This is a genomic window from Acinetobacter sp. WCHAc060033 (genome assembly GCF_004209125.1).
GTDB classification, from domain to species: Bacteria; Pseudomonadota; Gammaproteobacteria; order Pseudomonadales; family Moraxellaceae; genus Acinetobacter; species Acinetobacter wuhouensis.
Window position 1 is genome coordinate 1 of record NZ_SGSW01000027.1, and the last position, 57181, is coordinate 57181.

Genomic DNA, 57181 nt, shown 5'->3' on the forward strand with positions numbered 1-57181 from the left:
AAGGTTTAAAATTTAACAACTGCCATTTTGAAAATTTTGAGAATTTTTTTGAATGTGATTTTGATGAAGATACATATTTTAGAAATAGTGTTTTCCTACCTAAATTACGTAAAAACTCTCAAATATCATCTAGCCTCATAGTAAGTAATATTGATAATTCAACTTGTAGGTATGATGGTTTGCAGGGATATTTTGATGAAATCAAGGAAAAGGGAGTTAAGGAAAGCGATTCTAATGATAAATTTTTGAGAGATATTATACGCTTCTTCTGGAAAGGGATTGGTTTTAAAGTTATTCCCAAGCAAAGTGTAAATAGCAGGTTTAAAAATAATTATGCGCTATTAGATAGATTAGTATCTATTTCTTTTTTAAAAGAAAAGAAAATTACAACAACGCGAGAAAGAAAAGAACCTCATTATTATATTTCAGATGAATTTGATGGCGTTAGAAAAATTATGGAAGAAAATCAAACTTGTATAGAGTTCGAACGAGTAAAAAAAATGATGAAAGAGTAAATATTTTCCAACAACTATAATAATCTATTATTACAGGCTTATTAATTAATAAGCCTGCTTTAGAATTAACTTATATTTTCATACTACTTAAATAATAAAAATACAAATTAAATCGAATTCCACATATATAATTGAAAATTAAATTTACTCTAATCTTTAAGATTAATAAAATCCCTACAAATTAATATTTAAATAATAGAAAAATAAACATATTGCATTATCAATTTAAACCCTTTAATTCATAAAAAAATACTCATTTTACTAAAATAGTCTTTTTCATATCATACGCCTGCTCTTTAGCTTGGATAAAACCAAAAATATTCAGTGAAAATAAAAACAATATTAAAAACAATACAGCTGTTATATTTTTATTACCAGCTACTTTTAAATCAAAATTAATAATCTTTAAGGAAGAGTAAAAATATCCACTTAACAACACTATTGGGATATTAAACCAAACCAATATACTATTTTTAAAATCCATATCCATAATAGCAATTAAAGTTACTATTTCAAAGGAAGCAAAATAAGTCAAAAACATTAAAACATATATTTCATTTTCAATGTTTTTGGAAACACTTCCTTTTAAAAGTTTCCCTACATACAAAACAAAAAGCACAAATAAAATTAAAATAAATAATGCATATATTGCTGTATAATTCAACCAACATCTTGAGCTAAATAGTAGCATACACTTTTCGGGAAATAACTTTATTATATAAAATATAGAGTAATAGCAAACAACATATAATGATATTAAAGTAGCTTGTTTTAAAATAACATCAGTTACATCAATTTTATTAATCATTTTTAAAACTAAACCTTTTCTACGATTGTAACCGTGGTCTCAATGCTGTTCTAATATCAGAAAGTTGCACACCTTCTGACTGTAACTGGCTTCTAACAGCATTAAATACATCTTCTACTTGATTAGGATCGCTAATCGTTACAATTACACTGAATGGTATAGGTTCTTTAATTACATAATCTGCTCTAGTTAATGGTTCTACTACCAAACGACACTGTGAAGATTGTCCAACACCTTCGATAAAAACATCACTTGATTGTTTAATTGGCCACCATTTAGCCCCTTGTGCAATTCTTTCTTTTTCCAATCCGCTATCTGCTTTTTCATTTCTAATCATTCCACGATAAGAAATATTTCCAGTGTTTTTATCAATTTTAGCCTGTCTTAGCCACGTGTTTATATTAACTAAGACGAATTCAGCCCCATTTTCCCGTTCAATTGGAGGGCGATACACTGTAGTAATTTTCACACTACCTAGACATTTACCTTCTGGAGTAACAAGACAAGATGGCCATGCAAAATCAAAAACCATTTGCTGTCTATGACCTATTTCACCATTAAACACCATGGTAATTTCATGGTTATTTAACAATAGTGATGAATTTGCATTCTGAGGCAATCCTACTCCGACGTAATCTTTTGCAATTCTTTTTAAATTTTTCGTTTGCAATATCTGCGGTACTTCAGAATTATGTAATAACAATCCACTCAAAGCCTCTCTAGGCACTTTTCCTTCAATTGCAAAATCTAGTGCTGCAAGCGTTTTTGCTACTAGAGGTGCAGCATAACTAGTACCGCAACCCTGACATAAATTACCATCAGGACTTATCGAAAAAAGACCATGTGATTTTGCTAATCCTCCACCCACATGTGCAATATCGGGTTTTGCTCCATATGATGGATCAGGCCCTTTTCTAGTATACTGAGCTGGCTTTACATGACCTGTGATTGAGCTTGGATCCAAGGCTCCTACTGTAATTGATCGTAGACTATCTGCAGGCTGGAAAATTCTATCTTTTCCTGAATGTCTATACTCTGCAAGCATTTGTAAAGCATCTTTATCAATTGATGGCCACGGTTTTCTTACAGTATTTTGATCTAAATTGCCTGCTGGCAATACAAAAATAACATCATATTTATCGCATATCTGGTCAATTGTATTTGCAAAGAAACTATAACGGGTATCTTCAACTAAAGTTTCGACAGACAAACTCATATTAAATATACGAACCCCTAGTGAAACTGCTTCTGCTATTTCAATTTCAAGCTGCTCAAGAAAATCAATAAACCCATTTGGGTAATAATAGGAAAATTTCTTTTCATCTGGATATATCCCCAAATCATAAAACTTACACTCACTTTCTTCTAATTCAGGTAAAGAGTTTAACTCTTTCCCCGCACTTACAAGCCCAGCAATGAATGTACCATGATCAGTTTTCTTCATGTTTGGAAATACAAAATCAGAACTCCCAATACTCCATGAATTTAAGGTATCAAGATCAGCAACACCAGAATCAATAATTCCAACTACAGGATAATTTTTACCTGCTTGAGGTAAATTCAAAGCACAAACAGATTCATTAACTATGGATTCATTGGATGCTTGTAAAATTGGTGGAAGATAGATAGATCTGACAATTTGTGAATTATCTAAAAAGGCAAGTAATGACTCATGATCTTCAAGTGTTGCACCATTTGGACGATTCATTTTAATTACAAAGAAAGTGTTAGAAAGCCAATCTTTATTCACTTCTGTTACTGTAATTGGAATATCTAATCCATCTAGACTAGCTTTAAATTTTCTCAATAACTTTAAAGATTGACTCTTCTGCTTGTCATTCATAGTTTGTGAAATAAAATCAGCTGAATAGAACGTCTCTATATAATAAGCTCCGCCTGTTCTAGTATCACTTAACCAATTCCAAGCTTGTTCTATCGTAAAATTTCTTCGCTCATGAGTTGAATAGGCCCTAATTGTACTAATTGCACCAACTTCACTTCTTTGAACACTTGGTTTAGCAACTGGCTTACCATTTTTATCTTGTCCCCAGTTGGTTTCCTCTTCAGCAGACATAACAGCTAGTTCAACTGTATGGAGATCTTCTTCAGACAACTCAACGATTAAGCGACCTAACTCATTACCACCAATAGATCTGACTTTTTTTAAAGGAAAAAGCTTGGTTGTTGGTTTATGGCTTTTAGCCCATGCTGCAGATTGTAATTCAACAGTTGCATATATAACTTCATTATCTTTAAGCATTTTACTACTTCTAAGATATTGAATTTCTTCGATCAAATTTTGCTTATGATCCTTAAAATCTTCATCACGCCCAGCATAAAAATCCTTATTTCCTCCACCTGGTGGCTTATTATTAGCCACCACATAGTTTTGTGTATTTAGGACAATTTGTACTGGGTTATTACTCATATTTTTATCCTTCTAAAGCTACGACTTCTTTGCTTGAATTTAACATTTTGCTAATTTTAGGTTGTGTTACACCAAATAATTGAGCTATTTTCATTTGTGAAAAACTTAACTCCGTATCATGGTTCAACACTTGAGCTAACTCTTCAGGCGAACTTAATACCTTTTGCTTTCGATCATTACTATTTGTATTCGCATTCAAACGTAAATATTCTTTAATTGTTTCTAAAAAATGAAAGTCTTTGTCTAGAATGGCAATTTTTCTTTGAATAAAAAATGCCAATTTTTCAATATCTGAACCACTATAACCCTTTGATAACCAAACCAAAAAATCCAGTTGAACTTCTGTTATTTTAATTAGGTCATTAAAATGGTTCTGCAACATGGTGCGTCGTGCTAGAGCAACAGGTTTTGGAATTTCAATTCTTAAATCAAACCTACGCCAAATAGCCGAATCTAAAAGTAATTCATGATTAGTAATCGCAATTGTAAAACCAATCTTGCTTCTTTCATCAAGACATTGAAGTAATGTATTTACAACTCTCTTTAACTCACCAAGTTCATTTGGATCATCACGCAACTTAGCAATTGCATCAAATTCATCTAACAACAAAATACATTTATATCTATTTGCAAAAGCAAAAAGATTTGCAATATTTCGCGCAGTTGTACCTAAAAAAGATGAAAGTAACCCATCGAGACGAGCAACAATAATTGGTAATCCTAATGTTTCACCAATATGATGTGCTAACAATGTTTTACCAGTACCTGGTGCGCCAAAGAGCATTAAGGATAATGCAGGATCAATTCCCTTACTCTTCAATTTATCGACATGTTTCCATTCATCCAAAATATTATTGATACTTGAAGCTAATCCACTTTCGAAAATTGGCAAAATTATAGGATTAGCATTAGGAAAAATAATTTCGGCTAATGATGCACTTGTTTCTCTATCAACAGGAGCTTTCACTGTTGGAATCAATTGCTCACCTGTTAAGGCATTTGATGAAAGAACAACTCTGCTCGGCAAAATTTCTATATTCTTTTTTTTAGCTTGTAAAAGCTTTTTTAATCCAGCAACTTGATCCACCTCTTCATCTTTCTCCAAAGCTTTTATCAATCTTTCAATATGACCTGATATGGCTGGATTTTCGACTTGTAGTGCTGCTCGACATATAGCGACAACAATTGAGTAATGTTGCATGTTCCACCTAATTGCTTTCTATTCCAAAAAATAAAAAACTATAACCAATTTACATTATTATATAACAAAATATAAGGTAAATATCGTTTTTTACATGTATTTATAAAGAAAATTATATTTTTTATAAATAATTTTATAATTTTCATAACTAAAAGCATATTTTCACTGATATTGTGTTTTGATAACAGAATGTCATTTCCCTTCTTCTCTACTAATCCCTAAACATACTTTCAAACAAGTATGGTCTATATTTCATATCCTGCATTATCAATGAAGGAATAACTTTCCAAGAATCGACATAATACTTAATCCTATACGGCCAATCACAAAGCAACCACAGAGTGATTTGTACTAAGTAGTGTCGCTCAGAATGTATCAAACTTTCAAAAGATCGTTTGGATTTATTTGCGAAATCAGCCAAGTCATTATTGATTTTAAGGTCTTTTTCTAAATCAACTATATTGAATCTTGCCCGAGGATTTGACCTCGCACTAATAAGGAGCATTAAAATTTGTCGAAAAATTTTAAAAAATAATTGTGAATAATGAATTATTGGTAATGGATGAATAGTAAAACCTTTATTTGGTGCATCCAATAAAACACTCATCGCACCATAAACCTCGGTATCTATAGCATTCCAACGCTCATGCTTTTCTTTTGTTAAATCAGTTAGACACTGATGACAAAATCTGACTGAATGCCGTGTCACCTCATTCTTATAACCTATATCGCCACGAAAAATAATTATGGGTGCATCGCAATTTGGACATGAATCTCTTAGTAAGCAATCGTGCACTGGGCAGACTGTATAAAATGCTAATCTCCAAACACTCTGGAAGTATGGTATGTGATTTTCAGCCAAACAACTTGGGCAATATTGCAGACCATGAAGCCTTCTTAAGCGATGATAAATACCTTGCGATAGCAATAAATGAGTATTTGTTTTAACTACAATATTATCATATACATAACCTTCATATTTTTTTAATGTTGTAGCATACACCTCTTGAAAAGTTGCACCTGAAAGCTCCATCAATCCATGTATTAACCATTCTGGTGCGAAAACATCAATATCCCTATTCCATATCTGCTTATCATGACCAAAATATGATGAATATAATGTGTGAGCTTTAATACTATTGGCATGGGCAAGTCTAAGCATCCAAGATGATAAAAGTTCACCACTACAAGGTTTAGGATGAATCGGTAAAAATTTACCAGATTCTCCAAATAAATTTTTCATATCCTTGAAACAGCTGACTTTCTGTCTGCTGGTCGAACATAACCACATTTATCTAAAGCTAGCATATCTATTTTTTCTTTATTATTTCTAATTGCCCAAATTGCGGCTCTATTTAAAAGTTGAGATAATTCACCAATTGTTCCACCTGACATATATAGCAATTTAGTAGCAATTTCTTTTTCTGTAAGCATTGATGGATTCCTTAATGGAATGATTTTTTCAAAACTAGCTAAAAGTCTTGCTAAATCAGTATTTAATTCCCATTTTGGTAATACAGCTGGCATAAATCTATTTTGAACTTGGGGATCAACTTGAAGTGCTCTTATAGCATCTGCTGTACCAACACCAACAATAGGAACATTAAGCTCATTACCCAAATATTTAATAACATTTAAAAAATTTCTTTGTTTTAGTGATGGGCCAGCTAATAAGTGCTGAATTTCATCAATTACAATCACCCCTAAATTTACTTGCTGTAATATAGTTATTACTCGTTGCCTTTTTTGATCTGTAGACTCAGAAGCTTTTAAACTACGAAACAATAAAGCTAAAATATTATTGTACAAACCTCTTTCATCAGGGCTTGGCGGTGATTGAACATAAAGAACGGGGATCCGAACAGCAACTCCATCTAAATTAGGATCAGCAGGGTGTAATTGTCTAAACCTCTCAATAAGTAAGGTTTTACCATTATTTGTCTCACCAGTGATCAATAAATTAGGCATTCGGGATTGCTTAGGATGTAATAACAAATCCTCAAGTTGATCCAAAATCCTTTGTGCAGAAGGGTAACCAATCCACTTGTGCTTCAAAATATGAGCTATTCGCTCTTCATTTGATGTATTTAATATTTGGGATGCTACTTCTGAAAGATGGTTTATTTGTTTCACAAGTTTTCCTCAATTTCATCAAATGGTTTAATTTGATCAACTGGATAACCAACATATTGATCATACTGTTTATCCATTTTCTCAATATTCGTTTTTTCTTTATGGATTGGTTTATTCCAAGCAACCTTTCGTTGTTTGTTCCTCCTTGCAGCTTTAGCATCTTTTGTTTTCTGAATCGCTAAAACTTCAATTTCACGCATTCGTTTTATACCATCAAAAATAAGTTCTTCATTAGGCTATAACCCTTCGTTTTCTTCTAATCTTTTTATGACAGCTTTTAATTCCCATAAACTTATTGGTGGTCTTGAAATATCTCGATAAGGTATAGATACATAATTTTTTGAATGTGGATCCAAAAAATACACCACACTAATATCACGAGGATCTCGTGCAAATATAAATTTTCTTTTTAATTTTGAGTTTTGTTCATCTCTCGCATGAATCCACACTCTAAGTACATCACTATAATAATGAATATTATCTATAAGGACACCATATTCTTGAATCGTTCGTTCTACATAAGGCATGAAGTCTAGTCTAAGCTTTTCTTCATTATTTATCGGGATTGGCAAGCCAATTCCTGGGCTATTTTCAGTACCAAGAATGGCTTGTTCATATAATTTTATAGGTGGTATATCACTAATACCTTTATGTGATTTCTGATGATAAACCTGGACGATAAAAATCGTGAACCAATGTTCAAATTCACTTAATGTCATACTTGCCATTTTTTCTGAATCATAATTGTTCTTATGTTGAACATTAGAAAAGGTTGTGCCCGATACAGAATGGGTTTTTGACATAAAAGTACGAAATGCTCTTTCAACATGTCCTCCATAATTTGGCAATCCTTTAGGTCTATGCTCTAAAATAATGCCATGTTCTTGACACGCACGCTCAAGCATGACTCCTCGAAACTCTTTGGCATTATCCACATAAATTTTTCTCATTTTGCCCCAAATTGGCCACGGAGTTGCAATACCAAATCTAGCCAACCATATATCTTTGGTCATAATTGAGTGCGAAATACATAGGCCCACAGATAATGCTCCTGGTGCTTCTAATGTAATATAGAAGCCAGTTATCATTCTAGAGAAGCAATCAATTGCGATTGTTAAATATGGTCGACCTATTGGTAATCTATCTTTATCATCAACCAAAATAAGATCAACAGGCGTATGATCCATTTGAACAACAGCTAAAGGAAAATCTGCTCCAGGAAAACTCCCTCTAATTGGCTGGAACTTTTCTCTAGCAATTTTGCTACCGAATCTTGCACTAACTACGTCTTTTTCAGAGAGTTCTTGAATGCGATTTCTAATGGTATTTGGATGAGGTGCAACTATCTCATTTTCAAAGCATAATCTCTGTACTTCCAAACAGGTTTCAGCCACGCTTCTTCTTTGACTAGTCAAATAAAACTTTGAAATCACATCATCAACAAACTCTTGTGTTTTACTTTCTAAACGAGACTTTTTAATATCGTTTCTTGGTTTTCTTAGTAATGTACTGACTCGTCCTGTTTCTTCTAATTTGTTAAGCCATCTATAAATGGTTGCCACATTCTTTTTTGCTTTTTTTGCGACACTTTCAACTTGCTCTAATGTTCTTTCAGTTTTTTCTAAATCTAAAAGAGGTTTGATAAGAAGATACTTATCCCATGCTTTTTGCCAATCAGCATCTGAAACTAATGGTAAGTCTTGTCTAATTTGACTTTCACATTCATTTGAAATCTTTAATTCATTTATAGGTGCTATATCTGATTGCTTCGTTATTTTATTTCGTAAAATAGCTTTGTTTAAACCAACAAAGTCTAATAAGTAATAATCTACATGATTCCATGTAACAACTGTCCCAGGTATTAATCGGTTCATGACCTTGACTCCATTGTCCAAATCTTAGAACGCATAGTTAAGACTTCGGTCAAATCACATCCTATCCGCCTTAATGCTATCAGTCTCCATAATACCCTTATTGCATCCGCCCTCACCCAAGGATCCCTAAATAAGCTCACTAATAAAGTTTCAGGATCTGAGATACGTAATTCCTCCAACTTGATCAAAATATTATCTTCAACACTAACTGGGCTTATTTCATTCCTATATTCGATTAAAAATTTTATATTTTTTAAATAATTAGTTCTAATTTCAAATTCTGTGTAAACTTTAAAAACCCATCCCTGCTCTAATGCATAAAGTTTTGCTGCTTTAAAACAGTCAATCAACCTTTTCCAATCCTTTCTAAAATCATCTCTATATTTAATTTCACACAACACTGGCTTAAGTTCACTCGCAGGAAAAAGGTCATGTCTATATTCAATTAGACCATCTGGAACATAAGTTGTTTTCCTACCAGCTCTATCATGAAAGCTTATTTTTACAGGTTGTGGAGTATATAACTCAACATTACTATCAAATCTAACTAGCTCCATAAAGTCTCTTTCTAAAGATGACTCATATTGACCTAGTGTTGGAATAGTTCCCCTTATGGAACTAGTTCCAATCGCAATTTTTCGAACTGGCTTTTTTTGTTGTGAGTTCATTTGCATTTATTCCTGTAAAAACTATATTATATTCGCATTTATTTATGTTTTTTACAGGTGGCTCAAATCCTAAACCTGGTGAAATTACTTTAGCGCATTTAGGCGTTTTATTTTTGGACGAATTGCCTGAATTTGACAAAAAAGTTTTAGAGGTTTTAAGACAACCTTTAGAATCCAAAGAAATTGTGATTTCTAGAGCCTCACGTCAGATTACCTTTCCTGCTAATTTTCAATTGATTGCTGCGATGAACCCCTGCCCTTGTGGTTATGCCTTTAATCAAGACAGCCGTTGCCAATGTTCTGCTGAATCCATTAAGCGTTATCAAGGGCGAATTTCAGGACCGTTACTTGATCGAATTGACTTACACATTGATGTTCCTCCGTTAAAAGCTCAAGAATTACAAGACCATACCCCTGTTGAAGACTCTGCCACCGTTCGAGAACGGGTGATTCAAGCTTTTGACTTTCAAATTCAACGCCAAGGCAGTTTAAATCACAGCTTATCGCCCAAAGATTTAGAAAAATTTGTAGTGCTGGATGAAGCCTCTAGAAAAATGATTGAAATGGCACAACAACGACTTAATCTGTCTGCACGTGCTTATCATCGTGTATTAAGAGTTGCTAGAACCATTGCAGATTTAGCACAAAGTGATGACATACAAAGCGCGCATTTAACAGAAGCCTTGTCCTACAGAAACCCGCTACAGTCTTAACCGAGAAGCTCTATTAAAATGTTGCAAGATTTAATATTACGTAATGAAAAAGTTGAAGATATAGAACCTATTTTCAAACTAACAAAGTCTGCATTTGAACATACAGAACACAGTAGCCACACTGAACAATTTATTGTCAGTGCATTAAGAAATGCACGGAAATTGATGATTTCACTGGTGGCGGAACTCAACCATGAAATCATCGGGCATGTGGCAATTTCCCCTGTTGAAATATCTTCTGGTGCGCAAGGTTGGTATGGGTTAGGTCCAATTTCGGTTGCACCAGAATATCAGCAACGCGGTGTGGGAACAGCATTAATGAAACAAGTAATACAGCAACTTCAACAGCTTGATGCTGCGGGCTGTGTACTATTGGGTGATCCTCATTATTATGCAAAATTCGGTTTTAAACCGCATAAAAACTTAACATTGGCGAATGTTCCTGCTGAATATTTTCAAGTTTTAGCATTTAAGCAACCTGTTCCACAGGGCGAAGTGAAATATCATGCCGCTTTTGAGGCAACCGAATAATTCTTTTCTAAATTTTAAACATAAAAAAGGTGACTATCCGTCACCTTCTTCATTTTATCAGTCTTAGAAAGCTTTGGTTAAGGTAAATACAGCGCCAGTTTCTACAGCACGCTTTTGAGCATGACTTAAACCATCAGTCTCCGTATTTGTTCCTATTGCTGCCAATTCTGCTGTCACAGTTGGAATTGATTTCAGTGTATAAGTCACACCAACTTTCCAATCCACATAATTGTCATCCCCATTGAAGCTATATTTATCTTCATCTACAGTGGTATAACCGACATTGGCAACACCACCAAAACCTGTCGCCCCAAAAGGCACTGAATAACCAACATTTATATTCCAGCTATCTGCCTTAACACCTGCATAATCATTGGTATAGTTAATATTGGTGAGAATACTATCACCCTCAGTAAGCGCATTTTTGAAGGTTAATTTTCCGTATAATTCTGCCCAATTTAGATCGCTTGCACTCGGATAGTTATAATACCAAACACCTACATCTAAGACGGGTTTGCTTGCAAAACCATCTAAAGTGGTTGAATAACCAATGAAAGGATCAATCTCTAAGTGTGGATCTGGAGTCCCAAAATTAACATTTGAACCCCACAAACCACCATATACACCCGAACTATGCGACAACGTAAAACCTGCTTGTACAGCTGGATCATTTTGAGTTTGTGTAATCCCACGGAAACGGTAGTCACTGGTGACGGCTGCACTGCCTGAAAAACTTACACCTAATTTTGAAAGTGCAGTATCTTCCGCCATCGCCATTGTTGCTGTAGACGATAAAACTGCCAATGCCAGTGCTTTAGTTGAGAATTTCATCTTGAGTGCTCCCCCATCATACGATGTTTATTTGTTATGCTAAAAATTGATGAACTCCCTATGCATTTAGCAATTGCCATGCCAAATATGAGAAAACACCTCTTAGTCAACTGATGAATAAGACTTAATTTACTGATATTTAATGTTTTAAATTTTGATTTTCGATTTTCATTGTTTAATTGTTGAATAGCATCAATCTCTTTCAACACGAGGCTAAGTTGATTCATGGTGTCCTACTTTGGGTCTACTTTTCACTCAAAATAGTATGGAAAACCAATGCATAAATTTGCTATCACATAAATACATAACTGCGTAAAAAGATCGTTAACTTTATAAAAGCGTGGTTTGGATAATAATTAGAAACAATATGTACTGTTTTTGCTCATAAAAATAAAGCATCTTAAAAAATGCTTAAAAAAAGTGCATACCGTTTAAATATGCACTTTATAAAAAATTTGGTTAGAAAGCTTAGTTTAATTAAAAGCTATAATTTAAGCCCAATACAGCATTGTCATCAAAATCCTGACCTAAACGATCTTCTCCACCGATCACATAATCAAATGATGCTGTCACACCTGTATCCGCAATCGCTTTACTCACACCAATACGCGCTTCATTAAAGGCAAAGTCCTGTGTGGTTTGAATCAGACTATCATCACGGCTACTGTTATAAGCAGAACCACCAATAGATGCATTCAAGATAAAATCTTGAGGCAATGCATGACTATAACTTGCGCTTAAATACACATCCCCAGCATTACCAAAAGAAGCATCTGCCAATAACACCGAGGCATCAAGACTCACATCTTTATATGCAAGTTCTGCCAATACATCAAATGCTGTGGTACGCCGATGTTCATTCCCTTCACCGTAAATAGAGCCACCATTTTGATACACATAAGCTGTTGTTTGAACTTTATAGCTCCAGTCTGGATTGATTTGTTGAGCATAAGCTAGATAGAAATCATGTTCAAAACCATGATCACGACGCTCATCTGTCGCATCATAGTCCAAAGTCGATCCCCAATAACCGATACTCACACCACTTTTATGTACATATTCCAAACCACCCTGTACGGCAATATCATCATTCTCGACACCACCACGGTAGACATATTTTGAAACGAGCCCAATATTTCCTGATACAAGACCATTTGCAACGGAAATGTTTGATTCTTCAGCACATACCGCAGCTGAAGCTATACATAAAGGCACAGCCCAAAACAGTGGAGAAATAATTGAGTTCATGATGTCGAAATAGCAGGAGAATAAGAAAGCGCAATTTTACCGATTTTTTGAATGTTGGGTAAAAAATAAATCATTTAATTCACAATTTCTGAGATATATTTGATATTGCTCATTTTTATATAACCCAGTGGCTTATTAAGCATTTTTTCTGATAAACAAACAATTAAATATTCAAGAATATTTATGACAAAACTGAAATATTTTTAACCAAAATGATGCCCTTTTTATCGAATAAATATACAATTCATACACAAATTGCGCTGAATTTATCAGGCAATGCCAAAATCTCTCGCTTACGAGGCAAAAAATGCTTAAAGCAACAAAATTAACATTAGCAGTACTTATCAATGCTGCAATTATTTCACCTACATTTGCTAGCGAACAAAGTGAAGCAAAAGGTTTTGTAGAAGATGCTGAGGGATCAGTTTTATTCCGTAACGGTTACGTCAATCGCGATAAGAAACATGGAAATACCAATGACACCAGTTCATGGGCACAATCTGCAATTGTGAACATAGACTCTGGTTTCACCCAAGGTGTTGTTGGTTTTGGTGTAGGTGTTGTAGGTGACGGTTCTTTCAAAATTGGAAAGAATAATCACGCAGGTAACAACATGATTCCACTACATAATGGTGGTGCCAAAGATGCAAATGGTTATGTTGATGCTTATGACCATTGGGCTCGTGGTGGTGCGAACGTAAAGGCTCGTTTCTCTAATACTACTGTACGTTATGGCACACAAGTTTTAGATCTACCTGTACTTGCAAGTAATACTGGTCGTATGGTTCCTGAATATTTCGAAGGGACTTTAATTACTAGCCATGAAATTAAAGATCTTGAATTGGTTGCAGGTAAATTTACCAAAGACCAAATGTCTGATCAAATTTCTACAGATGCTGATGCAAATGGCAATGGACTTGATCGTGCAATCGTTTGGGGGGCTAAATACAAATTTGATGACCAACTTAGCGCATCATATTATGGTTTAGATTCTAAAAATGCGTTAGAACGTCATTATATCAACGCCAACTATAAACTCCCGCTTGCAAACAAAAGTTCTTTAACTTTTGATTTCAGTGGTTATCACACTGAATGGGATAAAGATGCTGCAACTTACTCATCTTCTATCGGAAATTCAGATGTCGAAGGTCGTAAAAATAACATCTGGGCACTATCAGGAACTTATAACCAAGGCCCTCATTCTGTGATGTTGGCTTACCAACAAAACACTGGTAATACAGGTTATGACTACGGTCAAAATGCTGATGGTTTCCAAAGTATTTACCTTCCAAACTCTTATATGTCTGATTTTATTGGAAACCGTGAAAAATCGGCTCAACTCCAATACAATCTTGATGCAAGTGCCTATGGCGTACCAGGCCTGAATTGGACAAGTGCTTATGTCTATGGTTGGAATATCCATACAGGCGCTGAAACCAATGCAAAAGAACGTGAATTCTTTAACCAAGTGAAATACACCATGCAAAGTGGTTTTGCCAAAGATGCGAGTTTACGCGTTCGTTATTCACACTACCGTGCTAGCGATGCATACCAATCGAATGCCTACATTGGTGACACCAACGAATGGCGTTTATTCCTTGATATTCCTGTGAAATTCTTCTAATTCACAACTGAATATTCAGCATAAAAAAAACCTGCATCAACTGATGCAGGTTTTTTTATTGAGTTAAGGTTCAAAACCCTCACTCAAATTCTGATCTGGAATTATTTATTTGCCGCTTTATAAGCTTCGATTGAGTCAAGAACTTCTTGTTTTGCAACTTCAGAACCTTCCCAACCGCTGAGTTTAACCCATTTGCCAGCTTCAAGATCTTTATAGTGAGCAAAGAAGTGTTCAACTTGTTTGATCAATAATTCTGGAAGATCTGTATATTCTTGAACATCTTTATAAATCGGTGTTAATTTATCATGTGGAACTGCGATCAATTTCGCATCTACACCACCGTCATCTTCCATGTTCAATTTACCCACTGGACGGCAACGAATCACTGAACCTGGCTCAACTGGGTGTGGCGTTACAACCAATACGTCCAAAGGATCACCATCTAAAGATAATGTATTTGGTACATAGCCATAGTTTGCAGGGTAGAACATTGCTGTACCCATAAAACGGTCTACAAATAACGCATCAGAATCTTTATCAATTTCGTATTTAATCGGAGCTGCATTTGCAGGAATTTCGATAATTACATAGATGTCATTTGGGGCATCTTTACCAGCAGGGATATTGCTATAGCTCATAGGATACTCTTTCAAGTGAGGTCTTATTTAAAATCGTGCCGATTATAACGCTAAATGAAGTCAACTGATAATGAATTGCGTTAATCTGCAGCAGACTTACATCATCCGAACAATCATTAACAATAAAATAATCGGGCATGCCATCGACAAAGTCCAAATAATTGAACGTAATGTCGCCAAATTGGCTAGATAACAAATCCCGTAAATAATCCGTAAAATAATATATGCCATACCCAACATCATGATGAGATAGTGTGAGACCACCATATATTCTGCCATGAGAATTGCAGCAATAAATAAAGGAAGACTTTCAAAACTATTCTGTTGTACTGCATTGGCACGTGCTGCCAAGCCTGTGGTTTTGGCTAAAAACTCACGCGGATTTTGATTATCTGCAATTTTAAAGCCACCAGACAGTTTGGCAATTGCCATAAAAACATAAGGAAGTAAGCAGGCAATTAAAATTAAATATATGATGCCATCTATCCCAGACATGATTTTTTTCTCATGAAGTATCAATGCGGTTATCATAGCATGGCATGAACAAAATAATTTTTTGTTCCAGACAGAGATTTGCAAAATTGTGTAGTGAGGACAATATCGTGCAACAAGATCAAAAAGAGTTGTTTGAGGTTTTAGAAAAACAACGTCAACAACAGGCTGAGATTGACCGTATATTGAAGATTGTATTGCCGATTTTGGCTTTTCTACTGTGTGTGATTTGTGCCAATTACAACTGGCAATCGACCGTGGGTACGCTCATCGTTTTAGTTGTGGCTTTTCTTGCTGTTGGCATTAAACGTATGAATTTATATTTATGGCTAGCAATCATTGCGATTTATTGTCTAGTTGATATCTATTTGAGTTATGGAACCATTCAGCCATCTGCACTTGGACGTCAAATGGGTACTATGCTGACCTTTACCGGTATTGTTGGTATCAGTCGTCCATATATTGATGGTTGGTTTATCCGCTCTAAGAACAATCAAATTCTTTAATCATCATACTAAATTCAAATTTAATGTTCATTGCGTATTGATCGTTAATACATTTGAACCACACAAAATAAAGCACCCATTGTGGGTGCTTTATTTTTATTTATAAATTACTTACGTAAATCTTTACGTAGGATTTTACCCACGTTTGATTTCGGTAATTCATCCATAAACTCAACATAACGAGGACGTTTATAGCCTGTTAAGTTTTCTTTCGCGTACTCAAGCACTTCTTCTGTTGTTAAAGATGGATCTTTTTTCACCACGAATAACTTAGGTACCTCACCCGACTTCTCATCAGGTACACCAATCGCAGCAACTTCAAGCACTTTAGGATGTTTCGCAATCACTTCTTCAATTTCAGAAGGATAAACGTTGAAACCAGACACCAAAATCATGTCTTTTTTACGATCTACGATTTTGAAATAACCGCGTGTGTCCATTACACCAATGTCACCGGTACGGAAATAACCATCCGCAGTCATCACTTTGGCAGTTTCATCAGGACGGTTCCAATAGCCTTTCATCACTTGAGGACCACGGATCGAAATTTCACCCTGCTCACCTTGAGCCAAGTGATTACCGTCATCATCCAAAATCGCCACATCTGTTAATGGAAGTGGAACACCGATCGTGCCACTGAACTCAGTTGTTGCAGGTGGGTTTGCTGTTGCCACTGGTGAAGTTTCAGAAAGACCATAGCCTTCGATAATGATCGTTCCTGTAACCTTTTTCCACTCTTCCGCAGTTGATGGCAATACAGCCATACCACCACCCATTGCCATTTTCAATTTACTGAAATCTAGCTGACGGAATTCTTCGTTATGTACTAAAGCATTGAATAACGTATTTACCGCAGGGAAGAAACCTGGTTGATACTTGCGTAATTCCTTAATCACGGCAGGTAAATCACGTGGGTTCGGAATCAAGATATTCGCTTGACCTTTGTACATGCCGTACATAGCACAAACCATGAATGCAAAAATATGATATAGCGGTAAAGCACAGAAGATACGGTCATCTTTCGCACCATCTCCCGCACCAAATTTACTTTGGAAAATACCATCACATTGCAACAAGTTCGCCACTAAATTACGGTGCGTCAGTTCAGCGCCTTTCGATACACCTGTAGTACCACCGGTATATTGCAATACAGCAGTATCACTCAACGTCATACTTGGGCGTTTATAATTACTTGGGCTTACTTTCGCTAAAGCAGTATTAAATTTGACGTGACCTGGAATATTCCAATCTGGAATTTGTTTGCGTACTTTACGCAACACAAAGTTAACCAGTGTCCCTTTTAACGTACCGAGCATATCCCCAACTGAAGCAACAACGACATGCTTCACAGGTGTTTTACCTAAAATTGCTTGGTAAACAGTCGCAAAGTTTTCAACAATCACTAATGCTTCTGCACCTGAGTCATTGAGCTGATGTTCTAATTCACGTGCGGTATATAGTGGATTGACATTCACCAATACCAAACCAGCACGGAACACTGCCAAAGCAACCACAGGGTATTGAAGAACGTTCGGCATCATCACAGCAACACGTGAACCTTTAGCCAAACCTAAACTTTGCAAATATGTTGCAAATTTACGGCTTGCAAGTTCAAGCTCACTGAATGACATCACTTTATCCATGAAGATAAAGGCATCTCGTGAACCAAATTTTTGGAAATTACGCTCAAAAATATCAATAAGAGAGGTATTTTCCTGTGGCAATTCTACTGTCTCTGGAATCCCAGTCTTTTGGTATTCAGCGAACCAAATCTTTTCCATAATGCCTTAATCTCCAATCAGTAATCCTTAGTTTTAAACTGTTTTTCTCTATATCGAACATAATTTTTTAGCTTGTTTGTGTTCAATATTGCATCCATCATTCCGAATACATTGCATATATAACGTATTTTGATCAATGGATGCTAGTTTTATCTTTGAATCAACAGTTTATTTGCTTTTTGATAGCCACGTGGTAAGAGTTGACCTTTCGATGCACGCTTACCGATATATTTCTGTAAATCATCACCTTTTAGTTTTAATTGTTGCTGCCCTGCAAGCACTTGAATTATTTCATCTAAATTCAAAGTTAGCATAAACTGAATCTGTTCATCAGCCTCAAGTTGTATCAACTTATTACCTTTCCCTTTATTGAGTGTTGGCAATTCTGACAAATCAATTAAAAGTAACCGGCCCCCTGAACTGAGTATAGCCAAATGCGTATGATTTTCAATCACTTCAATTGGCATCGCTTTAGCATCATCCGCGACAGTCAAGAATGTTTTACCTGCCTTCGCATTGGTATCTAGTTGTTTTGCTTGAGATTTAAAACCATAACCTTTGGTACTCACAGCAATGATTTCTTTTTCCTCATCTTCCACAAGGACTTGTATAAAACTCACACCATTGGCAGGAGCAAGTTTTGAACTCAACGGTTCACCTAAGCCACGTGCTGAAGGTAAGCTATTAATCGCCAAGGCATAACTTCGCCCAGTTTCATCCAAGATGTAGACTTTCTGATTGGATTTACCTTGTGCTGAACTGAGGTACTGATCACCTGCACGGAAATTTAAATTCTCGGCATCAATATCATGACCTTTGGCAGAGCGAATCCAACCTGCTTCAGATAAAACCACAGTGACCGATTCGGCAGGAACGAGATCTTGCTCACTGATTGCATGCGCTTCTTCACGTAAAACAATTGGGGATTTACGATCATCACCAAATTTTTTCGCATCATCTTTAAGCTCTTCAATAATTAAAGACTTTAAAGATTCAGGATTTGCCAATTGTTCACGAATCACCGCTGCTCTCGCTTCCAGTTCTTCTTGTTCACGGCGCATTTCCATTTCTTCAAGTTTTGCCAAATGACGTAACTTCAGTTCTAAAATGGCTTCTGCTTGAATTTCATCAATATTAAAACGCGACATCAACACAGGTTTAGGCTGATCTTCTTCACGGATGATGCGAATCACTTCATCAATGTTCAGATAGGCAATGACTAAACCACCAAGAATGTGCAGACGTTTTTCAATTTTATTTAAATGATATTGCAGGCGACGTGTGACAGTATGTTTACGAATCTCAATCCATTCTAATAATATTCTGCGAATTGATTTCACTTGTGGACGACCATCCGCACCAATCATGTTCATATTGACACGATAGCTAGACTCTAAATCAGTCGTTGCAAATAAATGACTCATCACAGCATCGGCATCGATACGATTTGAACGCAGTACAATGACTAAACGAGTCGGGTTTTGATGATCTGATTCATCACGTAAGTCGCTGACCAAAGGTAATTTCTTCGCTTGCATCTGATCTGCAATTTGCGAAATGACTTTTGAACCTGAAACTTGATACGGTAGTTCCGTGATCACGATTTCATTTTTTTCAATCGTATAAACTGCACGAGTACGATAGCTTCCACGACCCGAAATTTGAATTTTTAATAGTTCTTCTTTTGAAGTAATAATTTCAGCTTTGGTTGGTAGATCTGGTCCTGGAATGTATTCTGCAACCTTCTCATCACTCAGATCAGGTTTACGGATTAAAGCAATCGTACCTTTGACTACTTCACGTAAATTGTGTGGTGGAATATCCGTTGCCATCCCGACAGCGATACCTGTTGTACCATTGAGCAAAATATTAGGTACACGCGCAGGTAAGCTCACAGGTTCTTTCATCGTACCATCAAAGTTATCTTGCCAGTCGCAGGTACCTTGACCTAGTTCTGAAAGTAGTAAATCACTATATGCTGATAATTTTGCTTCGGTATAACGCATTGCCGCAAATGACTTAGGATCGTCAGGTGAACCCCAGTTACCTTGCCCCTCAATAAATGGGTAGCGATAACTGAAAGGTTGCGCCATCAACACCATTGCTTCATAACAGGCTAAGTCACCATGCGGATGATACTTACCCAATACATCACCGACAGTACGTGCAGATTTTTTCGGTTTGCCACTTGGTTTTAGACCCAACTCACTCATTGCATAGACGATACGGCGTTGTACGGGTTTTAGACCATCACTGATATGGGGCAATGCACGATCCGTGATCACGTACATGGCATAGTTGAGATAAGCTTGTTCGGTAAATTCTGCTACAGAACGATTCTCTGTTGCTTGATGCGCAAGGCTTGTCATAACAACCTTTAATCCTAAGTAAATGCGTTTTAAATATTTCTAAATCTAAGTTCTTATGCTAAGTCGCAGGATCAGCCTATACAAGTGTAAGTATGTGCTTCAACGACAATTTGCGTCTTTAGAAGTTTCTAATGTCGTAAAATTATCCATTTTTAAGGAAATGAGCAACTGATAATTTTAATTGGATGAAAATACAAAATGAAATCCAATAATTAGAAATTTATCAAAGACTGTAGCACTATTTTTTAAAATGTAAGAATTTACAGACTCACCAAACTCTCAACAAAGGGAGGAGACTCCTCCCTGATCGAGCTAAATTAGGTTTACTTATATTTTTTTAAAAATTTAATACGATCATTAGTCATATCAATTTCACATTGCATAGCATCAAAGTGGCTTTCACGTCCGTAATTAGCTTCATCCACTACGCATTTACTTTCTTTCTCTTTAATCCAGTTGCGCTGTAATCGCTGAAGCTCTTCCTTTCGGTTTTTTTTTAAGCCAGCCATCTTTTGTTTATAAGCTGTATTGAGCTTTTTGTCTGCAGTCTTATATTCGTCAATATAGCAACCTAAAATGTCATTATGCATTGTACTATTTGGGACACATTTAACTTGATAGTCGGCATCAGCAAATGTCAATGTGCTACCAAACAACATGATTAAAATGAATAAATAAGCTTTACTATTTATAACAGTCACACTTCAACCCCTTTTCAAATATATCAGCTTCGTCTCTGCGTCGTTTCCCTACACCACTGTTTCCATTGGGTCCTGTTTTATTCCAAAGCTTCGACATATCTCTAAAAATATCAGGGATTTTTTCAGGAGTGGTAGCTTCTAAAGCTTCTTTAATCTGACGCATGTGTTTTCGTGTTATTCCACCATTTTTTGGCTCTGTTAATCCTGGTCCACGATTGAATACAAGAGAAAGTAGGACACCTTGGCAGTGAGGGTGGAGTTTTAATGCACTTGGATAAATAGAGAGTGTTTGATTTGCATATCTTGTTTTAAGTACTGTAGCTAAATGCAGTCCTTTTTCCTTTGTGATTGTTATATCTAATAATTGAGGAACTAAAGCCCTTGCTGCTGCTCCTTTCTTTCCTTGGGCTTTTAGTAATCTTTCAATCTGAGCTTCAGTATAAAATGGTCCTAGATCAGCTTTAATTTGCGTTGCTGATTGTTGACCAAGATCATAACCTATAGCCAATGTTACACCGCTAAGGTCATCGCCTGGTTGATAAGGCTTTGGTTCAAATTTTTCATATTCCAGAATTTTTTTCCACATTTCCATTGAAATGATATATGGACCAGGTGTTGAATTAAAACTAACAGTTTCTACAACACACTCCGGCGCACAAGGATCCTTCTTTTTATCAGTATCATCTACCAGACTATTAGTTAAATTTTGTTGAGAAATGACAGGCTGAAGATTAGAGACTATAGAAAGTAAGTTAGAGCTACCATTATCGCCCACAGTTAAATATTGATCGCCAATACATTTACAACCACAAGACAAAGGAGAATTATGCTGTGCCGCTGGCTTACCCATCACAATCATATGATTATCACCAGAAACAATCGTAGAGACACACTAATGTTTTGGACAAGTTGCTTTGTCTCCAACACAAGCAATGGGTTTACCCTCAATCAAAAAAGATGATTGACCAGAAATAACTTTTCCCCCACCTGTTGTAGATGAACCTAAAGTAATATAAGGAGTTGCCATAGCTTTTTCCTTTCATTATATTTTGTTATAAAATATCAAAATAGATGCAATAATTTTTCTTCTATAGATAGATTAAAGAGTTTTGATTCTACTAACTAATTATTTTAGCATTGTATAATGTTTTTACTTTCCACCCTTCAACTTATTCTAATCTAGATAAAACTCATAATTACGAATTAATCTATTAACCTAACAACAAGTAAGCAAATAGAACTTTTCTAATTTGTAACTATCTGCCATAAAGTCGTTGACGAGAACCTGTAAAAATAAGGAAATTCTAAATAACAATTTCCCTCCTTTTTAGCTACAATCCCATCTCTTCCAAAGTCTTCCCTTTCGTCTCTTCGCCTAGAATTAAAATGACTAAAGCAACAGCGACAAGTACTGCGGTAAACATCATAAAGACTGAACTAAAACCATTACTTGCGACCATCATGTGGGTCACCACCAATGGTGCAACAATCCCGCCCATACGCCCAATCGCCGATGCCCAACCCGAACCAAAGGCACGAATATTGGTTGGATATTGTTCAGGTGTGTAAGTATATAACACACCCCAAGCACCCAAGTTAAAGAACGACATCAAACAACCCCACAACATGATCATACTGACTGAGGTGGCTTGCCCGAAGAAATAAGCTGATACCGCACACATGCCGATAAAGCCTGCCAAAGTCGCTTTACGTCCTAACTTCTCCACTAACCAAGCAGCTGCGACATAGCCTGGAAGCTGTGCCAAGATCATGCCGAGCACATATTCAAAGGACTGCACGATGCTATAACCTTGTTTAACCAATAAACTTGGTAGCCACGTGAAAATACCATAATAAGAAAAGACGATTCCAAACCAAATCAACCACAGCATCAAAGTACGTTTGGCAAAAGGATTTGACCACAGTTGTGAAAATGAAATGTTTTGTTTTTCCGCCACAGGTTTGACTTCAATGGTTTCAATCACTTCTACGCCACATTGACGTTCAAGCTTTTGTACCAATGCATGCGCTTCTTCAATACGTCCACGATTGATCAAATAAGGAACTGATTCAGGGACTTTTTTCAAAATCATAAATACATAGATCGCAGGCAAGCCCCCAATCAAAAATGCAATATGCCAACCATAATCAGGAATTACAAAATAGGAAATTAACGCAGCAACCAGCCAACCTAAGCCCCAAAAGCTTTCAAGCAATACAATAAAACGCCCACGTACTTGCGCAGGGATATATTCACTGACCAAAGTCACAGCAACAGGCAACTGACCACCTAAACCTAGCCCAACAATAAAATGAAACACCAATAGCCATGTTAAGTTTGGAGCAAAGGCACATAAAGCCGTCGCAATACTATAAGTGACTAAAGTAATCGCAAAGACGGTTCGACGACCAATTTTATCCGCTAGACCACCTGAAAATACCGCCCCGATTGCCATACCGACAAAGCCTATAGATACTACCCAGCCTTTTTCAGATGGCGTCATTTGCCATTCTTCTGCCATTTTGGTGAGGATAAAGGAAATCAGACCTGTATCCATGGCATCGAACATCCAACCGAGTCCGATTACCCATAGCAAGGTATAGTGAAATTTTCCAATCGGTAGGCGTTGTACGCGTGAAACTAAATCCATAATCGTGCTCTATGAATATGCTGTATCAGGTGAAAGGGAGATGCTGCCTTCACAACAGGATTTATAATTGTATTCATTATTATAAAGGTTCTGACTTTGATCTAAATCAGAACCAGATATCTATCATTTAAAAGCTAAACTTTTTATTCGGCTAAATCAAGATTCATCTTTTGATGATGCAGATTGTTCATCATCATCTTTATAGATAAATTTCGGCATTTCCAAACCAAAATAAATCGCAATACAGCGCAGTGAAAAACCAAAAACCAAAGTCGAAATCACCGTCACTTCTAAAGACAATCCGACATCCATGCAGAACCAATAGAAGATCACCGCAACAAATGAAATTGAGGCATAGAGTTCACGGCGGAATACCAAAGGCACATCATTACACAGAATATCACGCAGAATACCGCCTGAAACCCCTGTCAATACACCTGCAACCGCTGAAACAACAAAGCCATGTCCCATATCTAATGCGATCTGACAACCAATGATGGTAAATCCAATCAAGCCCAAAGCATCAAGCAACAGGAAGATAGAGTGTAAATGCTTCATCCATTTAGCAATCAGGATGGTGACAAATGCAGCCGCACAGGTGAGTACCAAATATTCAGGATGCTTGACCCAAGTCAGTGGATAATGCCCAAGCAATACATCCCGCACTGAGCCACCGCCAAGTGCTGTCACACAGGCAATCAAAACCACACCAAACCAGTCCATACTACGCCGACCCGCTGACAAAGCTCCTGTCATGGCTTCAGCCGTAATTGCAATAATATAGATGACTAATAACAACATTGCCCTTCTTCCGCTGAGGGTTATCGATGCGCGTATTCTAAGTCAAATTGCATGAAAAGTTACAGATATTGTGCGCAACATTGCTTAAATTTTTTACCTAAACCACAAATACACGGTTGTTTCATCGTGACCTGCTGATCTGTGGTTGGATCTAGGAAATACCACGTATTTTCAAATTTTACAAAATGCGAAACTTCATGGTGAATTTGTAGAGATTGATCTGCTCCATCCAAGGCTGAATAATGTGCTTTAAATTCAACTTGGGCATGGTTTTTATCGAGTTTTTCTTGGGCTTGTACGACTTCAAGCTTTAACCATTGATTGGCTTTACTCCAATCTGCAATGGCTTTGACATCCAAAGCGTGTTGCTGTCCAAGCGCTGTCGTTTTGACAATATAATCAATCTCTTGTTTGGCAAATGCACTATAACGTGAACGCATCAATTGTGCTGCTGTTTCAGCCTTTTTCTGACCTAAATGTAGAGCTTGGCAACATTCGCTATAAAGTTCAGAACCACATGGGCAAGCGAGATTAGACATGAAATTACTCAAATAAATTTGAATGTAGTTTAACAAAAACCATCACTCATAGTTGATCGAGATAATTTAAGAATGGTAAATCATAGTGGTTTTTACTCACTGTCGATTTATCGCTAAAAACTTTGCCATTCATAGAATTTTGATCAAAAATTAATTTTATTCTAGTTTTATTTTGCCCTAAGCGCATCGTATTTTGATATTTGATTCTAGCGTACTGATTCTTATATTTGGCATAGATAAAATAATCATGCGCTTTACTGATCCCTTTACCTTGATAATCTTGCATTTTTCCATCATTGAACAGCACAATAAACTGATGTATTTCATCAAAATTCTCAGCGTCTTCATAACCACATATATTTTTTCTATACGGGCTTATCAATACTTGAAGCTCCTTTTCATTAAATGCTTCATCCATAAATTGAAATTCAACATCTACATCATTTTGTTCGATAGGATGAAACAACGTTGCTGTTAGAACAACCACCCCGATCAAAAGCAATATAGCTAAGTAAATTTTTTTACTTCTTATTTGTTTTAACATTTTTATGACCCGTTCTTACAAATCGTTGTGCATCAATATAAATAGATCAGTAAATGTACATTGACACACTTTGAAATTTTCAATATAACTTGAATCAATAATAATTTTAGAAATATCAAAAAATGGAAAATAAAACCATTACATCTAAAAGCTTATGGATATTTGCATTCATTCTCAGTCTAGGCTTTGTGATCTCTGCTGCTGTGATCGGTTATGCCTTAAAGCAATCCAATCGTTCACAAAACTCGATCAGTGTAAAAGGTCTTTCCGAAAAACCAATCAAAGCGGATTCGGCACGTTGGGAAATTAATGTTCAAACACCTACGGCTTCAAATAGTATTCCTGAAGCTTATCAATTGCTTGATCAAAATCTTAAAACACTACAGGCTTTTTTTGTAGAGCAAGGCTTTAAAGCCACTGACTTACAACAAGGTAATAAAAGCTCTCAAGCCTATTATGAAGAAGTACAAGATGAGGAAGGTAAGACTCGGCGTGAGTTTCGTGGTTATATCGCGATGCAATCTATTGTAATCAGTAGTCGTGATATTCAAAAAATTGAAAAAGCAGCAAAAAATGCGTATTTGCTCGATGAAAAAGGTCTTTCGATTGAACAAAAACCTGAATATTTGGTCTCTAATTTAGAGGAAATTAAAATGTCTCTCATCGCCAATGCAACTCAAAATGCGCATAGCCGTGCCAATGAGTTTGCCAAAGTTGGTGGTGTTAAAGTCGGTACAATGCGTTCAGCAAGCCAAGGGGCTTTTTATATCTTACCTGAAAGTGGTTCGGATGATGACAGTGACTATGGCGGTGCGTATGACAAAGCGACTATTAATAAAATCGCCCGTGTGGTTGTGACGATTAATTATGCAATTGATTGATTATTAACTGATGTTACGCAAGAAGTATATTTTTAGGATATATCTACACTTTTAATGTATGAATAGCTGATTATCATCAAAAAATAATTACGGTTCATTTTATTATTTTCAATAAAAAAGCCAGTCTTTCGACCAGCTTTTTTACTATTTCTAATGCAGTTTAATCATCATCTTCCGACTGTTCCAATGCCTTAATATGCACCTTCTCAATCTTATGACCATCCATTGTCACCACTTCAAACTCATAACCATCTGCTTGAAGTTTAGAGCCATTTTCAGGTAAGCGACCTAAATGGAATAACAAGTAACCTGAAAGTGTTGAATACTCTTCAGAATCATTGACTAAATCACGACCTAAAAGCAATGAAACATGACGAATATCCGTTGAGCCTTCAAGCATCAATGAACCATCTTCAAGACTTTCAGCAGCAGCTTCGAGTTCATCTTCATCAGGGAACTCCCCTGCAATCGCTTCAAGCACATCAATCGGTGTTGCAATCCCTTCAATCGAACCATATTCATTCAGGACAATTGCCATTTGCAACGGTGCTTGGCGCAGCTGTTCCATCACCATCAACACCTGTGCATTTTCATGGACGATCACTGGCTCACGTAAATGCTTTTTAAAATCTAAGACACCTGTTTCAATATAATCATTCAACACTTTATGGGTTAAAACAATCCCTTCAATATTGTCCAATTCACCACGCGCCAGAATTAAACGTGAATGTGACATCTCCATTAAATTTTCTTTAATGGTTGCTTCATCTTCATCTAAGTCTAGCCATTCCAATTCAGGGCGTGGGGTCATCACAGATTTTACAGGGCGTTCAGATAAACCAAGAACACCTTGCACCATGACACTGTGATATGCGCCATTTTCATCGTCAAACATTTCATCTGCAAGCGCTTGCGTTGCGATCACATCATCCACTTTACCACTTTGATTATCTGCAGACTTACCACCGAGCATTTTCAAAACAGCCGAGGCAGTACGAAAGCGTAAGTCTGTAGTAGTCACCATTTTTTCTTGGTTCTTACGCATGGTTTGGTTCATAAACTCGATCAGCACCGAGAAACCAATTGCTGCATATAAATAGCCTTTTGGAATGTGATAACCAAAACCTTCCACGATGAGCGAGAAACCGATCATCATCAAGAAACCAAGACACAGAATCACCACAGTCGGATGTTTATTAACAAAATCCATCAAGGCTTTGGATGCCCACAGCATGATTCCGACGGCAATCACAACCGCAATCATCATGACTGAAAGGTGTTTCACCATTCCCACAGCAGTGATCACACTATCCAAAGAGAATACGGCATCTAAGACTACAATTTGGACGATCACCATCCAAAACGCAGCATGGACAGGATTTTCTTCTTTGACGGCTTGCGCACCTTCAAGGCGTTCGTGCAATTCCATTGTCCCTTTAAACAATAGGAATACACCACCAAACAACAGGATCAGATCTCGTCCTGAAAATGGATGATCCATAATATGGAACAGAGGTTCAGTGAGTGTGATGACCCACGCAATTGAGGCAAGTAACACCATCCGCATACATAGGGCGAGTAATAGCCCGATGATACGTGCTTTATCACGTTGTTCAGGTGGAAGTTTTTCTGCAAGAATTGCAATAAAAACAAGGTTATCTATACCTAAAACAATTTCCAGTACAACCAGTGTTGCAAGACCGACCCATGCAGAAGGATCAGACATCCATTCAAGAATCATTGATCTTGCTCCATTGAAGATGTGCAATTGCGAGTTTCAGCATATGTGAACTGTAAATTTCGAATTTGATTAGATAACTTTAGTTTATTTTGAAATATTTTTTTGTCTAAAGATTGTGCATTTTCGGAGCGACAACAACCACTACCCATGATGATTCATTTATTGAGAAACAAGCTTCAAGTATAGGTAATTTTGCTAAAAATTTCATCTCATTTATCATGTTTTATATGAACTTTATATGAAATAGCAATAGATTCATCGTGATACATATCATTGCCAAATCAATCACGATTCAACATGTTTTTGTCATATTTTTGACTTAGAGTAGTAGAAACACATAAGAACATGATAAGTTAAGGTGAAAAAATAAATGATGAATAGCGTACTCCCTGTAATGAAAAATGAAATGCTTGAATTAGATCAACCCACTCGTAAAGCAACGCAATGCCTCATCGCACTATATTGTGGCTCCCGCTTTGGCAATAAACCGATTTATAAAGACACAGCAATAGATTTGGCGAAAGGTATCGCAGAACATGGTTTTGGCATCGTCTATGGTGGTGCAAGCATTGGCTTAATGGGTCAAGTTGCTGACACAGTGACGGAACACGGCGGTGAAGTGGTCGGGGTAATTCCAGAATTTATGCTGGACTATGAAATCGCACATAAACAATTGACTGAACTACACATTGTACAAAGTATGCATGAGCGCAAAGCCATGATGGCAGAGCGTGCCAGTGCATTTGTCGCCTTACCTGGTGGATTTGGAACTTTTGAGGAAATCTTAGAAATCGCGACATGGGGACAATTGAATCAGCATCAAAAACCGATGATGCTTTACAATGTAAATGGTTTCTATGATCACTTAATTGCACAACTCGATCATGCAGTGGAAGAAGGTTTTTTACCGCCTCAGCATCGTGCAAAATTGATTGTTTGTAACAATGCCAATCAAATTTATAATGCGATTAAAAACTTAGAAGCCCCCAAGAAATTTATTGTATAATTTTTTAAAATAGCAGGTGAAAACTCATCTTTTACCTGCTCATCCATAGAATTAAAAATAACAATAACACTACTGCACTCATCAACCCCCAATACAGCAAAATAAATACTTTGGCTTTGCGCAAATGTAGATGATGATTAACCGTTTTATCCCAAATAATTTTATATTTTTTTTGACCTTGTTGTCCCCATACATACGCCCTATAGTCCCAATAACCTAAAACTACGTTTTTCTCACGCAAATATTTATACAGATGATAATCCACAAAACAAAAAATGATCATGTTGCTTAAAAAGCACAACAGCATCAGTAGTGGCAACATATCAATTAACAGTTCTTTCATTTCATTATTTTCTATATCTGTATTTTTAGAATATTTAGAAATTGCTCATTGCAATATTGACCATTAATTGTGAAACATCTGCCAACCATAAATCAAACCTGCTGCAGCCACGATCCAACATAGTGTTGCAACGCCAAGACAAGACCACATCGACAATTTTGTTGCGAGTAAATAGACCACAAGTAAATAAATAAAATAGGGAATCAGTGACCATAAGCCAAACAATGCTGTTTGCTTTAATGCGTCTCCACCCTTCTCTTGCGACACAATCACATGGGCAATCAAGGCAAAAGTTGGAAATAACGGGACTAAACCTGCAATATAAAATGCCTTACTTTTAGAAAGAATCGAAATCAACAAAACCACTGCTGCGCCGATGACACATTTCAAAAACAAAGACAGCATTTATACTTACTCAGCAATAAAACCAATGGGCTGAGTGTAGTGAATTTAAGGTATAAAAGCTAAAAAGTTTGAATGATAAGTTGCTATATTTTGCTTAATAAGCACGTTTGAATTTACGACGATTGATGAAAGCAAAAATTCCCATCACAACAGCACCCAAAACAAAAATAACCAATTTAACTTCTATTCTACTCAAGTGATATGCTGAACGTTCAGATTCAGACGTCAAAGGCACTGCCATTGGCGCTTTTACCGCTTCCCCTGTAGCAGTTGCAGAGTTCTCTAATGAAGTTGTATAGGATGAGGCTACATTTTTGAAATTTAATTCACTGAGCTGAGTAGGCTTAGCACCTTTACCCACCAAGACATACGCCGCAACAATATCAAAATCGACTGGATTTTCAATCTTGAACTGAACCTTGGTTGGCTCATAACTATTATATTCAGGAATCCAATCATTTACTTGGCTATAAATACGAACTGTATCTGTTTTTTCTAGTACAGGATCTTCGATTAACATCACTGACATTTCATCAATAATCGAAGTTAATTTTTTGAATTGATGAAAAGAATATTGTGAAGTTTGCTTCAAATTTTCAGCAATCAACTGTTGATGGATCGAATGTTCACTGGCATTGGTTTTATCCAATAAACCTTGATTATCAATAATAAAGTCAACTTTAGAAGTTAATCCTGGGTAATTTTGACGTCCAATCAAATAAACTGCTGTCCAGATCTGATCACTCGCGTGTACATTCTCCAAATTGACTTCATAAAACTGATTTGGTTTCACATTTAAGACTTGCTCAAAAAGGACAGGCGAAGCATTCTCTGCAAAAACATTGCCAGAAAATATAAAACAAATTATTGCAATCACTTTCTGCATATTCATTTCAACCCACCATAAATGCGACTTAAGTCACAAATATTATATATTAAGCATCCAAATTTGCGTATGCTACTTGTCTAACAATCAGATTTTTAAGATAAATGGAGAAATTTATAGCTACCAAATTCCCCCCTACTCTCTTCGATTTATACAAAATTCAAAATCCCTATTTTTAAGTATTTGACTGTTTTAAAAATGTCGAATCGTCAGTCTTCTTACACTCAATCCATACTAATCACGGCGAAATTTTCCCCAAAGAATGAAAATCATTACGACAGCAATTACAAGAAAAATTAAAAATCTAGCTTCCATTTTTGCCATCATCGAATCTGGACTGTTAGATGCATTGCGGAACTGTTGCTGTCTTTCCTCAGCACTCATATTGTTATTTTGTAGCATCAAATCCATGACTTGTTTCGGCTTATCACCCTCTCCCACAATCATATAGATCGCAAGTGGCTCAAAGCCTTGTTGTTCAGGAACAGCGATACTTAGTTTAAAATTTTCTACACCATACTCAGGAGCCCAGTCCATAACTTGTGCATAAGTACGGATGACATCTGCATCTTTTACAAACGGATCTTCAATTTCTTTACCTGTCTGCTCTTCGATTTCATCAGCAATATCATCAAATTCTTTCAGTGAAAACTTTTTGCGTAATGGCAAATCATCCGCAACCAAAATCGTTTGATTTATTTTTTCAGTTGGGCTGGCTTTATTGATCAAGCCCTCTGGTAAGATCACCAAATTCATCTGCGCTGTACGATTTGGAATCGTCTGCTTCCCGACCACATAAATTGCCGTCCATGCCTGCGTACTTGGAGAAACATCGGTAAATTTCATTTCCGCAGCATGTTCTTGATCTAGCTTTAAAAATTGTTCAAAAGTCACAATTTTAGTTTTGAGTGCAAACACATGTACGCTCAACGTTAACCCTAAAGCGAATGCGAATATCTGTTTCAGCATGGCAACCCTGATTTATAAAGTATTTTATTTTCAATAAATTATAAGCAAGACATTGATATATAAGAATTAGACCTTGAATATTGACTGAATATAATTATAAATATATGAATTAAATCATTTTATGTAAAATCTTAAGCAATTTCGCTTGCTTTAAATGGTCAGTGAAATGACATAATTTGTCGCTTAAAAACTATTTTTTACAGCTTGAACAAAATTAAATCGCTATCATATACAACCTTAATTTGCACAATTCCGAGAAAGTCTTTATGAGCCAAAGTCATATCCGTATTCGAGGCGCACGTACCCATAATTTGAAAAATGTGTCTCTCGATATTCCACGCGACAAGTTTGTGGTGATCACGGGACTTTCAGGCTCTGGAAAGTCATCTCTAGCATTTGATACCTTATATGCCGAAGGTCAGCGCCGTTATGTAGAATCCCTTTCCGCATACGCACGTCAATTCCTTTCACAAATGGAAAAGCCAGAAGTCGATTCGATTGAAGGTTTAAGCCCTGCGATTGCGATTGAGCAAAAATCAACAAGTCATAACCCACGTTCAACGGTGGGAACCATTACTGAAATTTATGACTATTTACGTCTGCTCTATGCACGAGTGGGTACGCCTTATTGTCCTGAACATGATTTACCGATGGTCGCACAAACGGTTTCGGAAATGGTTGATGCTGTCAAAGGTCTGGAAGAAGGTACAGCCCTGATGTTACTTGCGCCTGTGGTGCGTGAGCGTAAAGGTGAATACAGCAATCTGTTTGATCAATTACAAAGTCAAGGTTTCGTCCGTGCCCGTGTCGATGGTGAAGTGATTGACATTGACACACCACCTGAGTTGGATAAAAAGAAAAAACACACCATCGAAGTTGTAGTCGATCGTTTTAAAGTCCGTGATGATCTCGGTAACCGTATTGCGGAAAGTTTTGAAACTGCCTTACGTTTAGGTGGCGATATTGCGGTTTTATCATGGATGAATGCCGAACAGCCTGACCGTGTATTCTCAGCAAAACACTCGTGTCCTGAATGCGATCGTGCGGTTGCTGAACTTGAACCCCGCCTATTCTCATTCAACAATCCATTCGGTGCTTGCCCTGTTTGTGATGGTTTAGGAACACGTAGCCATTTCAGTGCTGAAAAATTAATTCCAAGTCCTGATGTTTCGATTAGTCAAGGCGCAATTCGTGGTTGGGACAGACAACGCCCATATTATTATTCGATGATTCAAAAGGTTGCCGATCATTTTGGCTTTTCTTTGGATACACCGTGGAATGAACTGGATGCCGACACCAAAAAGAAATTTTTATACGGTACAGGCAAAGAAAAAGTTGATCTGAGTTATGTCGATGAGCGTGGTCGTAAACACAGCCGTGTACAAGCCTTTGAAGGGATTTTGCCACATCTGGAACGTCGCTATCGTGAAACTGAAAGTAACTATGTCCGTGATGATTTGGCGCAGTATTTATCCAATGCTGCCTGTGATGCCTGCGGTGGTTCACGTCTGAATGAAATTTCACGTCATGTCCGTGTCAAAGACAAAACCATTGCCCAAATCACGAAGATGTCGATTGGCGATGCAGAACATTATTATCAGGATTTAAATCTTGAGGGTGCCAAAGGCGAAATTGCCGATAAAATTTTTAAAGAAATCCGTGAACGTTTGCACTTCCTTGTTTCTGTCGGTCTGAATTATTTAAGCCTTTCACGTTCTGCGGAAACCCTGTCTGGTGGTGAAGCTCAACGTATTCGTTTAGCCTCACAGATCGGTGCAGGCTTGATGGGCGTGATGTACGTCCTCGATGAACCGTCGATTGGTTTACATCAACGTGATAATGATCGCTTGCTTGAAACTTTGGTTCGTTTACGTGACCTCGGAAATACTGTTTTAGTCGTTGAGCATGATGAAGATGCGATTCGTGCTGCTGACCATATTATTGATATCGGTCCTGGTGCAGGTGTGCATGGCGGTCATGTCATTGCCGAAGGAACGTATGATGAAATCTTGGCAAATAAAGAGTCTTTAACAGGTCAATATCTGTCAGGAAAATTGAAAATCGAAGTGCCAAAACAGCGTACTCAACCGCCTAAGCCTGATGAAAAAATCAAGCTAATGGGCGCATGTGGTCATAACCTACAGAATGTCGATTTGACCATTCCGCTTGGCATTATGACCTGTGTAACAGGTGTTTCGGGTTCAGGTAAATCAACCTTAATTAACCGTACTTTGTTGCCGCTTGCAGCGACTCAGTTGAATGGTGCAACGACTTTAACAGCTGAAAAATTTGACTCAATTGACGGCTTACAGTTCCTCGATAAAGTTGTGGATATTGACCAAAGCCCGATTGGTCGTACGCCACGTTCTAATCCTGCAACCTATACAGGTTTATTTACACCGATTCGTGAATTATTTGCGCAAACCCCTGAAGCCAAAGCACGTGGTTATGCAGCGGGTCGTTTTTCGTTTAACGTGAAAGGTGGTCGCTGTGAAGCCTGTGAGGGTGACGGTATGATCAAAGTGGCTATGCATTTCTTACCTGATATGTATGTGCCATGCGATGCCTGTCATGGCGATCGTTATAACCGTGAAACTTTGGAAGTTGGCTATAAAGGTAAAAATATTTCAGATGTTTTAGGCATGACCGTTGAAGATGCCATGCATTTCTTTGATGCGATTCCTGTGATTCATCGTCGTCTGGAAACTTTAAATCAGGTCGGTCTGGGTTATATCCGTTTAGGTCAGTCTGCGACTACACTTTCAGGCGGTGAAGCGCAACGTGTCAAACTAGCACGTGAACTGGCGAAGCGTGATACAGGCAAGACTTTGTATGTGCTTGATGAACCAACCACAGGTTTGCACTTCCATGATATTGCGAAACTTTTAGATATTCTTCATGAACTGCGCAATAAGGGCAATACCATTGTGGTGATTGAGCATAATCTGGATGTGATTAAAACTGCCGATTGGGTAATTGATCTCGGTCCTGAAGGTGGTGCTGGTGGTGGCCAGATTATTGCTGAGGGGACACCTGAAGAAGTTGCGAAATCTAAAGTTTCGCATACAGCGAAATTCTTGAAGCCGATGCTATAATTTTAAAGAGACTAGGAAATGCTATATTTCCTAGTCTCTATTTGATTAAGCTTTGCCTAATTCTAATTTTTTCTTCCAATATTCGAAACGTAATCTCAGCTCTTGAGGCTCATTTTCATCAACTTTTTCCATCAAATCATTTAAAATAGTTACAAAGTCACCTTCTATGCTTTTTAGAGTCTGTTCAGGAATAAAGTTACTTTTATATAAAAATCTAACTGATTTTAAAACACGATTAAGATTATCAAATCTATACTTTTTAGGAAAAATTTCAGCTCTAGACTGGCCTAAAAACTCATTCCAATCATCTTTAGAAAAGCTTTCTAAAATTTTCGGATCCGATCCTGTTGAATCGAAACCACTATTAATAACTTTATATAAAACAATAGATTTTTCATCAATAATTGTATCCACCTTACACTCGTCTAAAATATCTATAAAAGTTTCAAAGTGTCCGCCATACTCCTCTTTTAATTGAGCTTTTGTTTTTCCACCTTCCAAATAAAGTCTTTTTATATATGGTTTAATCAATGAGAAAATTTCTTCTTTATTTTCATCACACAAAAATTCAATAGTTTTTTTGAGTTGATAACCTGAAAATAAATTTACATTATTTCTTATTAACTCCATTAAATTATCTAAATCATCCTTAGTAAAATTCTCTTCATAATATTTTTCAGTTAAAGACTCAAATTTTGCATTTTTATCTAAATTACTTTTATTCAACCACTCTTTTTTAGCAATGTCTGTAAGTATCACTGAGTCAAAAGATCCTACCTGTTGAAATATTTTCTCAAATTCTAGAAACAATGGATCAATTCTAACAATGTTATAAGAAATTTTTTTTAATTTCCTATAAATCTTAATTTTTTCTTCATCTAATTTTTCTTCACCATTTTTTATATCTATCCAATCAATTTTTTGACTTTGGCCAAATAATTCTAAAAAACATCCTACTAAAACTCGAACTAAAATAATTTCTTTAGTTGAATAAGCAACATTTTTGTCTAATGATTCTAGAAATTGTTTATACAGTTTTATTACTTTTTGAAAAAATCTAAAATTATGTATGTCCAATTCATTAGCAAATTTCACCATCAAATCCACTAATTGTTTATCTATATCATTTACATTTTCACGGATCAAAGGCTCAACGGATGTAATCTTTATGGTTTCATTAATCAATTTTTCTTTATATTCAGAATATTTATCCTTTTTACTTTCACCTTCTACTTTTTTCTCACCATCGCCCTTTTTCTCATGTGAAATTTTTGTCTCATCTAAAATCAAAATAATCTGACAATTCTTTTCAAGTTTAAGCTGATTTGCCAAACCCATAACATCTTTAATATCAAGTTTATTTGACATCCGTTCAAAATCATCAAAACAGATAATTGCATCTTTAACTTGAAAATATAAAAGTGATTCTAAAATTTTAGCCGAAGCGCTAATTCCATAATCACGATTTATGACTCTTACATCTCTCAAGCCTGAAATAGCTCGTTTTATGAAAGGTGGTATTTCTAACTTTTTAGTTGTTTCGTCATTAACACCATTACTACTCATTTTTAAAGCAATTGCTGTTTTTAAGTCCGCTAAACTTTCTATACCAAATAAAGAAACATAAGCATATTTTTTATCAAAAATATTTTTGTGTTTAAGCCTTACATTTAAAGGTAAATGTCTTCTTTTTTGCTCATCTGCAACCACTTTTTTCAGAAAATCATTCCAAAAATAAGTTTTACCAATGCCCCACGAACCTGTAATTGCTATCGCTGTGCCAACTTTTTCATTTTTTATATTATTTTCAAGTAATTCTTTTAACCTTTCTTGCTTCTCATTTAACATCATTACTGACTCGCCTAATTTTATAACTCAACTCTATATTAATGTATTTTAAATAAAAAAGACCTCTTTCAAGGTCTTAAAATCACTCTCTAATTAATAACTTTTTCAACATTTATTATATTGGGCTTTGGCTCAAACTCACACCACCACTTTATTCCGCCCTTGCGCTTTCGCTTTAAACAAAGACTCATCCGCTTGACTAAATAACGCTTCCCAATTCTCTGCCCCAGATGCAATCCCAATACTCACAGACACTTTCAGCTGTTCATCTGTTCCAGGTAAATCAAAACGTAACTGCGAAATATCTGCCAAAATACTTTCCGCAATTTGAATCAACCAATCTTGCTTCAAATTTTTCAAAACAATTAAAAACTCATCACCACCAAAACGCACAATCAACTCAGAACGCGCAATATTGGCTTGTAAACAAGATGCAATTTGAGCGATCACATGATCCCCCAGAATATGCCCATATTAATCATTCACTGACTTAAAATGATCAATATCCACCACAATCAAACTCAGCTGCTGGAATAACTGAGGCTCGGTCGCATACTCATTTAAAAAAGCATCCAAAGCGACACGATTCGACACCCCCGTTAAACTGTCTGTGTTCGCCATATTTTTCAATTTAAATTCAAATACATCTCGCTGTTGCAACATCTCTTTTAAAATATAAATCGCATCATTCAGCGTTTGCGCCTCTTTATACGTTAAATCAACGCCTCCGACATATTCACGCTGATGAGACTTTGATAATTCCACAATCATTTGCTGGGCTTGAATCAAAGGTTCAAACAATTTTTTACGTGTATAAAGCATTGTAAACATCGCAACAGCTAAAGAAATTAACGATGTGAAAAGTGTCAGCAAAAATTGTTGATGAGATGCGCTTGCTTTTTCTTGAGCATCGAGGCTTTGCATTTCAAGTAAATAGGTTTGTAGATCCACAACAGTTGTAAATTTTCCTACCATCGCATCAGTAAGCTGATTTGCAGTGATGCTATAAGGCTGATGAAGATCACTCTCTTGCAAAAGCTTCACGACTATAGATAAACCTTGATCAATAAAGCGATCTTTGACCTGTTGATGTAAATTTAAATAATCTTGTGTTTTTAATGATTCAGGTTGGATCGTATCCAGCAACTGCCATAAATATTTTACTTGTTCCTGTGTTTGCAAAGATCGAAGTTTATTCTTTTCTGGAAATGAGGCTGAAAAACTTAATGGCGCCATAATATTTGATGCAACACGACCTGCTTGATCACGCAAATCTGCAAGTATCAGCACCATAGACGCATAGTCCGTCACTTCCTTATTGCGCTTTTTTGAATCCATGACCAACTGTTGTAAGAGTGTTCTGCAACTGTCCCATGCACCAAACATTCCTAAAATGGCTTGGTCCATCTGCTGAACAGTCCGTTTTTCTTTAGGCAATGCTAAATACGCATCAACATGTTTACGGGCATTGCCTAAATCATATTTCAATTGCTGATCAACGCGCTTTGCTAACTCGGTAAAGCCTGCTCGATTTAATGTTTTGACGGTTATATCGATTTGCTGATCGACTTCGCTACGATATTTATTCAGTTCATTGATATTTTTTTGAGCTTCAAGGGTTGTACTCGACATTGCTTTATTTGTAGGTGCTCTTTCACGAGATATTTTGTTTGATGTTTCCGCAAATACTCTCAATGTCTGGATGTCTAAAACAGCTTGATGTGAAATTCGATATTGTTGGTAACTACTAATAATTTGAGGAATTGCAATTAACAGCACAGATAAGATAATGATCGACATTAAAAGCAATAAGCGAGTACTAATTTGTTCTGAGCGCAATTGCTGTCCCATTTGTTTTCACCATATCTGTTGTTATTGGTCTACTTTGAAAATACAACTATTCGATTTATTTAACATCAATCTCATTATAAATTAGCCATTAAAAATGATCTATGACTCAAATAATTTTATGAATACCACACAATACCTATTTTTACCTAAGTTTGAATACTGTATATATAGCGATATTTAACCACAATCTAAAAGCTTAATATTCAAAATAAAATTTGACTTAATTGACGATAATGAGAAGTTCTTTTTGCACCATCAATACATTCATTTAAAGGGTCAAACCAACGTTTAGTCCAAAGAATTAACCATTCGTTTAAAAAACCAACATTTAAAACCAAGTAAAATAATCAAGATTTTATAAAAAACAAATCTACATTCATTTACTTAAATAAAACCTCAATGCTAAATCGCTATTTCAGATCTGTAATATTCAAAATTAACATTTTACATAAAAGTAGAATGAACCTAAAATAAGAAACCAATAGGGATGAACATTATCACTATTTAAGAATTTAACGTTTTCTATGCCCAGTTATCCCCAATAAACTGGGCATTTTTTTGTCTATGATTTTGTAAATGATCTAACGCAAATAGAAAAATAAGCCTAATTTATCCAAAACATCTAAAGACAATTGTTTACGTTGAGCAGGATTATCATCTTTATTCATCTGCATATTTAAAGCAAAAGCTGTGACTTTACCATTCGGCTGTTCCACCCAACCGGTATACCAACCGACTTGAGGTTCAACATCCATTCCCCAACCACTTTTTGCATACAATTTTGCACCACCACGACTCTCCACATAGAGCATATCTTTCACTTGTTGTTGCACAGAAAGATCAAAAGGCAAAGTCTTCATTGCCAGTTGATAGGCAAATTTTGCTTCTTGCTCAGGCGTAATTTTTAATGGGCCAACCAACCAAAAATTATCAACTTGTTTTCCAATATTGGCATTTCCAAAACCAATACGTTTCACTTCTTTTTGCATAAGTTCAAGACCAATACGGCGCGCAAGTTCCTGATAAACAGGTACAGCCGATGCCTGCATCGCCTCTCCCAAAGTCATATCTTTTTCCCATGAAGGAAAAAGCCTTTTCTCCCCATGCCATTTAAAAACTTCAGTGGCTGTTGCTTTGTGATGTTGCAAACCGATTAAAGCATTTTGAATGTTGAGGCAGGAATATACTGCGTATTTGCCCGAGTTAAATCATTGCCGTAACGATTTATTTGATTACCGTCATAGGTGATGAATACCGCTTGAGCTTTCGCTTGTTCAAATAACAATGGAATTTCATTCACCCGATCTTCGACTCTATGCTGAGTTTGCACATCGTGCATGCAACCTGAAAGTGCAAAGCCCAACAAACAAACACCGAAATATATTTTAACTTTCATAAACTTAACCAACAATCAAAAAACCATCACCCTTATATATTTATAATCTACTTAACTCCACCAGCAATTTCTGTATGATTATTTAAAATATGATTGTAAGAAAATATTTACAGGTGCAATATATTGGTGCATAATGCACTCACTTAGGGCATATTATTAACATTCCTCAGCAGATTTTATTGATTTGCCCCAGATTTTGGCGAAAAATCCCAGTTTTCTTTGAAAATTGGGATTTTTTTTGGCAAAAATCATGCCAATATTTCATTCTATATATCAATAAAGCACCTTAATAGTGCATTTTAATAAATTATCGAATCATTCTCTGGAAAAAGTTGAGTACTTTATAAAGCTTGTAAGTTTTAAAGCAAAAAAAAAGCCCAACCTTGGGGAAAGCTGGGCATATAAACTTCAAAATTCATCATATAAATAAACTCTATTTCTTAATTATGTGAAATATATAAATTTTTGTAAAACAAATTAAATAAATAAAACGCTAAAATTTTATCGCTTTTCTAGATAATTGAGGTTTAATTAACAATATATATAAAAAGTGAAGATTAATTCACAAATTATTATTTTATAAATTTAACCACTCATGACATTAATTTGAAATTACATAAAAATAAATCATCGAAAATGACGATTAATAAGTGCAAAATCAATCATAAAAGCAATTAATAAGTGTAGTATTTTGTCATACTTTTCAAATGAATTAAAAGTTTTATATTAATTTATTTTATTGTTCTGATTACACTTTTTATACGGTTGACTTAAATTTTAACAAATGAGTAGTTTTTAAACAATTTACTTTTCATGTAATTGATTTGTAACGAATGGCCGCAAACATCATTGACTTAATATCTTGTTACAATACAATGCCATGTGTTTCACCAATTTCAACTATTGGAAAAGATTATGAAAAAACTCGGTTTAGCCACTGCTTTATTATTAGCCATGACCGGCGCTCAAGCATACCAATTCGAAGTACAAGGTCAATCAGAGTATATCGATACAACTGTAAATGACAAAGACTTCACTGGTGGCGTACAAGGTACTTACTACCTTAAAAATGTTGACTCTTCTAAAGGTCCTTTAGCTGAAGCAGCATTCTTAAACCAAGCTTCTAATGTATCTTTAGCTTATAACTTTAGCCAATTAGATGCAGGCGTTGATGTTCATAATTTTGGTGCTAAAGCAGAAGCTTATGTTCCAACTCCATACGTTCCAGCTTATGCTAGCGTTTCTTATAGCCACACTATCCTTGATGGTAAAGTTGGTAACTCAGATGACAAAGGCGACCGTTATTCTCTAGAAGTGGGTGCTCTTCCAACTCAAAACTTCTTGGTTGCTGTAGGCTATACAAGCGTTGCTGACCAAGTTGCTCTAGATGCTTTCAATGTAATGGGTAACGGTGCTGCTAAAGCGGTTGCTGAAGCTGCAACTATCGGTGAAGACCAAGACGCGATCACTGCACGTGCTAAATACGTTGGCGGTATCGACGGTACTAACATGTCTTTAGCGTTTGAATCAGGTATTGTTTATGGTGATGCTACTGCTTACCAACTTAAAACTGATTTGTATTTGAACCCACAATTAAGCGTTGGTGCTTCTTATGCAGAATCTAGCTTTGACGCTACTCCTGATTCAGCTTGGGGCGCAAACGTAAATTACTTTATCACTCCTGCTATTGCAGTAGGTGCAAGCTACGTAAATGCAAACTCAAAAGCTGCGAACGACACTCAAACTGTTGGCGTAAATGCTAAATTCCGTTTCTAAGATCTAATCTTTAGAAATTGAATCAAAAAAGGACTCTAATTTAGAGTCCTTTTTTTGTATAACGAATTAAACTTAATTACGAATCACATTTAAAAAATGTAAATGACGTTCATATTGATCAATGATGTCTTGTAATAGATCTTCTTGCGTCCAATCCATTACATCATAGCCCTGCCCGCCTTCATGTAAAAACACTTCAGCCTGATAAAACTCATCAATTTCATCATGTTGCTCATCCAACATAAAACTTGCTGCTTCAGTTTGATGGGTTTGTACTTTATAGACAAAGTTGAGTTCACTTTGGTGATCGACACTCAAAGCTAAACCATCATCGACCTCACGGATATTCACCTCTAAATGACGGCGCTTAAATTCACGTTGAATACTTTCAAAAGCCTGTCGTACTTGATGTTGAATATAATCATTCACTTCATCGCGTGTATGCGGATAGTGCATGATCAAGCCTAAACGCTGTTGCCAACTGCGAGGATTTTGTACCGCACGTGGGGTAATTCGAGCAACTTGCAAAGCATTCATTTTCGTGACATCTAAACGCAATGCTTTGAGTAATCCCCAACACAGCAACAACATAATAAATGTAAAAGGTAAAGCACTCATCATGGTTGCCGATTGTAGTGCGCCCAATCCACCAACAAGCAAAAGAATGATCGACAAAACTGCCATTAATGCCGTCCAAAAGAGGCGCTGCCAAATTGGCGAGTTTTCTGATTTCGCTGTGAGATAATCCGTCACTAACGCACCAGAGTCAGCAGAAGTCACAAAGAATAGCACCACCAAAATCGTGGCAATAAAACTTGAAATACCAGCAAAAGGTAAATGACTTAAAAACTCAAACAGCGCTACAGATGAATCATTTTGAACTGCGGTGATTAAACTGGTGTGTCCTTGTTCTAAAATGCTGAACAGTGCAGCATTGCCCATGAAACCCATCCAAATCAGGGTAAAGCCTGTTGGAATTAGCAACACACCCACAATGAACTCACGAATAGTCCGTCCTCGTGACACTCGTGCAATAAACATTCCAACAAATGGTGACCAAGAAATCCACCATGCCCAATACATAATCGTCCAACCACCAATCCAACCATTCGGTTGATACGCATAGAGATTAAAGGTCATGGAGAATAAATTGGACATATACTGTCCAGCATTTTGAATCGTGGTTTGTAAAATATAAATACTTGAACTGGCTAAAAATACAAAGACCAATAAAGACAATGCCAACACTAAATTCAGTTCAGATAAACGCTTAATTCCTTTATCTAAGCCCAAACCCACAGATAAAGATGCCAAAGCACTGACAAAAATGATCAGCATGATTTGCGTGCTGATCTGGTTTTCCCAACCAAATAAATAACTCAAACCTGAGTTAATCTGTGTGACGCCAAAACCCAATGTCGTTGCAACACCAAAAACTGTTCCAAGTGTTGCAAAGGTATCGACCGCATCACCCATTGGTCCATAGATTTTTTTACCAATAATCGGATATAAACCTGAACGAACTTTTAAAGGTAAATTATAGCGGAATGCAAAATAAGCCAATGTTAAACCAACTAAGGCATAGATTGCCCAAGCATGTAATCCCCAATGGAAAAAGGTGATTCGCATGGCTTGTTGTGCGGCTTGTACCGTTTGTGCATCACCTGTAGGTGGACTGACATAATGCATGACGGGTTCAGCCACACCAAAAAACATCAATCCAATCCCCATCCCTGCGGTAAATAGCATAGCGAACCAAGAGCCACTGCTATATTCGGGTTGGCTATGATCAGGGCCAAGTTTTATTTTCCCCATGTCTGATAATGCAATAAACACAAGAACTAAAAGAAAAATTGCAACCGCAAGTACATAGAACCAACTAAATGAATCGGTAATCCACTGATTCATTTGTTTGGTCATGAGATCAAAAGCATTCGGTGTCAAAATCACGAATGCTAAAAAAATAACGATAATTCCAACCGTACTGAAAAACACATTTGGATTGACATTATCAAACCAAGATGACTTTTTGGAAGGCATATCTTCCTCACATTTTTTTAATTAACGGGCAGACCCTATGGGTCAAGAAAGGCATTCACAAGAAGTGAAAAAGAGCAGACTCAGCTTAAGAAAAGTCCAGATTTGATTATAATTCAAGCAAAAAATCGATACAGTTTACTTACTGTAAAAAATATTCAATTGAAATTATTCATTTTTATGCGCGATATAGTGTAAAGAAATCAAACGCGAAACAATCAATGCCAAGTACATCACGCCACCAAACATTTGTAGCATCGCAACAACCCGTGCAGGTGGTGCAAGCGGAATTACATCAGACAACCCTGTAGCAGACTGCAAGCTAAAACTTAAGAAGAGCAAATCCAACCATGTTTGGTACTCTCCTACATGATTTGGATTTTGAAAACTATTCGGTACAAGTAACTGACAAATACTATAAAGAAAAGCAAATCCCCATGCGATGAGCGTAAATACTGCCCCTGCCGCAAACAGTTCATCTTTGGTGAGATAGCGGTCTTCAAACATATAACGCACTAAACCATAAGCAGCGCAGAAATAAGCCATGGCTTCAAAGAAATGCGCTGTGATTTGCATCGGAATGGAACGTTGCCCAATGAGCATCAAAATCGAAAATATAAATGCACCACTAACAAAAATCATGCCCAAGATGGTAAATGTAGGTGTTTGTCGAATTACTTTGGCAATAATCAAAAGTGCTAAAACACCCACTGCCCACGTGAGAATTTGATAGCTTCGACTTTGACTGGTATAGAGATAAAGGAATAAGCTACTTAACTGAACCAATAGCAGCCAAGCAGAGGGCAATAGTTTAAAGTCTTTCCAAAAATCAACAATTGGACGCATATTTTAGATTCTGTTTGTTTTTATCAACTTCAAAGTTAGCACATTCATGCATGTCGATACATTTTTTCTACGATGAATACATTTTAAAAACCATAAAAAAACACCTCCAAGGAGGTGTTCTTTATAGGATCAGATCATTTGAATTAGTGATCTGAAGCACCTGAGATGCCAATACCTGTTTGTGAACGAACATACTGTGCATCAAATGCTTTGCGTTCTGCTTCTGCGCGAGCTGATTTATCAGTCACAGAGAATAACCAACAGCAGATGAATGCTAACGGCATTGCAAAGATTGCAGGACCATTGAATGAGTTGATTGGTGTATCAGAGATTTTTAATGTATCTACCCAAACTGCTTTAGATAAGATAATTAACGTTACTGCTGTTACTAGACCAACAACACCACCGATCACCGCACCACGAGTTGTTAAACCTTTCCAGAACATTGAAAGTACAAGTACTGGGAAGTTTGCACACGCTGCTACAGAGAATGCTAAACCAACCATGAATGCTACGTTTTGTTTTTCGAACAAAATACCCAAGATCATCGCGAAGATAGCAAGACCTAAAGTCGCAATCTTAGACATACGTAATTCAGATTCAGGCGTCGTTTGACCTTTCTTCAATACGTTTGCATACAAGTCATGAGAGATTGCTGAAGCACCAGACAATGTCAAACCAGCAACAACCGCAAGGATCGTAGCGAATGCAACTGCTGAAATGAAGCCCATGAACAAGTCGCCACCAACAGCATCAGACAAGTGAACCGCAGCCATGTTGTTACCACCAACAAGTTCTAACTTGCCAGTAACTGCCATTTTTGCAACGTCGATGAATTGTGGGTTGTTTGATACGAAAAGGATCGCACCGAAACCAATGATGAATGTTAATAGGTAGAAGTAACCAATGAAACCTGTTGCAACTACAACTGATTTACGTGCTTCTTTCGCATCTTTAACTGTGAAGAAACGCATAAGGATGTGTGGTAAACCTGCTGTACCGAACATCAATGCTAAACCAAGAGATAAAGCATCTAATGGGTTTTTAGCAAGGCTGCCAGGACCCATGATCTTAGATGCATCTTCAAGGCTCACATCATGTACTTTTGCAAATACATCGATTGATTGCTTGAACATTTCAGAGAAGCTATAACCTACTGAATGCATCACCATGAACGCCATGAATGTTGCACCTGAAAGTAACATCACCGCTTTAATGATCTGTACCCAAGTTGTTGCCAACATACCACCGAACATTACATAAGCCATCATGAGAAGACCCACGATCACAACTGCGATGTTGTAGTTCAAACCGAATAATAGTTTGATTAACTGACCCGCACCTACCATCTGTGCGATTAAGTAGAATGCAACTACAACCAATGAGCTGATCGCTGCAAGCGTACGTACTGGTTTTTCTTCTAAGCGAAATGAAACCACGTCAGACAGGTTGTATTTACCTAAGTTACGCAGACGTTCAGCCACCAAGAACAATACGATCGGCCAACCCACCATGAAGCCTAGTGAATAAAGCAAGCCATCAAAGCCTGAGCTAAACACCATTGCGGAAATACCCAAGAACGATGCTGCTGACATATAGTCACCCGCAATCGCCAAACCATTTTGGAAACCTGAGATACCACCACCAGCAGTATAGAAGTCAGCAGTATTTGTCGTTTGTTTAGCAGCCCATTTGGTAATGAACAATGTTAAACCTACGAAAATCGCAAACATGATAATTGCGTGCCAGTTTGTTGCCTGTTGTTGAGCTTCACCTAGGTCAGGACCAGCTTGTGCAACAGTTGAAAGCAGTGCAGTAGATGCAAGAGCTGCTTTAGTTTTTAAAGAGTTCCATTTCATCATTAGTGCAGTCCTTTTTCATGAGCAATTTCTTCTACTTCTTTCATTGCTTCTTCAGTCAATTGATCCAAAGAATTGTTGGCGATATATGAATACACGCCACATAAAAGAAAAGATAAAACAATAATGCTCAGACCTAAAGGAATTCCCCAAGTGGTGACACCACCTTCCGATACTTTAGATAATAAAAACTCTTTGTTGTAGCCAACTAAAAGCATAAATCCAACATAAACAAACAACATAATTGCCGTAAGTGTCCAGCTCAATTTACTTTTCTTAGCAACCATTTCTTTGAATTTTGGATTTTGTAGAATCGCGTCTACTTGTCTCTCATCCATAACCATGCTCCTTGTTAAGCGACCAGTATCCTGGTTGCTTCTTTTTAATCATTTTTTTACATGGTCAAAATTAACAAGATTGTGGGGTTCTCGTAACTTAGACTTTGGTCGTTAAATTTTGATCGAAATGAACGAGTCAGTTCATAGATAGAGTATTATAGAACGAGATTTTTACATCGTAGTCCTTATGAGCAGTTGGTTAATTATAGGGGTTCTCGCCCTTTACATCCTCATTCTCTTCGTTTGCGCCTTCTTTGGAGAGAAGCATGCGAGTCGATTAAGCACGCGCGGCAGGATGTTACTCTTTAGTCTAACATTGGGGGTTTATTGCTCATCTTGGACATTTTATGGTGCAACGGGTGCAGCGGTTCGTGAAGGGATTATTTTCTTACCCATCTATTTAGGGCCACTATTATTTGTTTGGCTTGGTTACGATATTTGGCGTCGTTTAGGACGAGTTCGTCAGCATCATGCCATCTCTTCTATCGCTGACTTTGTCGCTGCACGTTATGGTAAAAGCGGGACACTGGCATCTTTAGTGACCATTCTTGCTGTAGTTGCAATTATTCCTTATCTCGCGCTACAACTGCGTGCCATTGCACTCAGTGCTTCCGTCATGTTGGATCACAACACGCAAGTGCTTTCTACGACAACGAATGGGGTTCTCGGATTAACTGCAGTTTTAGCAATTTTGGCCATGATGTTTGGGACACGACAAATTGCCAATACAGAACAACATGGCGGTTTAATGTTAGCTGTAGCATTTGAATCTTTTGTGAAACTCTTTGCCCTACTCTGTGTTGCATTCTTTTTTATATTTGAAGCCCCTGAAAACATCGTCCAGATTTCGCATGATGTGCAAAAGACTTTCCATGAAGTGCAATTGTTTGGTGTCCCTGAAACCTTTTGGGTTCAAACGCTTTTAGCAGCATTGGCAATTATCTGTTTACCTCGCCAATTCCACGTAGCAGTCGTTGAATTACGCGATGAAAAGCACATTCGTGGCGCACGTCGTTGGTTCGCAGCTTATTTAATTTTAACCATCATTGCGATTATTCCAATTGCCAGCTGGGCGCTACACGCTGCACCAAAATATTTGACTATTCCCGATGTTGCAGTGCTATCTTTACCAATCAGTTATAACCAAGACTGGTTGTCTTTACTGGCTTTTCTAGGTGGTTTTTCAGCATCTACAGGAATGCTCTTGGTTTCATCTGTAGCATTATCAATCATGCTCAGTAACGATTTAATCATGCCTGCTTTGTGGAGATTTGGCATTCTGTCACGCCATGATAAACGCCTCCCGCAAGTACTCAAATTCACCCGTCGTGTATGTATTTTAGCGGTGATGTTGTTAGGCTTTTTATTCTTCCATTTTTTTAATGATATTGACCAGTTATCAACTTTTGGCTTATTGGCATTTAGTGCTGTTGCACAATTCTCTCCTGCATTGATTGGCGGATTATATTGGCGTGGTGGTAGTCGCCAAGGTGTTTACGCAGGCTTGGTGGTCGGCTTTATTCTATGGTCTTATACCTTACTCTTACCGACGATTTTGCGTAGTTTACCGACTGAATATGGGGACTTCGCTCATCAGTTTTTAATGTTTGGGCCTTTAGGGATTACATGGTTAAGACCTGAAGCCTTATTTGGTTTTGAGTCTTTTGCACCATTGACCCACGGTGTGATTTGGGCATTGGGCTTAAATATTATGCTTTACATTTGGGTATCTAGAATTTATCGCCCAAGTATTGCAGAACAAATTCAGGCAGAGAGCTTTTTCTATTATGAAACCAAACCTCTTCCTGCACAAAGTACCTCAACAGACATCAATTATTTACACCATGATGTTGCCAAACTTAAAGTTGGCGACCTGATTGCATTGGCGAAGCGTATTACCGGTGAAGGACCAACCACCCATGCATTCCGCCAATTTTGTATCATGAACAATGTGGTCATGAATGAAAATAGCAGTGCAAACGGGATGTGGTGGCGTTTTACTGAGCAGTATTTGGCAGGTACGATTGGTGCAGCATCAGCCCGTACCCTGCTGACTACAGCCATGGTGAATAATGGTTTAGCACTGGGGCAAGTGGCGAATATTCTTGACCAAGCCTCACAATGGCAACGCTTTAACCAAAACCTGATCATGACCATGATTGACCACATGACCCAAGGCGTCAGCGTAGTCGATGAGAATATGTGCTTGGTCGCATGGAATAATCAATACCTTAAACTTTTTGATTATCCAAAAGATTTAGTTTATGTCGGTTGTCCAATTGCAGATTTGATTCGCTATAACGCTGAACGTGGTGAATGTGGTCCAGGTTCAGTCGAAGAACACGTTCGCAAACGGATTCACTGGATGAAAGTCGGTAGTGCGCACGAATTTGAGCGGATTCGTAAAGATGGTCGTGTTATTCAAATGCGTGGCAATCCGATTGAAGGCGGTGGTTTTGTTACGACCTTTGCGGATATTACAGCGTTCCGTGAAAATGAAGCGGTACTTGAAGCACGTGTTTCTGATCGAACTCAACAGCTTGCAGATGCATTGTCAGAGCAACAATTGGCTCGTGAGCAAGCAGATAAAGCCAATATGTCAAAAAGTCGCTTTATCGCAGCAGCCAGCCACGATCTTTTACAACCTATGCATGCAGCACGCTTGTTCAGCACCGCGTTAGAGCAAAGTATTCAGTCTGATGAAGACCGTAAAACCTTACAACAACTGGATCGAGCATTGCATGGCGCAGAAAGCATGCTTTCTGCCCTCTTGGATATCGCACGTTTAGAAGGTGGTTCAATCCAACCAAAGCGTCAAGCTTATCCATTACATGACTTACTCAACGATTTAGAATTACAATTTAAATCCATTGCAGCACAACGTGACATTCAATTTAGTGTCCATGATGCAAAATTCTGGATTGATACCGATCCACAATGGATTCGTCGTATTATTCAAAACTTTGTTAGTAATGCCCTACGCTATACTGCACGTGGTCGTGTTGTTGTCGGCGTACTCCGTGCTTCTAACCGCCCGAATCATATTCGTATCGGCGTTTGGGATACAGGTCCAGGTATCGCAGAAGAACAACGTATTAAACTATTCCAAGAGTTTGAACGTTGTGGACATACCTCACCTTGGGGTGAGCAAGGTTTAGGCTTAGGTTTAGCCATCGTACAACGCATGACCAGCCTACTTGATTACCCTGTGCATGTTTACTCTACACAAGGCAAAGGCTCATGCTTTATGATCGATGTACCAATTGTTGATGCACCGAAAGTCGTAGCCACGCCTGTACAAGCAGTTCCGCTCAAATCAAAAGCCTATAAAATCTTATGCTTAGATAATGATGAAACCATTTTGGAAGGTATGTCGACATTGCTGACCAAGTGGGGTTATCAAGTCTTTAAAGCCACAGAACCTGAACAAGCTTTAGAGCTGATTCAGAAAGAAAATATCCAAGTCTGGCTCGTTGATCAACACTTGAATCATGGCAAAATCGGCTTAGATTTCATCATTGAACATCGTCAGGAAAATGTACCTTCCGCATTGATCACGGCAGACTCAGATCCTGAACTGCCACAACGTGTCAAAGATTTGAATATTGTGTTGTTAAAGAAACCATTGAAGCCAGCTTCATTACGCTCATGGTTATCTGGTCTAAAAATTTCTCAGTAAATTTTAACTAGGCAGCTGTATCAATTTCATATTTTGATACATTTATAACCTCTATCCAGATGATGGATAGAGGTTTTTGTTTCACTATTTTTAAGTGAAATAGCAATTTATTTTAAACTTTATGCAAAAGCATTCAAAAACAGGAAGAAAATAATCAGAATCATTGACCAAAAATTTCAAAGCTTTATTTTCTATGGCAATTTCAACCAAAATAGTAAATATACACTTGTATAATTAGTTACAATTAAATATGCTACTGATTTTTATAAACAAAAATATTATCTTACCCCCGGATACAACTTTAGTCTTATTCCTATTGCAACCCATATAAATCGAAAATTATCACAACACAAAAGCACGCGCTTGTTCAGGGAAGCAACATTTGCGTATTAAATGAATTTAAATAGGATTTTTGCCATGAATATTTCAGAAGTTTCAAATGGGCATCAAGCTCAACAATTCCACCGTCAATATGGTGCAAATGCAATCTTGCCTGAAATCGATTGGCAAGATATTTTTAAACACAGCAAACTGCAAAACACACAAATCCAAGCCTTAAACACACTTTATCAAGCTGCTGTTCCATTGGCTTTACAAGTTTTTGAAGACTTGAAGTTTGATGTTTTTGCACCTGTTGCATTCCACCCACAAGGTTTGGGCTTATTTGAAAAATTAGCGCAACAAGAAGAAAAACTGGTTCAACGCTTAGAAGATGAATGCGAATGTTTGAATGATGAAATTCGTCATCAAGTATGGAGTATGTTACTGCGTGGTGGTGCAGTACTCGTATTCAAAGCTTGGCTGGGTAAAGTTAAACTGGGAAATAATAGCTTAGATATGACTCAATTTGATGAGCTTTCTGATTTACTATTTATTAAAACATCACCTACAACTTTAGCACACCGTCTAAATGTAAATTCACAAGCTGATTATGATCACGTCTTTTTAATGTATGGTAATGATGTGTTCTTAGATCGCTTTAACAGCCTTGAAACTGCTGCATTATTTGTTGATCTCGGTGTATATGATGCCGCATTCTTAAGCTTACGTGACGACCGCGTTGCTGAATATTTAAAATCTAAAGGCTATGTCAGCCAAGATCAAATCGAAGACTTAAAATGTGCTTTAAACCCATTGGGTTGCCCAGATCAAGTATCGAAACAAGATTGTTTAGCTTAAACGAAAAATAGATCTAAAGAAGCCAGTCATATGACTGGCTTCTTATCAATAATATCATTCAGAGTATATACATACTAAAATAATGCCTTCGGCAATTTAATCTGAATAATTTCATTATCATCTGCTTTCTTCGCATTTCGCCCAGATGAGCCTGGGAAGTTATTATCATTCAATACCGTTAAGGTATTTTGATTCTCAATAATCACATCTTCAATGGTAAAAAATGGGAATGCGAAGTTTGTACCTGTCCCAATGTCACCATCGCGAGCAGTACCATATAAATTATTTGGGTTCGCGATCTTCATTAAATCAACCAATTCGGCACGTTGAACAGCTTTACCCGATTCACCCAATTTAATTTGAATTAACTTTTTATAACCTTCTAATTTATTTTCAGAATCATCACGCTCAATGATCACACCTGATTCATGATCAAATAATTGAAAATCACCAATCGAGGTCGCTTTTTCATTTAAATCAAACAAATAATATTTGCCTGTATACGCTTTTTTCTTCACATCAAACTGTGAAATTAATAACTGACGCTGTACTGAACCTTTCAAAGGTTTTTCTAAAAGTGGATATAAATACTGACCATCTTTTGACAAAGCCATCCCCTCAAACCCACCACTTTGTAGCGTTAAAGGTTCTACATAATTCACATTGGCTTTATTCAATTGATTTTGCGGTGAACGCAATTCCGTACCGACTTTAAACGGATTTGGAAGCGAAATAGGTGCGTCAATTAATACACCATCTTTATCAAAATGAAGTAAATAAGGACCAAATTCATCTCCAATCCAATACGTTCCATCTGCAGTTCGTTGAATCGACTCAGGATCAAAATCTGCACCTGTTAGTAAACGATCTGAAGTATTTTTATTAGTAATATCAAAGGGAACTAACTTATTTGGATCGCGTAACTGAATAAAACTCATTACCTGAACTTTTGCTGAACCAGTTGATTTGGTACGAAAATCAGGTTTGATTTGATAGATGCGTAATAAAAAATCTGCTGAATTATCTTGCGCACCAAAACCATTGTCCGCCATCACCATATACGTTCCGTCACCATTTTTCAAAGCGCCTGAAAAACCTTGTACAGGCTGCCCCTTAAATGGAGGGAAAATACCATTTGCCCCTTTCACTGCTGCACCTGAATTCGGTCCTGCGGCATAAGTTTCAACATCAAGCTTGGCAAATGACACCAACGTAGGCACTGAAACCGATGATTCAAATGAGAAGTCATCTTCATCATTACAAGCGGTTAAACCTAAAGCGCTACAGCAGAATAAAGCCAATAAAATTTTCTTGTTCATGGTCTTATACATTTGATAAAAATTTACGCAAATTTAACAAGTTTTGATGACGCTTTTACTGCACTAAAATGAAGACTTCATGGCGGAAAAATGACAATGTAACGCAATACGCTGTGATCTGAATGAAAATAGCACTCATCGAATCAGTATTACTCAAGTTTAGTTGGTTGATATTCACCCGCAATCGCTGCTTTTAAATACTTTTGAAAGGTTGGACACTGCATATGATTTTCTGCGGGACAAACGGCAGCATGTCTCAGTCCTTCACTGATGAAATGTAAACGTCGAGTCATCTGTTCGAGTTGCTCGGCTTTCTGATTTAACATTTCTCGATCTAATTCAGGCTGACCATCTTGACTAAACATCTGCGCAATTTCAGTTAAGGAAAAACCTGCCGCTCGTCCCAAAGCAATCAGTGCCAATTGATCTAAAACTTGCTTGCCATATTGTCGGCGTAATCCATGACGACCAATAGATTTAATTAAGCCCTTTTCTTCATAAAAGCGTAAGGTCGATGTCGCCACATTTGCCCGTTTAGCCACTTCTCCAATATCCATAAATACCTCTTGACTTCAAGTTGACTTTAATTTGCACACTATCTTTATCGCGTTTTATACAGAAAAGATCAAGGTGAAAAATGAAAACTGCGGAATTGCTGTTTCAAATCCTGTGCATGGGTATCGGTGCAACACTGATCATGGATATATGGCTTTTTATCTTAAAAAAATTCAATCTTCCCACACTCAATTTTGCTCTGCTGGGTCGTTGGGTCGGTTGGATATTTAAAGGTCAATTCACCCATACATCAATTGCCCAAAGTCCTAGCATTCGACATGAATATGCATTGGGTTGGCTAGCGCATTACAGCGTCGGTATCCTCTTCGCATTTGGCTTTATTTTAATTGTAAGTAAGGAATGGTTATTACAGCCTCAATTCTATTCTGCCTTTTGTTTTGGTCTTATCACGGTTCTGATGCCTTTTCTGATCATGCAACCTGCCATGGGCTCAGGAATTGCTTCTACTAAAACAGCACAGCCTTTGCACAACATTCTACGAAGTCTGATCAACCACAGTGTCTTTGGTTGCGGTTTATATCTCAGCGCCCAATTACTTGCACTATTTCTATAAGGAGTCAAACCATGAAATCTATTGCCATTATTTATCATAGCCGCCAAGGTCATACCCAATTTATTGCCCAACAAATTCAACTTGGCGCAGCACAAGTCGAACAGATTAAAGCTGATTTATTCACCGCTGAACAATTGATGTCTCAACCTGAATTACTCTGTCAATATAATGGACTAATTTGGGGTACTCCAACCTATCTCGGTGGAGTTTCTGGCACTTTTAAACAACTCATGGATGCCACAGGTCCATTATGGAAGAAGCAGGCTTTTAAAGGAAAATTAGCCGCAGGATTTACTGTTTCCTCATTACCCGCTGGGGATAAGCAATCGACCCTGATTTCGCTTTTCACCTTTTCGATGCAACACGGGATGGTATGGGTCGGCAACCCTATTTTACCTGAGCAACATCAAGGTGTTCCGTATACGCAAGCAGCCAATCGTCTCGGGTCATGGTCTGGTCTTATGGCACAAGCCGAACATGCCAGTGCGGCAGATGCTTTTGATATTGGCGATATTAAAACCGCTCAGTTATTTGGACAAAACTTTGCATTTCGCTTAAATGCATATCAAGGAACATGATCGAATAAAAGGAGCTAGTCTTTAATTTCCACATGTTTTTAATCTCGGGCATTACTACATTAAAAACATTAGGTGTTATCAATAGTTTCTTTTCTATGTGAATGTCAGCATGGATTAGGAATATCTCTTATGAAGAAGATCCTGTCAGGATGATGGGTTTTCTTTATTTATCTTACAAATTCTGAAAATATCTATACGTTGCCATCATTCTTATCTTTTTTGCAGCATTTATCGCTGGAGAATGAATAACCCTCATATCCATTAAATACACATCCCCTTGTACGCCAGTTAATTCAATGATCTCTAATTTTTTATTCTGAAAATCAAAAGGCTGATTTAATATTTTCGTACTCAATAAATGATTCAGCTGACTTGAAGAAGATCGTTCAGTTAAATGATGTGAACCTTTCAAAACTAGAGTTCCACCACCATGAGGTTGAATATCATCAATGATTAAAAAAAATTGCAGTGACTCAAAAGCTGTTGAATGTGAATCGACATGCCATTTTAAATCATTCAGTGTCCATTTTTCCTGTTGAGGTAATGTCAGTAGAAGTTGCTGTTTCTGATCAGAGTAAAACTTTTTAGCAAAAATTTTGAATACAACTTCACCCCAAATATCTGAATATTTTTCTAAAGTTTTTGGCTGTTTAACTGTTCTGGACAACATGACAATCTGTTGAAAATGACTCAATTTTTTCAATTCTTTAGAGATTATTTTATTATTTTCATAAATTTTTAAACGTTTCAGTTCTTCAACCAAACTCTCTTTGATTAAATTTACTTCTTTTTTATCAATAAACTGAGATAGCTTAACAATTCCATCAACACTTAAGTCAGTTTTAATTTGTTTTAACTTTATTTGATCCAAATCGGCTCCATTATGATTCATTTTAAAAATTTCCAATCCCTAAGATTCAATCAGCTCTACTTAGGCAATAGCCTTAATAAACCAGCATTTTTTCCATCTTCCAACACCCAAATCGAGCCATTATATGCAGTATGAATATCGCGAATCCGCTGCTGCATATCCAAACGTTGTACCTCACGAACAGGTTTTGATTCAGTATCGACAACAATAATTGCTTCAGAAGATAAACCTCCAATTAAAGCCTTATGATTCCATTTCGGGAATAATTCATCCTGATAAAACACTAAACTTGATGGAGAAATAACGGGTGTCCAACTGATTTCAGGTGCTTTAAACTCAGGATGCGTAACATGGTCTGGAATATCTCGTCCTGAATAGTGATCACCATTGGAAACAACTGGATAGCCGTAGTTCTCACCCTTCTTGATAAGGTTTAATTCATCTCCACCTCGTGGACCCATTTCAACCACCCACAATTGATCCTTGGCATCAAAAGCCATACCTAATGGGTTTCTATGACCCAATGACCAGACTTGTTTCGCAATCTCACCGTGTTGAGTGAATGGATAATCGGCAACAACAGTCCCATCATCATTCAACTTGATCACTTTACCTAAGTTTGAACTCATATCCTGAGCAGGGTCAAATTTCTGCCGTTCACCAGAACTGATCCAAAGTTTGCCATCTTTGCCAAAAATCATTCGATGTGCATAATGCCCCTGTCCTGAAACTTTTGGCACTTGCTCCCAGATTCTTTTCATATTACGAAGTTGTAGATTTTTATCTTTTAAATTTAATTCAGCACGTATCACAACCGCGCCATAACCCTCTTTGCTTTTTTCTGCATAACTTAAATAAATTTGATGATTCTTTGCAAATTCAGGATGTAAGACAATATCACCCAATCCCCCCTGCCCGCCATAAGCAACTTCTGGAACACCTAAAATTTCAATGCTTTTCAATGTTGATGGATCAAAGAGTTTTAATTTACCTTTCTTTTCTGTAATCAATAAGTGACCTTCAACCAACTCGGTCATTGCCCATGGTTCATCAAATGTCGCTACTTTTTCAACACTATATTTCTGATTTATCAATGAATGAGTTGAAATATTTTGATCACTTTGGGCATTACAAGCACTTAACAAAATACAGCTCAGCAATAGTGGTAAGTTTCTTAAGTACTGTCGAGAAGCATCCATTTCTTATTCCTCAATACGCTGATGTCTTATTGATTGTAATGCAAAGACCATATTGAACGATTCTTATATTGTTAATGGTGCTTTTTCTGACAGAATTACTGTAAGCATTTTCCTACAAATGCTGCCGAATTTTGCGGATATACAGCCTGATCTAATCATCCTATTATTTAGTCATAGGGAACAGGAAGTTTCCAAAATAAAAACAATAGTTTATAAAAATAGTATAAATAGATGGATCTATAGATAAGTAGTAGACAGGCTGTTCACTACAATAATGAATACAAGAAAGCCTCGACAGGATGTCGAGGCTTTCTTAATTATATATTTCAGCGCCTTGAATGATGGCAATGTAAA

The 57181-nt window shown here is 37.0% G+C and carries 46 protein-coding genes and 3 pseudogenes; 13 read left to right on the forward strand and 36 right to left on the reverse strand.

Annotation, left to right across the window (positions count from 1 at the left end):
* The coding region (locus EXE10_RS21505; RefSeq protein ID WP_165383017.1) for a hypothetical protein at positions 1-515 on the forward strand (515 nt) is incomplete at its 5' end.
* 253 nt (positions 516-768) lie between these two features.
* On the opposite strand, the gene EXE10_RS12865 is transcribed toward EXE10_RS21505, so the two are convergent.
* The 8 genes from EXE10_RS12865 to EXE10_RS12900 all read right to left on the reverse strand — a co-directional run bounded on the left by EXE10_RS12865 (position 769) and on the right by EXE10_RS12900 (position 9627).
* Positions 769-1323, reverse strand: coding sequence for a hypothetical protein (locus EXE10_RS12865; RefSeq protein WP_130113630.1), 555 nt, complete (start codon positions 1321-1323; stop codon positions 769-771).
* Positions 1324-1342: 19 nt separating this feature from the next.
* The gene (locus EXE10_RS12870; RefSeq protein ID WP_130113631.1) at positions 1343-3751 is read right to left on the reverse strand and encodes a S8 family peptidase; all 2409 of its coding nucleotides are present in this window, start codon (positions 3749-3751) and stop codon (positions 1343-1345) included.
* Positions 3752-3755: 4 nt separating this feature from the next.
* Positions 3756-4952: an AAA family ATPase gene (locus tag EXE10_RS12875; protein ID WP_130113632.1), complete on the reverse strand. Its 1197-nt coding sequence runs from the start codon at positions 4950-4952 to the stop codon at positions 3756-3758.
* 211 nt (positions 4953-5163) lie between these two features.
* Positions 5164-6195: a TniQ family protein gene (locus tag EXE10_RS12880; protein ID WP_165383018.1), complete on the reverse strand. Its 1032-nt coding sequence runs from the start codon at positions 6193-6195 to the stop codon at positions 5164-5166.
* Positions 6192-7085 carry a TniB family NTP-binding protein gene (locus tag EXE10_RS12885; protein ID WP_228256831.1) on the reverse strand — a complete coding sequence of 298 codons (894 nt, stop codon included), beginning with the start codon at positions 7083-7085 and terminating at the stop codon, positions 6192-6194. Before EXE10_RS12885 ends, EXE10_RS12880 begins: the two co-directional genes overlap by 4 nt.
* A complete protein-coding gene (locus EXE10_RS12890; protein ID WP_130113634.1) occupies positions 7082-7285 on the reverse strand; it encodes a hypothetical protein in 204 nt (67 codons plus the stop codon). Before EXE10_RS12890 ends, EXE10_RS12885 begins: the two co-directional genes overlap by 4 nt.
* Positions 7286-7321: 36 nt before the next feature.
* On the reverse strand, positions 7322-8959 hold the full coding sequence (locus EXE10_RS12895; protein ID WP_130113635.1) for a Mu transposase C-terminal domain-containing protein: 1638 nt from the start codon (positions 8957-8959) through the stop codon (positions 7322-7324).
* The gene (locus tag EXE10_RS12900; protein WP_165383019.1) at positions 8956-9627 is read right to left on the reverse strand and encodes a TnsA endonuclease N-terminal domain-containing protein; all 672 of its coding nucleotides are present in this window, start codon (positions 9625-9627) and stop codon (positions 8956-8958) included. The genes EXE10_RS12895 and EXE10_RS12900 overlap by 4 nt, the downstream gene beginning before the upstream one ends.
* Between EXE10_RS12900 and EXE10_RS12905 the strand changes: the two genes are divergently transcribed.
* Positions 9618-10340 carry an ATP-binding protein gene (locus EXE10_RS12905; protein WP_265937141.1) on the forward strand — a complete coding sequence of 241 codons (723 nt, stop codon included), beginning with the start codon at positions 9618-9620 and terminating at the stop codon, positions 10338-10340. The genes EXE10_RS12900 and EXE10_RS12905 overlap by 10 nt on opposite strands.
* 18 nt (positions 10341-10358) lie before the next feature.
* Positions 10359-10871: a GNAT family N-acetyltransferase gene (locus EXE10_RS12910; protein ID WP_228256832.1), complete on the forward strand. Its 513-nt coding sequence runs from the start codon at positions 10359-10361 to the stop codon at positions 10869-10871.
* Positions 10872-10934: 63 nt separating this feature from the next.
* Here EXE10_RS12910 and EXE10_RS12915 read toward each other — a convergent pair whose 3' ends face one another.
* Positions 10935-11702, reverse strand: coding sequence for a TorF family putative porin (locus EXE10_RS12915; RefSeq protein ID WP_068974994.1), 768 nt, complete (start codon positions 11700-11702; stop codon positions 10935-10937).
* A 477-nt stretch (positions 11703-12179) separates the two neighbouring features.
* A complete protein-coding gene (locus EXE10_RS12925; RefSeq protein ID WP_130113639.1) occupies positions 12180-12950 on the reverse strand; it encodes a TorF family putative porin in 771 nt (256 codons plus the stop codon).
* A 307-nt stretch (positions 12951-13257) separates the two neighbouring features.
* Between EXE10_RS12925 and EXE10_RS12930 the strand changes: the two genes are divergently transcribed.
* Positions 13258-14574 (forward strand): OprD family outer membrane porin, encoded by a 1317-nt coding sequence (locus tag EXE10_RS12930; protein WP_130113640.1) that lies wholly within the window; start codon positions 13258-13260, stop codon positions 14572-14574.
* Positions 14575-14675: 101 nt separating this feature from the next.
* Here the strand turns inward: EXE10_RS12930 and ppa are convergent, their stop codons facing one another.
* Together ppa and EXE10_RS12940 are read right to left on the reverse strand one after the other, a co-directional pair.
* Positions 14676-15212, reverse strand: a complete 537-nt coding sequence (gene ppa / locus EXE10_RS12935) for an inorganic diphosphatase (protein WP_068974991.1) — start codon at positions 15210-15212, stop codon at positions 14676-14678.
* 96 nt (positions 15213-15308) lie between these two features.
* The gene (locus EXE10_RS12940) at positions 15309-15707 is read right to left on the reverse strand and encodes an MAPEG family protein (RefSeq protein ID WP_130113641.1); all 399 of its coding nucleotides are present in this window, start codon (positions 15705-15707) and stop codon (positions 15309-15311) included.
* A 104-nt stretch (positions 15708-15811) separates the two neighbouring features.
* Between EXE10_RS12940 and EXE10_RS12945 the strand changes: the two genes are divergently transcribed.
* A complete protein-coding gene (locus EXE10_RS12945; protein ID WP_068975115.1) occupies positions 15812-16210 on the forward strand; it encodes a hypothetical protein in 399 nt (132 codons plus the stop codon).
* 107 nt (positions 16211-16317) lie between these two features.
* Here the strand turns inward: EXE10_RS12945 and EXE10_RS12950 are convergent, their stop codons facing one another.
* The 8 genes and pseudogenes from EXE10_RS12950 to EXE10_RS12990 form a co-directional block, all read right to left on the reverse strand.
* Complete coding sequence (locus EXE10_RS12950; protein WP_068974989.1) at positions 16318-17991, reverse strand: long-chain-fatty-acid--CoA ligase; 1674 nt, start codon at positions 17989-17991, stop codon at positions 16318-16320.
* 149 nt (positions 17992-18140) lie between these two features.
* Positions 18141-20360, reverse strand: coding sequence for a DNA topoisomerase IV subunit A (parC, locus tag EXE10_RS12955; RefSeq protein ID WP_130113642.1), 2220 nt, complete (start codon positions 20358-20360; stop codon positions 18141-18143).
* A gap of 323 nt (positions 20361-20683) precedes the next feature.
* The gene (locus EXE10_RS12960) at positions 20684-21061 is read right to left on the reverse strand and encodes a lysozyme inhibitor LprI family protein (protein ID WP_227542630.1); all 378 of its coding nucleotides are present in this window, start codon (positions 21059-21061) and stop codon (positions 20684-20686) included.
* A 772-nt stretch (positions 21062-21833) separates the two neighbouring features.
* A pseudogene (locus tag EXE10_RS12970) lies at positions 21834-22088 on the reverse strand (PAAR domain-containing protein); the annotation flags it as partial.
* A 304-nt stretch (positions 22089-22392) separates the two neighbouring features.
* Positions 22393-23712 (reverse strand): MFS transporter, encoded by a 1320-nt coding sequence (locus tag EXE10_RS12975; RefSeq protein ID WP_130113643.1) that lies wholly within the window; start codon positions 23710-23712, stop codon positions 22393-22395.
* Between the two features lie 156 nt (positions 23713-23868).
* Positions 23869-24513, reverse strand: a complete 645-nt coding sequence (locus EXE10_RS12980; protein WP_068974986.1) for a trimeric intracellular cation channel family protein — start codon at positions 24511-24513, stop codon at positions 23869-23871.
* A gap of 59 nt (positions 24514-24572) precedes the next feature.
* Positions 24573-25052 (reverse strand): YchJ family protein, encoded by a 480-nt coding sequence (locus EXE10_RS12985; protein ID WP_130113644.1) that lies wholly within the window; start codon positions 25050-25052, stop codon positions 24573-24575.
* Between the two features lie 46 nt (positions 25053-25098).
* A complete protein-coding gene (locus EXE10_RS12990; protein WP_130113645.1) occupies positions 25099-25596 on the reverse strand; it encodes a hypothetical protein in 498 nt (165 codons plus the stop codon).
* Positions 25597-25718: 122 nt separating this feature from the next.
* On the opposite strand from EXE10_RS12990, the gene EXE10_RS12995 reads away from it, so the two are divergent.
* Positions 25719-26477, forward strand: a complete 759-nt coding sequence (locus EXE10_RS12995) for an SIMPL domain-containing protein (protein ID WP_130113646.1) — start codon at positions 25719-25721, stop codon at positions 26475-26477.
* A 160-nt stretch (positions 26478-26637) separates the two neighbouring features.
* On the opposite strand, the gene EXE10_RS13000 is transcribed toward EXE10_RS12995, so the two are convergent.
* On the reverse strand, positions 26638-28218 hold the full coding sequence (locus EXE10_RS13000; protein WP_130113647.1) for a TerC family protein: 1581 nt from the start codon (positions 28216-28218) through the stop codon (positions 26638-26640).
* 373 nt (positions 28219-28591) lie between these two features.
* Here EXE10_RS13000 and EXE10_RS13005 point away from each other — a divergent pair, with 373 nt between their 5' ends.
* Entirely contained in the window at positions 28592-29224 is a 633-nt protein-coding gene (locus tag EXE10_RS13005) for a TIGR00730 family Rossman fold protein (protein WP_130113663.1), read from the forward strand.
* A 31-nt stretch (positions 29225-29255) separates the two neighbouring features.
* Here the strand turns inward: EXE10_RS13005 and EXE10_RS13010 are convergent, their stop codons facing one another.
* From EXE10_RS13010 to EXE10_RS13025, 4 genes are all read right to left on the reverse strand, one after another.
* Complete coding sequence (locus EXE10_RS13010; RefSeq protein ID WP_130113648.1) at positions 29256-29567, reverse strand: hypothetical protein; 312 nt, start codon at positions 29565-29567, stop codon at positions 29256-29258.
* A gap of 63 nt (positions 29568-29630) precedes the next feature.
* Positions 29631-29972, reverse strand: coding sequence for a GlpM family protein (locus EXE10_RS13015; protein WP_068974980.1), 342 nt, complete (start codon positions 29970-29972; stop codon positions 29631-29633).
* A gap of 94 nt (positions 29973-30066) precedes the next feature.
* Complete coding sequence (locus tag EXE10_RS13020; RefSeq protein ID WP_068974979.1) at positions 30067-30864, reverse strand: hypothetical protein; 798 nt, start codon at positions 30862-30864, stop codon at positions 30067-30069.
* A gap of 228 nt (positions 30865-31092) precedes the next feature.
* Positions 31093-31827 (reverse strand): hypothetical protein, encoded by a 735-nt coding sequence (locus EXE10_RS13025; RefSeq protein ID WP_130113649.1) that lies wholly within the window; start codon positions 31825-31827, stop codon positions 31093-31095.
* Between the two features lie 266 nt (positions 31828-32093).
* Here EXE10_RS13025 and uvrA point away from each other — a divergent pair, with 266 nt between their 5' ends.
* Positions 32094-34922 (forward strand): excinuclease ABC subunit UvrA, encoded by a 2829-nt coding sequence (uvrA, locus tag EXE10_RS13030; RefSeq protein ID WP_130113650.1) that lies wholly within the window; start codon positions 32094-32096, stop codon positions 34920-34922.
* Between the two features lie 45 nt (positions 34923-34967).
* Here the strand turns inward: uvrA and EXE10_RS13035 are convergent, their stop codons facing one another.
* The 3 genes and pseudogenes from EXE10_RS13035 to blaOXA form a co-directional block, all read right to left on the reverse strand.
* Positions 34968-36773 (reverse strand): KAP family P-loop domain protein, encoded by a 1806-nt coding sequence (locus tag EXE10_RS13035; RefSeq protein WP_130113651.1) that lies wholly within the window; start codon positions 36771-36773, stop codon positions 34968-34970.
* Positions 36774-36908: 135 nt separating this feature from the next.
* A pseudogene (locus EXE10_RS13040) lies at positions 36909-38621 on the reverse strand (GGDEF domain-containing protein).
* 581 nt (positions 38622-39202) lie between these two features.
* Positions 39203-39960 (reverse strand): annotated as a pseudogene (gene blaOXA / locus EXE10_RS13045) (class D beta-lactamase).
* A 972-nt stretch (positions 39961-40932) separates the two neighbouring features.
* On the opposite strand from blaOXA, the gene omp33-36 reads away from it, so the two are divergent.
* On the forward strand, positions 40933-41793 hold the full coding sequence (gene omp33-36, locus EXE10_RS13050; protein ID WP_130113652.1) for a porin Omp33-36: 861 nt from the start codon (positions 40933-40935) through the stop codon (positions 41791-41793).
* Positions 41794-41865: 72 nt separating this feature from the next.
* On the opposite strand, the gene EXE10_RS13055 is transcribed toward omp33-36, so the two are convergent.
* From EXE10_RS13055 to EXE10_RS13070, 4 genes are all read right to left on the reverse strand, one after another.
* Positions 41866-43833, reverse strand: a complete 1968-nt coding sequence (locus EXE10_RS13055; protein ID WP_130113653.1) for a BCCT family transporter — start codon at positions 43831-43833, stop codon at positions 41866-41868.
* Positions 43834-43998: 165 nt separating this feature from the next.
* Positions 43999-44676 (reverse strand): ion channel, encoded by a 678-nt coding sequence (locus EXE10_RS13060; protein WP_130113654.1) that lies wholly within the window; start codon positions 44674-44676, stop codon positions 43999-44001.
* Positions 44677-44819: 143 nt separating this feature from the next.
* Positions 44820-46535, reverse strand: a complete 1716-nt coding sequence (locus EXE10_RS13065) for a cation acetate symporter (RefSeq protein ID WP_068975111.1) — start codon at positions 46533-46535, stop codon at positions 44820-44822.
* Between the two features lie 2 nt (positions 46536-46537).
* Complete coding sequence (locus tag EXE10_RS13070; protein WP_068974969.1) at positions 46538-46873, reverse strand: DUF485 domain-containing protein; 336 nt, start codon at positions 46871-46873, stop codon at positions 46538-46540.
* Between the two features lie 187 nt (positions 46874-47060).
* Here EXE10_RS13070 and EXE10_RS13075 point away from each other — a divergent pair, with 187 nt between their 5' ends.
* Entirely contained in the window at positions 47061-50552 is a 3492-nt protein-coding gene (locus tag EXE10_RS13075) for a PAS domain-containing hybrid sensor histidine kinase/response regulator (RefSeq protein WP_130113655.1), read from the forward strand.
* A gap of 417 nt (positions 50553-50969) precedes the next feature.
* Positions 50970-51731 (forward strand): hypothetical protein, encoded by a 762-nt coding sequence (locus EXE10_RS13080; RefSeq protein WP_130113656.1) that lies wholly within the window; start codon positions 50970-50972, stop codon positions 51729-51731.
* Between the two features lie 74 nt (positions 51732-51805).
* Here the strand turns inward: EXE10_RS13080 and EXE10_RS13085 are convergent, their stop codons facing one another.
* Positions 51806-53050 (reverse strand): esterase-like activity of phytase family protein, encoded by a 1245-nt coding sequence (locus tag EXE10_RS13085; RefSeq protein ID WP_130113657.1) that lies wholly within the window; start codon positions 53048-53050, stop codon positions 51806-51808.
* Between the two features lie 149 nt (positions 53051-53199).
* Entirely contained in the window at positions 53200-53607 is a 408-nt protein-coding gene (locus EXE10_RS13090) for a helix-turn-helix domain-containing protein (RefSeq protein WP_087554351.1), read from the reverse strand.
* Between the two features lie 80 nt (positions 53608-53687).
* Here EXE10_RS13090 and EXE10_RS13095 point away from each other — a divergent pair, with 80 nt between their 5' ends.
* Positions 53688-54179, forward strand: a complete 492-nt coding sequence (locus EXE10_RS13095) for a DUF2938 domain-containing protein (RefSeq protein ID WP_130113658.1) — start codon at positions 53688-53690, stop codon at positions 54177-54179.
* A gap of 11 nt (positions 54180-54190) precedes the next feature.
* The gene (locus EXE10_RS13100) at positions 54191-54757 is read left to right on the forward strand and encodes a flavodoxin family protein (protein WP_130113659.1); all 567 of its coding nucleotides are present in this window, start codon (positions 54191-54193) and stop codon (positions 54755-54757) included.
* Between the two features lie 172 nt (positions 54758-54929).
* Here EXE10_RS13100 and EXE10_RS13105 read toward each other — a convergent pair whose 3' ends face one another.
* Both EXE10_RS13105 and EXE10_RS13110 read right to left on the reverse strand, forming a co-directional pair.
* Positions 54930-55664, reverse strand: coding sequence for a phytanoyl-CoA dioxygenase family protein (locus EXE10_RS13105; protein WP_130113660.1), 735 nt, complete (start codon positions 55662-55664; stop codon positions 54930-54932).
* Positions 55665-55684: 20 nt separating this feature from the next.
* Complete coding sequence (locus EXE10_RS13110; protein ID WP_087554355.1) at positions 55685-56827, reverse strand: PQQ-dependent sugar dehydrogenase; 1143 nt, start codon at positions 56825-56827, stop codon at positions 55685-55687.
* Positions 56828-57181: the final 354 nt, after the last annotated feature.

Excerpts from the sequence above, each read along its gene's own strand:
- EXE10_RS12985 (WP_130113644.1), bottom strand. The coding sequence starts at position 25,052 with ATGTCTAATCTCGCTTGCCCATGTGGTTCTGAACTTTATAGCGAATGT.
- EXE10_RS13090 (WP_087554351.1), bottom strand. The coding sequence starts at position 53,607 with ATGGATATTGGAGAAGTGGCTAAACGGGCAAATGTGGCGACATCGACC.
- parC (WP_130113642.1), bottom strand. The coding sequence starts at position 20,360 with ATGACAAGCCTTGCGCATCAAGCAACAGAGAATCGTTCTGTAGCAGAA.
- EXE10_RS12950 (WP_068974989.1), bottom strand. The coding sequence starts at position 17,991 with ATGGAAAAGATTTGGTTCGCTGAATACCAAAAGACTGGGATTCCAGAG.
- EXE10_RS13110 (WP_087554355.1), bottom strand. The coding sequence starts at position 56,827 with ATGGATGCTTCTCGACAGTACTTAAGAAACTTACCACTATTGCTGAGC.
- EXE10_RS13035 (WP_130113651.1), bottom strand. The coding sequence starts at position 36,773 with ATGATGTTAAATGAGAAGCAAGAAAGGTTAAAAGAATTACTTGAAAAT.
- EXE10_RS13100 (WP_130113659.1), top strand. The coding sequence starts at position 54,191 with ATGAAATCTATTGCCATTATTTATCATAGCCGCCAAGGTCATACCCAA.
- EXE10_RS12910 (WP_228256832.1), top strand. The coding sequence starts at position 10,359 with ATGTTGCAAGATTTAATATTACGTAATGAAAAAGTTGAAGATATAGAA.
- EXE10_RS12990 (WP_130113645.1), bottom strand. The coding sequence starts at position 25,596 with ATGTTAAAACAAATAAGAAGTAAAAAAATTTACTTAGCTATATTGCTT.
- EXE10_RS12900 (WP_165383019.1), bottom strand. The coding sequence starts at position 9,627 with ATGAACTCACAACAAAAAAAGCCAGTTCGAAAAATTGCGATTGGAACT.
- EXE10_RS12880 (WP_165383018.1), bottom strand. The coding sequence starts at position 6,195 with ATGAAAAATTTATTTGGAGAATCTGGTAAATTTTTACCGATTCATCCT.
- EXE10_RS13080 (WP_130113656.1), top strand. The coding sequence starts at position 50,970 with ATGAATATTTCAGAAGTTTCAAATGGGCATCAAGCTCAACAATTCCAC.
- EXE10_RS12975 (WP_130113643.1), bottom strand. The coding sequence starts at position 23,712 with ATGGATTTAGTTTCACGCGTACAACGCCTACCGATTGGAAAATTTCAC.
- EXE10_RS13085 (WP_130113657.1), bottom strand. The coding sequence starts at position 53,050 with ATGAACAAGAAAATTTTATTGGCTTTATTCTGCTGTAGCGCTTTAGGT.
- EXE10_RS12980 (WP_068974986.1), bottom strand. The coding sequence starts at position 24,513 with ATGTTGTTATTAGTCATCTATATTATTGCAATTACGGCTGAAGCCATG.
- EXE10_RS13020 (WP_068974979.1), bottom strand. The coding sequence starts at position 30,864 with ATGAATATGCAGAAAGTGATTGCAATAATTTGTTTTATATTTTCTGGC.
- EXE10_RS13070 (WP_068974969.1), bottom strand. The coding sequence starts at position 46,873 with ATGGATGAGAGACAAGTAGACGCGATTCTACAAAATCCAAAATTCAAA.
- uvrA (WP_130113650.1), top strand. The coding sequence starts at position 32,094 with ATGAGCCAAAGTCATATCCGTATTCGAGGCGCACGTACCCATAATTTG.
- EXE10_RS12995 (WP_130113646.1), top strand. The coding sequence starts at position 25,719 with ATGGAAAATAAAACCATTACATCTAAAAGCTTATGGATATTTGCATTC.
- EXE10_RS12925 (WP_130113639.1), bottom strand. The coding sequence starts at position 12,950 with ATGAACTCAATTATTTCTCCACTGTTTTGGGCTGTGCCTTTATGTATA.
- EXE10_RS13000 (WP_130113647.1), bottom strand. The coding sequence starts at position 28,218 with ATGATTCTTGAATGGATGTCTGATCCTTCTGCATGGGTCGGTCTTGCA.
- EXE10_RS13055 (WP_130113653.1), bottom strand. The coding sequence starts at position 43,833 with ATGCCTTCCAAAAAGTCATCTTGGTTTGATAATGTCAATCCAAATGTG.
- EXE10_RS12870 (WP_130113631.1), bottom strand. The coding sequence starts at position 3,751 with ATGAGTAATAACCCAGTACAAATTGTCCTAAATACACAAAACTATGTG.
- EXE10_RS12875 (WP_130113632.1), bottom strand. The coding sequence starts at position 4,952 with ATGCAACATTACTCAATTGTTGTCGCTATATGTCGAGCAGCACTACAA.
- EXE10_RS13075 (WP_130113655.1), top strand. The coding sequence starts at position 47,061 with ATGAGCAGTTGGTTAATTATAGGGGTTCTCGCCCTTTACATCCTCATT.
- omp33-36 (WP_130113652.1), top strand. The coding sequence starts at position 40,933 with ATGAAAAAACTCGGTTTAGCCACTGCTTTATTATTAGCCATGACCGGC.
- EXE10_RS12930 (WP_130113640.1), top strand. The coding sequence starts at position 13,258 with ATGCTTAAAGCAACAAAATTAACATTAGCAGTACTTATCAATGCTGCA.
- EXE10_RS13010 (WP_130113648.1), bottom strand. The coding sequence starts at position 29,567 with ATGAAAGAACTGTTAATTGATATGTTGCCACTACTGATGCTGTTGTGC.
- EXE10_RS13025 (WP_130113649.1), bottom strand. The coding sequence starts at position 31,827 with ATGCTGAAACAGATATTCGCATTCGCTTTAGGGTTAACGTTGAGCGTA.
- EXE10_RS13065 (WP_068975111.1), bottom strand. The coding sequence starts at position 46,535 with ATGAAATGGAACTCTTTAAAAACTAAAGCAGCTCTTGCATCTACTGCA.
- EXE10_RS13005 (WP_130113663.1), top strand. The coding sequence starts at position 28,592 with ATGAATAGCGTACTCCCTGTAATGAAAAATGAAATGCTTGAATTAGAT.
- EXE10_RS13060 (WP_130113654.1), bottom strand. The coding sequence starts at position 44,676 with ATGCGTCCAATTGTTGATTTTTGGAAAGACTTTAAACTATTGCCCTCT.
- EXE10_RS12915 (WP_068974994.1), bottom strand. The coding sequence starts at position 11,702 with ATGAAATTCTCAACTAAAGCACTGGCATTGGCAGTTTTATCGTCTACA.
- EXE10_RS12865 (WP_130113630.1), bottom strand. The coding sequence starts at position 1,323 with ATGATTAATAAAATTGATGTAACTGATGTTATTTTAAAACAAGCTACT.
- EXE10_RS12890 (WP_130113634.1), bottom strand. The coding sequence starts at position 7,285 with ATGCGTGAAATTGAAGTTTTAGCGATTCAGAAAACAAAAGATGCTAAA.
- EXE10_RS12895 (WP_130113635.1), bottom strand. The coding sequence starts at position 8,959 with ATGAACCGATTAATACCTGGGACAGTTGTTACATGGAATCATGTAGAT.
- EXE10_RS13095 (WP_130113658.1), top strand. The coding sequence starts at position 53,688 with ATGAAAACTGCGGAATTGCTGTTTCAAATCCTGTGCATGGGTATCGGT.
- EXE10_RS13015 (WP_068974980.1), bottom strand. The coding sequence starts at position 29,972 with ATGCTGTCTTTGTTTTTGAAATGTGTCATCGGCGCAGCAGTGGTTTTG.
- ppa (WP_068974991.1), bottom strand. The coding sequence starts at position 15,212 with ATGAGCTATAGCAATATCCCTGCTGGTAAAGATGCCCCAAATGACATC.
- EXE10_RS12940 (WP_130113641.1), bottom strand. The coding sequence starts at position 15,707 with ATGTCTGGGATAGATGGCATCATATATTTAATTTTAATTGCCTGCTTA.